53 protein-coding genes and 2 tRNA genes (1 of these 55 only partly in view) are annotated in these 55,464 nt (G+C 61.7%); 37 read left to right on the top strand and 18 right to left on the bottom strand.

Features of this window, described 5'->3' with window-relative positions; genetic code table 11:
• Window positions 1-1,924: the 3' portion of an acetate--CoA ligase gene (gene acs / locus ABNU55_RS13090; protein WP_290751873.1), read on the top strand. Its footprint begins 26 nt before the window's first position; the window shows 1,924 of its 1,950 coding nt (coding positions 27-1,950); its start codon lies beyond the left edge, outside the window; it ends in the stop codon at window positions 1,922-1,924.
• Window positions 1,925-2,063: 139 nt separating this feature from the next.
• Here acs and ABNU55_RS13085 read toward each other — a convergent pair whose 3' ends face one another.
• Window positions 2,064-2,207, bottom strand: coding sequence for a hypothetical protein (locus tag ABNU55_RS13085; protein WP_290751875.1), 144 nt, complete (start codon window positions 2,205-2,207; stop codon window positions 2,064-2,066).
• Window positions 2,208-2,367: 160 nt separating this feature from the next.
• Here ABNU55_RS13085 and ABNU55_RS13080 point away from each other — a divergent pair, with 160 nt between their 5' ends.
• Window positions 2,368-2,751: an Hpt domain-containing protein gene (locus tag ABNU55_RS13080; RefSeq protein WP_290751879.1), complete on the top strand. Its 384-nt coding sequence runs from the start codon at window positions 2,368-2,370 to the stop codon at window positions 2,749-2,751.
• On the opposite strand, the gene ABNU55_RS13075 is transcribed toward ABNU55_RS13080, so the two are convergent.
• The 3 genes from ABNU55_RS13075 to ABNU55_RS13065 form a co-directional block, all read right to left on the bottom strand.
• A complete protein-coding gene (locus ABNU55_RS13075; RefSeq protein ID WP_290751881.1) occupies window positions 2,700-3,044 on the bottom strand; it encodes a chorismate mutase in 345 nt (114 codons plus the stop codon). The two genes, ABNU55_RS13080 and ABNU55_RS13075, sit on opposite strands and share 52 nt — an antisense overlap.
• Before the next feature lie 108 nt (window positions 3,045-3,152).
• On the bottom strand, window positions 3,153-4,937 hold the full coding sequence (gene sppA / locus ABNU55_RS13070; RefSeq protein WP_290751883.1) for a signal peptide peptidase SppA: 1,785 nt from the start codon (window positions 4,935-4,937) through the stop codon (window positions 3,153-3,155).
• A gap of 120 nt (window positions 4,938-5,057) precedes the next feature.
• Window positions 5,058-5,134, bottom strand: a tRNA-Pro gene (locus tag ABNU55_RS13065).
• A 147-nt stretch (window positions 5,135-5,281) separates the two neighbouring features.
• Here ABNU55_RS13065 and ABNU55_RS13060 point away from each other — a divergent pair.
• The 9 genes from ABNU55_RS13060 (at window position 5,282) to ABNU55_RS13020 (ending at window position 13,275) form a co-directional block, all read left to right on the top strand.
• Window positions 5,282-5,356 (top strand) — tRNA-Gln (locus ABNU55_RS13060).
• Between the two features lie 476 nt (window positions 5,357-5,832).
• The gene (locus tag ABNU55_RS13055) at window positions 5,833-6,612 is read left to right on the top strand and encodes a DUF3450 domain-containing protein (protein ID WP_290751886.1); all 780 of its coding nucleotides are present in this window, start codon (window positions 5,833-5,835) and stop codon (window positions 6,610-6,612) included.
• A gap of 26 nt (window positions 6,613-6,638) precedes the next feature.
• The gene (locus tag ABNU55_RS13050) at window positions 6,639-8,039 is read left to right on the top strand and encodes a MotA/TolQ/ExbB proton channel family protein (protein ID WP_290751888.1); all 1,401 of its coding nucleotides are present in this window, start codon (window positions 6,639-6,641) and stop codon (window positions 8,037-8,039) included.
• Window positions 8,040-8,070: 31 nt separating this feature from the next.
• Window positions 8,071-8,586 (top strand): MotA/TolQ/ExbB proton channel family protein, encoded by a 516-nt coding sequence (locus ABNU55_RS13045; protein ID WP_290751890.1) that lies wholly within the window; start codon window positions 8,071-8,073, stop codon window positions 8,584-8,586.
• Window positions 8,586-8,996 carry a biopolymer transporter ExbD gene (locus ABNU55_RS13040; RefSeq protein WP_290751892.1) on the top strand — a complete coding sequence of 137 codons (411 nt, stop codon included), beginning with the start codon at window positions 8,586-8,588 and terminating at the stop codon, window positions 8,994-8,996. The genes ABNU55_RS13045 and ABNU55_RS13040 overlap by 1 nt, the downstream gene beginning before the upstream one ends.
• Window positions 8,997-9,007: 11 nt before the next feature.
• Complete coding sequence (locus tag ABNU55_RS13035; protein WP_290751894.1) at window positions 9,008-9,424, top strand: biopolymer transporter ExbD; 417 nt, start codon at window positions 9,008-9,010, stop codon at window positions 9,422-9,424.
• A gap of 10 nt (window positions 9,425-9,434) precedes the next feature.
• The gene (locus tag ABNU55_RS13030) at window positions 9,435-10,061 is read left to right on the top strand and encodes an energy transducer TonB (RefSeq protein WP_290751896.1); all 627 of its coding nucleotides are present in this window, start codon (window positions 9,435-9,437) and stop codon (window positions 10,059-10,061) included.
• A gap of 388 nt (window positions 10,062-10,449) precedes the next feature.
• Window positions 10,450-11,841 (top strand): hypothetical protein, encoded by a 1,392-nt coding sequence (locus ABNU55_RS13025; protein ID WP_290751898.1) that lies wholly within the window; start codon window positions 10,450-10,452, stop codon window positions 11,839-11,841.
• A 144-nt stretch (window positions 11,842-11,985) separates the two neighbouring features.
• Window positions 11,986-13,275 carry a cystathionine gamma-synthase family protein gene (locus ABNU55_RS13020; protein WP_290751900.1) on the top strand — a complete coding sequence of 430 codons (1,290 nt, stop codon included), beginning with the start codon at window positions 11,986-11,988 and terminating at the stop codon, window positions 13,273-13,275.
• Between the two features lie 10 nt (window positions 13,276-13,285).
• On the opposite strand, the gene ABNU55_RS13015 is transcribed toward ABNU55_RS13020, so the two are convergent.
• Entirely contained in the window at window positions 13,286-14,035 is a 750-nt protein-coding gene (locus tag ABNU55_RS13015; protein WP_290751903.1) for a DUF481 domain-containing protein, read from the bottom strand.
• Window positions 14,036-14,190: 155 nt separating this feature from the next.
• Here ABNU55_RS13015 and ABNU55_RS13010 point away from each other — a divergent pair, with 155 nt between their 5' ends.
• From ABNU55_RS13010 to astD, 3 genes are read left to right on the top strand one after another with little or no spacing between them, the layout of a single operon-like run.
• Window positions 14,191-15,447 (top strand): hydrolase, encoded by a 1,257-nt coding sequence (locus ABNU55_RS13010; protein WP_290751906.1) that lies wholly within the window; start codon window positions 14,191-14,193, stop codon window positions 15,445-15,447.
• Window positions 15,444-16,466 carry an arginine N-succinyltransferase gene (locus ABNU55_RS13005; protein ID WP_348764400.1) on the top strand — a complete coding sequence of 341 codons (1,023 nt, stop codon included), beginning with the start codon at window positions 15,444-15,446 and terminating at the stop codon, window positions 16,464-16,466. The genes ABNU55_RS13010 and ABNU55_RS13005 overlap by 4 nt, the downstream gene beginning before the upstream one ends.
• 8 nt (window positions 16,467-16,474) lie before the next feature.
• Complete coding sequence (astD, locus tag ABNU55_RS13000) at window positions 16,475-17,929, top strand: succinylglutamate-semialdehyde dehydrogenase (RefSeq protein WP_290751912.1); 1,455 nt, start codon at window positions 16,475-16,477, stop codon at window positions 17,927-17,929.
• Window positions 17,930-17,945: 16 nt separating this feature from the next.
• On the opposite strand, the gene ABNU55_RS12995 is transcribed toward astD, so the two are convergent.
• On the bottom strand, window positions 17,946-18,479 hold the full coding sequence (locus ABNU55_RS12995; RefSeq protein WP_290751914.1) for a DsrE family protein: 534 nt from the start codon (window positions 18,477-18,479) through the stop codon (window positions 17,946-17,948).
• Window positions 18,480-18,582: 103 nt separating this feature from the next.
• Between ABNU55_RS12995 and ABNU55_RS12990 the strand changes: the two genes are divergently transcribed.
• Window positions 18,583-19,905 (top strand): N-succinylarginine dihydrolase, encoded by a 1,323-nt coding sequence (locus ABNU55_RS12990; protein ID WP_290751917.1) that lies wholly within the window; start codon window positions 18,583-18,585, stop codon window positions 19,903-19,905.
• A 12-nt stretch (window positions 19,906-19,917) separates the two neighbouring features.
• Here ABNU55_RS12990 and phhA read toward each other — a convergent pair whose 3' ends face one another.
• Window positions 19,918-20,799 carry a phenylalanine 4-monooxygenase gene (gene phhA / locus ABNU55_RS12985; RefSeq protein WP_290751919.1) on the bottom strand — a complete coding sequence of 294 codons (882 nt, stop codon included), beginning with the start codon at window positions 20,797-20,799 and terminating at the stop codon, window positions 19,918-19,920.
• 88 nt (window positions 20,800-20,887) lie between these two features.
• On the opposite strand from phhA, the gene ABNU55_RS12980 reads away from it, so the two are divergent.
• Both ABNU55_RS12980 and maiA read left to right on the top strand, forming a co-directional pair.
• Window positions 20,888-21,895 carry a fumarylacetoacetate hydrolase family protein gene (locus ABNU55_RS12980; RefSeq protein WP_290751921.1) on the top strand — a complete coding sequence of 336 codons (1,008 nt, stop codon included), beginning with the start codon at window positions 20,888-20,890 and terminating at the stop codon, window positions 21,893-21,895.
• Window positions 21,892-22,539: a maleylacetoacetate isomerase gene (gene maiA / locus ABNU55_RS12975; protein WP_290751924.1), complete on the top strand. Its 648-nt coding sequence runs from the start codon at window positions 21,892-21,894 to the stop codon at window positions 22,537-22,539. Before ABNU55_RS12980 ends, maiA begins: the two co-directional genes overlap by 4 nt.
• A 2-nt stretch (window positions 22,540-22,541) precedes the next feature.
• Here maiA and hspQ read toward each other — a convergent pair whose 3' ends face one another.
• The gene (gene hspQ, locus ABNU55_RS12970) at window positions 22,542-22,868 is read right to left on the bottom strand and encodes a heat shock protein HspQ (protein ID WP_348764402.1); all 327 of its coding nucleotides are present in this window, start codon (window positions 22,866-22,868) and stop codon (window positions 22,542-22,544) included.
• 204 nt (window positions 22,869-23,072) lie between these two features.
• Here hspQ and ABNU55_RS12965 point away from each other — a divergent pair, with 204 nt between their 5' ends.
• The 7 genes from ABNU55_RS12965 (at window position 23,073) to ABNU55_RS12935 (ending at window position 30,065) form a co-directional block, all read left to right on the top strand.
• Window positions 23,073-24,191, top strand: coding sequence for a Ppx/GppA phosphatase family protein (locus ABNU55_RS12965; protein WP_290751931.1), 1,119 nt, complete (start codon window positions 23,073-23,075; stop codon window positions 24,189-24,191).
• Window positions 24,188-24,901, top strand: coding sequence for an RlmE family RNA methyltransferase (locus ABNU55_RS12960; RefSeq protein WP_290751934.1), 714 nt, complete (start codon window positions 24,188-24,190; stop codon window positions 24,899-24,901). Before ABNU55_RS12965 ends, ABNU55_RS12960 begins: the two co-directional genes overlap by 4 nt.
• Complete coding sequence (locus tag ABNU55_RS12955) at window positions 24,898-25,953, top strand: ribonuclease E/G (RefSeq protein WP_290751935.1); 1,056 nt, start codon at window positions 24,898-24,900, stop codon at window positions 25,951-25,953. The genes ABNU55_RS12960 and ABNU55_RS12955 overlap by 4 nt, the downstream gene beginning before the upstream one ends.
• Window positions 25,950-26,135 (top strand): DNA gyrase inhibitor YacG, encoded by a 186-nt coding sequence (gene yacG, locus ABNU55_RS12950; RefSeq protein WP_290751937.1) that lies wholly within the window; start codon window positions 25,950-25,952, stop codon window positions 26,133-26,135. Before ABNU55_RS12955 ends, yacG begins: the two co-directional genes overlap by 4 nt.
• Window positions 26,136-26,197: 62 nt before the next feature.
• Window positions 26,198-26,587: a hypothetical protein gene (locus ABNU55_RS12945; protein ID WP_290751940.1), complete on the top strand. Its 390-nt coding sequence runs from the start codon at window positions 26,198-26,200 to the stop codon at window positions 26,585-26,587.
• A gap of 155 nt (window positions 26,588-26,742) precedes the next feature.
• Window positions 26,743-28,911, top strand: a complete 2,169-nt coding sequence (locus ABNU55_RS12940; RefSeq protein WP_290751942.1) for a TonB-dependent receptor — start codon at window positions 26,743-26,745, stop codon at window positions 28,909-28,911.
• A gap of 17 nt (window positions 28,912-28,928) precedes the next feature.
• Window positions 28,929-30,065 carry a PepSY domain-containing protein gene (locus ABNU55_RS12935; protein ID WP_290751944.1) on the top strand — a complete coding sequence of 379 codons (1,137 nt, stop codon included), beginning with the start codon at window positions 28,929-28,931 and terminating at the stop codon, window positions 30,063-30,065.
• Between the two features lie 220 nt (window positions 30,066-30,285).
• On the opposite strand, the gene ABNU55_RS12930 is transcribed toward ABNU55_RS12935, so the two are convergent.
• Window positions 30,286-32,160: a bifunctional diguanylate cyclase/phosphodiesterase gene (locus ABNU55_RS12930; RefSeq protein WP_290751946.1), complete on the bottom strand. Its 1,875-nt coding sequence runs from the start codon at window positions 32,158-32,160 to the stop codon at window positions 30,286-30,288.
• Between the two features lie 175 nt (window positions 32,161-32,335).
• Window positions 32,336-33,043 carry a hypothetical protein gene (locus tag ABNU55_RS12925; protein WP_290759678.1) on the bottom strand — a complete coding sequence of 236 codons (708 nt, stop codon included), beginning with the start codon at window positions 33,041-33,043 and terminating at the stop codon, window positions 32,336-32,338.
• A gap of 72 nt (window positions 33,044-33,115) precedes the next feature.
• Between ABNU55_RS12925 and ABNU55_RS12920 the strand changes: the two genes are divergently transcribed.
• The 3 genes from ABNU55_RS12920 (at window position 33,116) to ABNU55_RS12910 (ending at window position 36,833) form a co-directional block, all read left to right on the top strand.
• On the top strand, window positions 33,116-33,415 hold the full coding sequence (locus ABNU55_RS12920) for a CRISPR-associated endonuclease Cas1 (RefSeq protein ID WP_348764401.1): 300 nt from the start codon (window positions 33,116-33,118) through the stop codon (window positions 33,413-33,415).
• 62 nt (window positions 33,416-33,477) lie between these two features.
• Window positions 33,478-35,124, top strand: a complete 1,647-nt coding sequence (locus tag ABNU55_RS12915; RefSeq protein WP_290759680.1) for a hypothetical protein — start codon at window positions 33,478-33,480, stop codon at window positions 35,122-35,124.
• Entirely contained in the window at window positions 35,121-36,833 is a 1,713-nt protein-coding gene (locus tag ABNU55_RS12910) for a hypothetical protein (protein ID WP_348764399.1), read from the top strand. Before ABNU55_RS12915 ends, ABNU55_RS12910 begins: the two co-directional genes overlap by 4 nt.
• 158 nt (window positions 36,834-36,991) lie before the next feature.
• Here the strand turns inward: ABNU55_RS12910 and ABNU55_RS12905 are convergent, their stop codons facing one another.
• The 3 genes from ABNU55_RS12905 to ABNU55_RS12895 form a co-directional block, all read right to left on the bottom strand.
• Complete coding sequence (locus ABNU55_RS12905) at window positions 36,992-37,825, bottom strand: TonB family protein (protein WP_348764398.1); 834 nt, start codon at window positions 37,823-37,825, stop codon at window positions 36,992-36,994.
• Window positions 37,826-37,856: 31 nt separating this feature from the next.
• Window positions 37,857-40,013 carry a TonB-dependent receptor gene (locus ABNU55_RS12900; RefSeq protein WP_348764397.1) on the bottom strand — a complete coding sequence of 719 codons (2,157 nt, stop codon included), beginning with the start codon at window positions 40,011-40,013 and terminating at the stop codon, window positions 37,857-37,859.
• A gap of 90 nt (window positions 40,014-40,103) precedes the next feature.
• Window positions 40,104-40,529 carry a DUF2946 family protein gene (locus ABNU55_RS12895; RefSeq protein ID WP_348764396.1) on the bottom strand — a complete coding sequence of 142 codons (426 nt, stop codon included), beginning with the start codon at window positions 40,527-40,529 and terminating at the stop codon, window positions 40,104-40,106.
• Between the two features lie 217 nt (window positions 40,530-40,746).
• Here ABNU55_RS12895 and ABNU55_RS12890 point away from each other — a divergent pair, with 217 nt between their 5' ends.
• The 5 genes from ABNU55_RS12890 to ABNU55_RS12870 are packed head-to-tail and all read left to right on the top strand — an operon-like array spanning window position 40,747 to window position 44,546.
• Window positions 40,747-41,250, top strand: coding sequence for a DUF892 family protein (locus tag ABNU55_RS12890; protein ID WP_290759688.1), 504 nt, complete (start codon window positions 40,747-40,749; stop codon window positions 41,248-41,250).
• Window positions 41,247-42,281, top strand: a complete 1,035-nt coding sequence (locus ABNU55_RS12885; RefSeq protein ID WP_348764395.1) for a glycosyltransferase — start codon at window positions 41,247-41,249, stop codon at window positions 42,279-42,281. The genes ABNU55_RS12890 and ABNU55_RS12885 overlap by 4 nt, the downstream gene beginning before the upstream one ends.
• Window positions 42,278-43,303, top strand: a complete 1,026-nt coding sequence (locus ABNU55_RS12880; protein ID WP_290759692.1) for an acyl-CoA dehydrogenase — start codon at window positions 42,278-42,280, stop codon at window positions 43,301-43,303. The genes ABNU55_RS12885 and ABNU55_RS12880 overlap by 4 nt, the downstream gene beginning before the upstream one ends.
• A complete protein-coding gene (locus ABNU55_RS12875) occupies window positions 43,300-43,950 on the top strand; it encodes a PIG-L deacetylase family protein (protein WP_348764394.1) in 651 nt (216 codons plus the stop codon). The genes ABNU55_RS12880 and ABNU55_RS12875 overlap by 4 nt, the downstream gene beginning before the upstream one ends.
• The gene (locus ABNU55_RS12870) at window positions 43,947-44,546 is read left to right on the top strand and encodes a class I SAM-dependent methyltransferase (protein WP_290754564.1); all 600 of its coding nucleotides are present in this window, start codon (window positions 43,947-43,949) and stop codon (window positions 44,544-44,546) included. The genes ABNU55_RS12875 and ABNU55_RS12870 overlap by 4 nt, the downstream gene beginning before the upstream one ends.
• A 75-nt stretch (window positions 44,547-44,621) precedes the next feature.
• Here the strand turns inward: ABNU55_RS12870 and ABNU55_RS12865 are convergent, their stop codons facing one another.
• Window positions 44,622-46,316 (bottom strand): M20/M25/M40 family metallo-hydrolase, encoded by a 1,695-nt coding sequence (locus ABNU55_RS12865; protein ID WP_290754565.1) that lies wholly within the window; start codon window positions 46,314-46,316, stop codon window positions 44,622-44,624.
• 203 nt (window positions 46,317-46,519) lie between these two features.
• On the opposite strand from ABNU55_RS12865, the gene guaB reads away from it, so the two are divergent.
• A complete protein-coding gene (gene guaB / locus ABNU55_RS12860; protein WP_290754566.1) occupies window positions 46,520-47,974 on the top strand; it encodes an IMP dehydrogenase in 1,455 nt (484 codons plus the stop codon).
• On the opposite strand, the gene ABNU55_RS12855 is transcribed toward guaB, so the two are convergent.
• The gene (locus ABNU55_RS12855) at window positions 47,956-48,579 is read right to left on the bottom strand and encodes a hypothetical protein (protein ID WP_290754567.1); all 624 of its coding nucleotides are present in this window, start codon (window positions 48,577-48,579) and stop codon (window positions 47,956-47,958) included. The genes guaB and ABNU55_RS12855 overlap by 19 nt on opposite strands.
• Complete coding sequence (locus ABNU55_RS12850; RefSeq protein WP_290754568.1) at window positions 48,576-49,184, bottom strand: GNAT family N-acetyltransferase; 609 nt, start codon at window positions 49,182-49,184, stop codon at window positions 48,576-48,578. Before ABNU55_RS12850 ends, ABNU55_RS12855 begins: the two co-directional genes overlap by 4 nt.
• 75 nt (window positions 49,185-49,259) lie before the next feature.
• Between ABNU55_RS12850 and ABNU55_RS12845 the strand changes: the two genes are divergently transcribed.
• From ABNU55_RS12845 to ABNU55_RS12835, 3 genes are read left to right on the top strand one after another with little or no spacing between them, the layout of a single operon-like run.
• On the top strand, window positions 49,260-50,564 hold the full coding sequence (locus tag ABNU55_RS12845; RefSeq protein WP_290754569.1) for an RsmB/NOP family class I SAM-dependent RNA methyltransferase: 1,305 nt from the start codon (window positions 49,260-49,262) through the stop codon (window positions 50,562-50,564).
• 51 nt (window positions 50,565-50,615) lie between these two features.
• Window positions 50,616-51,125: a hypothetical protein gene (locus tag ABNU55_RS12840; RefSeq protein WP_290754570.1), complete on the top strand. Its 510-nt coding sequence runs from the start codon at window positions 50,616-50,618 to the stop codon at window positions 51,123-51,125.
• Window positions 51,125-51,556, top strand: a complete 432-nt coding sequence (locus tag ABNU55_RS12835) for a hypothetical protein (RefSeq protein WP_290754571.1) — start codon at window positions 51,125-51,127, stop codon at window positions 51,554-51,556. Before ABNU55_RS12840 ends, ABNU55_RS12835 begins: the two co-directional genes overlap by 1 nt.
• Here ABNU55_RS12835 and ABNU55_RS12830 read toward each other — a convergent pair.
• Together ABNU55_RS12830 and ABNU55_RS12825 are read right to left on the bottom strand one after the other, a co-directional pair.
• On the bottom strand, window positions 51,553-52,545 hold the full coding sequence (locus ABNU55_RS12830; RefSeq protein WP_290754572.1) for a hypothetical protein: 993 nt from the start codon (window positions 52,543-52,545) through the stop codon (window positions 51,553-51,555). The two genes, ABNU55_RS12835 and ABNU55_RS12830, sit on opposite strands and share 4 nt — an antisense overlap.
• 61 nt (window positions 52,546-52,606) lie before the next feature.
• A complete protein-coding gene (locus tag ABNU55_RS12825; protein ID WP_290754573.1) occupies window positions 52,607-53,815 on the bottom strand; it encodes an aspartyl/asparaginyl beta-hydroxylase domain-containing protein in 1,209 nt (402 codons plus the stop codon).
• Between the two features lie 66 nt (window positions 53,816-53,881).
• On the opposite strand from ABNU55_RS12825, the gene guaA reads away from it, so the two are divergent.
• Window positions 53,882-55,464 (top strand): glutamine-hydrolyzing GMP synthase (gene guaA / locus ABNU55_RS12820; RefSeq protein WP_290754574.1); only part of this gene is annotated, 1,583 nt, incomplete at its 3' end.

Here is a 55,464-nt window from a genome sequence, read left to right as displayed (position 1 = left end):
CGTGCCAGAGGCCTTTGCCAAACAGGCCAATCTGACGCCCGAGAAATATGCCGAGATGTACAAGTCCTCCATCGAGGACCCTGAAGCGTTCTGGGCCGAGCATGGCAAGCGTATCGAATGGATGAAGCCGTTCACGCAGGTCAAAGACGTTTCCTGGGACCCGCATGACCTTCATGTGCGCTGGTTTGCCGACGGCACGCTGAACGTCACCGAAAGCTGTCTCGACCGTCAGCTGGAGACCCGCGGCGACAAACCGGCGATCATCTGGGAAGGCGATGAGCCCGATGACAGCCACACGCTGACCTATCGCCAGCTTTATCATGCCGTCTGCCGGTTCGCGAATGTGCTCAAGGAAATGGGCGTCAAGAAGGGCGACCGGGTTACGCTCTATATGCCGATGATCCCCGAAGCGGCGATGGCGATGCTGGCCTGCGCCCGTATTGGCGCAGTCCATTCGGTTGTCTTCGGCGGGTTCTCACCGGAGGCGCTGGCGGGCCGGATTGTCGATTGCGAATCGAAATTCGTGGTCACGGCCGACGAGGGCGTCCGGGGCGGGCGCAAGGTGCCCCTGAAGGAGAACGCCGACAAGGCGTGCGATCTGGCCAAAGGCATGGTCGAAAAGGTGCTGGTGGTCGAGCGTACTGGCGGCGACGTCTCGATGAAGGACGGCCGCGATGTGTGGCTGCATGAGATTGGCGCAGAAGTTGCCGACACCTGTGAGCCGGAACCGATGAATGCGGAAGATCCGCTTTTCATTCTTTATACGTCAGGCTCCACCGGTAAGCCGAAAGGCGTTCTGCATACCTGTGGCGGCTATCTGGTCTGGGCGTCGATGACGCATGAATATGTCTTCGACCTCAAGGAAAATGACGTGTTCTGGTGTTCGGCCGATGTCGGCTGGGTGACCGGGCACACCTATATCGTTTACGGCCCGCTCGCGAATGGCGCGACGTCTGTCATGTTTGAAGGCGTGCCGACCTATCCCTCGCCTTCGCGCTTCTGGGAGGTGTGCGACAAGCATGGCGTGACCATCTTCTATACGGCGCCGACCGCGATTCGCGCTCTGATGCGCGAAGGCGACGGCCCGGTGAAGGCGACAGACCGCTCTTCGCTTCGCCTGCTGGGCACTGTGGGCGAGCCGATCAATCCGGAAGCCTGGGAATGGTATTTTGAATCGGTCGGCGACAGCCGCTGCCCCATCGTCGATACATGGTGGCAGACCGAAACCGGCGGCACGATGATCGTCCCGCTGCCCGGCACCACAGACATGAAGCCGGGCGCCGGCTCGCATCCCTTCTTTGGCGTCGTGCCCAAGCTGGTGGATGCGGAAGGCAAGGTGCTGGAGGGCGAGACGCAGGGCAATCTCATCATCACCGATAGCTGGCCCGGCCAGATGCGCACCGTTTATGGTGACCATCAGCGCTTTGTGGACACGTATTTCTCTGCCTATCCCGGCAATTATTTTACCGGCGATGGCTGCCGGCGCGATGCGGATGGCTTCTACTGGATCACGGGCCGCGTCGACGATGTGATCAATGTCTCCGGCCACCGTATGGGGACCGCCGAAGTCGAAAGTGCTCTCGTCGCCCATGACGCGGTCGCCGAAGCGGCGGTCGTCGGGTATCCGCACGATATCAAGGGGCAGGGCATCTATGCCTATGTGACGACGGTTCAGGGCGTCGAGGGCGATGAAGCGCTCAAGAAGGAGCTCATCAAACATGTCCGTAACGAGATCGGACCGATTGCGAGCCCGGACCTGATCCAGTTCTCGCCGGGCCTGCCCAAGACCCGGTCCGGCAAGATCATGCGGCGTATCCTGCGCAAGATCGCCGAGGACGATTTCAGCAATCTGGGTGACACTTCCACGCTGGCAGAGCCTGAAGTGGTCGATCAGTTGATCGATGGGCGCCAGAACAAGGCCTAGGCTTCAAGTCACAGGCCCCGAATCAGAAGAGGCGCGGGACTTCGATCCCGCGCCTCTTTATTTTTTTGAGTTTCAATTTTGTCCGAATTCTCAGGTCAGCTCAGTTGCAGGAAGTCTCAGAGCTGAGCTTTCGAACGTCCTAGCGAAACACCGTCAGGGTCGCTGTGGGGGCCGGTGCCACCTCTTTTTGGGACTGCTGGTCAGCAGGTTCGGCCACAAGGCCCAGCCAGCCCAGGAGGACGGCAACGAAAAAGTCGCGAACGGCGATCAGGAGCGCAATCATGATATTCCCCTACCACTTTAAGCATCCAGAATAGTGATTTTCGGCTGGATTTGCAATCTTAACCGTGCTCTCCGCCTGCCACAAACGCGTTTAACCGGCGGATAAGGTGTCCTGTGCCACCCTCGCGGCCCGGAGAACGCAGTGGACGGGACATGACGGCATGAGCCAAACGCCTATCGATATCGATCACCTCCTGTCCATGACGGGCGGTGACGCTGATCTCGCCGATGAAGTTCTCGGTATTTTTCAGGAACAGGCGCGCATCTGGTCCCGCATGCTGGACCCGCGCGCGGAGGCGTCCCATTGGGCAGATGCCGCGCACACACTGAAAGGCGCCGCGCTAAGCGTCGGGGCGCATGATCTCGCCGAAAGCTGTCAGCGGGCCGAGCGGGCAGGGCGTGAAAATCCGCCGACCCCGGCTGGCGCCGCGCTGCTTCTCAATGAGGTGAAGGATGAGCTGTCGCGTGCCCTTGAGGCGTGCAGCCGTGTCTCTCACGCCTTGTCGCGGCCGGGCCTGCGGGCATCGAAAGCCTCGAACTCATAGGCAATGCACCGGTCGATCAGTGTGCGCCAGACAGGTTCCGCGATGGCGCGTGAAAGACCCTGACGGTCGGCCTCGGCCAGCACTTTCGTAACGACGTCCTCGATTCGCGCCCGGTCATGCACCACCGCGCGTGACCCCTTGATTCGCGCCGCCGCGTCCATGAAGGACTGGCGTTCCTGCAGCAGGCCGACAAGAATCCGGTCCAGCCGGTCAATCTCATGGCGCACATCGGCCATGGTTTCCGCCGTTTCAGCCGTATGCCGGCGCTCTTGGCTGGGAGAGGTCTCAGTCATGCTCGCGATCTGTCCAGTTGGCCTGAAGGCGGGTTAGACGCCGCCTGAAAAAGGATCAAGCAGGCCGATGCAGGCAGATTTTCGCCCGCTGCACCGGCTGCTTGTTGCCTAGTGTTCGATCATCATCGGGCTGCGGGCCTGCACCGGACCCTGCTTCATCATCGCGCCCTGTTCGATAAGGGCCTGCACCCGCTCGTCCGACAGCACTTCTGAAAGCCGGGCGAGCGTCTGAAGATCGCCTGCAGAGGCTTCGCTCATGGGGGTGAGGCCGGGAATACCGCCCTGCGGGACCGGGTAGAACTTGATCCGCGTGGCAGTGTCATCTTCAACGCCGGCGAGTTCGCGCGCTTTTGCAACGGCATCGATCAGGCCGCCGATCTCATCGACCAGGCCAATTCGCAATGCATCCTCCCCGGACCAGACACGCCCGCGCGCGATATCATCGACCTCACTGACGCTCATGCCGCGGCCGTCTGCGACGAGGCTGATGAAACGGTCGTAACCGCGCTCAAGCCAGGCGTGCAGCATCTCGCGCTGCTCGTCAGTAAAGCCCGAGAGCGTGCTGAGGGCGCCGGCAAACGGGCCGCCGACCCCTACAGTTTCGGCATTCACGCCGATCTCGCGCAGACCATCTGCGACGGCGAGCTTGCCGCCGAAAATACCGATGGAGCCTGTGATGGTGGAGCGGCTGGCCATGATCCAGTCAGCGCCGGTGGAGACATAGTATCCGCCTGAAGCCGCCACTGAGCCCATCGATACGATGACTGGCTTTTCGGTCTCGCGCTGGACGGTCTCAATGGCGTTCCAGATCTGGTCGGAAGCCGTCGGTGAGCCACCGGGGCTGTCGACGCGGAAGACGATGGCTGCCACGTCCTCATCGTGACCGGCCTCCAGAATGGCATTGGCGACCATGTCCGAAGCAAAAGCGGGCCCCGCATTGATAAGGTCGCCTTCCGATCCGCCCGTTACGATCGGGCCTTCACCGCCGACGACGGCAATCATCTTGGCATCGAGCGGCGCGCCGTCCGGCGTGTAATTCAGGATGTCCATGATTTCGGCGTCATCGCCGGCGCGCTGGCGTGCAGCGGCCATGGCGTCCTCCGGCCAGCCCAGCTTGTCGGCGAGACCAAGCTCGATCATGCGGTCCGGGCTAAGGGGGCCGGAGCTGAGCGCGTCCCGGACTGTCGCGACATCGAGGCCCCGGTCCGCCGCGATATCCTCCAGCGATGTTGTCCAGACCGATTCGGCCAGGGCGGTCATCGCTTCGCGATGCGGCTCTGTGTAGCCGGTCTCCTTGTAGACATTCGGCGCGTTCTTGTACTCATAGAACTGTTCGATCTCGGCGGAGACATTGAGCCGGTCGAGCAGGCCCTTGAAGAAAAGCGTCTCGAAAACAATGCCGCCCGGCAGATAGTCGCCGCCGGGCTGGACCCAGATTTCATCGGCCGCCGCGATGGAGCGCAGGGCGGACGGGCCGCCCGAATAGGTCCCCTGGGAGGAAACAATCACAAACTTGCCTGCATCCTTGAGGCGCTGGATCGCTTCACGCACTTCTTCTGCGCGCGAGGAACCGACCGAATATTCGCTCGCGCGGATGAGGACGCCCTTGATGTCGTCATCGGTGCGCGCGGCGTCGAGCCGGGTGAGAACATTCACGAAGCCCTTCTGGCCGAAGATGGCCGGCAGGCCTGTCGTGGCGGGCTGATCGCTGATTTCCTGGCGCAGGTCGAGCGAAAGCACGACATTGCCAGAAGCCTTGCCCTGATCCTGAAAGGCAGACAGTTTGGAATTCACGAAACCGCCGATGACAGCGGATGCGATCAGGAAAAGAAGGATCGCGCCAAGGACGGTCCCCACGATGGCGCCGCCGAAGGCTGTCAGAAAAGTCTTCACGATGCAGTATCTCCATACCGGAATTTATCGGATAACGATATGAAGCTTAAAAGGCGAAAGTAAAGGGCGGATGTGTGTGTCCGCGTGTTTTCGCTTTATTGGTCGCTTTGAAGGGGAAAATGGTCGGAATAGGAGGATTCGAACCTCCGACCCCCGCCTCCCGAAGACGGTGCTCTACCAGGCTGAGCTATATTCCGAGCCAGAGCGCGCCCCTATATATCAGGCTTCGGGCACTGACAAGCATGCGCGCTGGCAAGGGCTGCAATCGGTCTTACTGTCATTGCCTGAAGAGGGGAGTTGCAAGGCCGGATCGTATTGAGTATGTCCCTGCCTTCGCCAGCAGTTGGGGTATCGCCAAGTGGTAAGGCATCGGTTTTTGGTATCGACATTCCCAGGTTCGAATCCTGGTACCCCAGCCACTCTTTCCTGCTGAGTTTACTGCACAATCCAACCGATGCCCGTCTCATCTCATTAGAGACGGCTGGATGTGCACGCCTGCGCAATTTTGCACCTGATACGGGCATATGGTCCTTCCGGTGACTGCGATACGGGATTGTGCTTGCGATTTGCGCCGCTTAGCGTTTTAACACCCGAGAAGACCCATTGATCCGCGCCGAACCTGTTGCTAGCGTCCGGCGCAATGGCAGCTTATTCTGTGCCTGTGGCACATGCTGGATCATGTGGATAAAAAACAGAGAGTGCATTCATAAGCACTCCAAATATTGGGGAGGTGCCGGTCGTCTTCAGACTTCCGCCTCCAAACTTCGGGCTTCGTGTGTGTGTCCGGTCCGAGTACTAGAGTTGCGGCCCACCAGTTCAGGGGGTGTCGGCCGTATAAAAGTTTCACCGTGCAGTCTTCTCTGCACGACCATTCGGAGAGTGAGAGGCAAACCTCATGAAAGAAGTACTGACACCGGCGCGGGGTGCTATCGCGGCGGCTCTTATTGCCGGTCTGGCAATGCCAGCTGTGGCGCAAAGCCAGTTGCGCCAGGCGCTCGAAACCGGCGAGCAGGCCACCCGTAGAGCCGAGCAGGTTCAAGAACAGATCAACCAGCTCGATGACCAGCGGTCCGACCTGGTTGGCGAGTTCCGTACGCTTCTCCAGCGTACCCAGGCTGCGCAGCTTTATGCCCGCCAGCAGGAAAAGGTGGTGGAAAGCCAGCGCCGCGAACTTGAATCGCTTCAGGAGCAGCTTGGCCGCGTCGATGAGATCACCGCGCAGACCACGCCGATGCTTCTCGACATGATTTCCGACCTCGAAGCTTTCGTTCAGGCCGACCTGCCGTTCCGCACCGAGGATCGCATGGAGCGGATCGCGAACCTTCGCGCTGCGATGGAAAACGCACAGGTCCCGATCGTCGAGCAGTACCGCCTGATCATCGAAGCCTATAAGGCCGAGATGGAATATGGCCGCACTGTCGACACCTGGCCGCAGGAAATCGACATCGATGGCAGCCCCGTGATGGTCGACATGTTCCTCTATGGGCGCGTTGCGCTCGTCTACATGTCGCCGGACCGCCGCTATGCCGCCCGCTGGGATCGCAATGAGCAGCAGTGGGTTCCGGTCGAGAGCCGCTTCAAGGAAGACATCGCAACCGCCATCAAGGTTGCGAAGGGCACCACGACGCCGAGCGTTCTGTACGCACCGGCTTCCAAGCTCGACGTCGAAATTTAAGCGCCAAAGATCCAGAGGAATTTGAGATGAAAAACTTCACTAAGTCTCTGCAGACCCTTGGCGCGGCAGCGCTGGTTGCGGGTTCTGCACTTACTTTCGCCGCGCCGGCCGTTGCGCAGGATGTGTCGCTCAGCGACATCCTGCGCCGCGTCCAGCAGGACTCCGAACAGATGTCGGCTGAAGACCAGCGCCGTCTGCAGGAGTTCCGTCAGGAAACCGCCGAGCAGGAATCACGCATGTCCGAGGCCCGCTCGCAGCTGCAGGCTGCAGAGGCCCGCGGTCAGGCGCTTTCGGCGGAATTCGACGAGAATGAGCGTCAGCTTTCGGAACTTTCCGCAGAGCTGGAAACCCAGGCCGGCGACTTCGGCGAACTGCTTGGCCAGTTCCGCACCGCTGCCGGTGAGACGATGCCGATCATTCGCGAGTCGCTCTCCAATTATGAGTATGGCGGCCGTGCCGAAAAACTGGCCGAGGTCTCCGAAGCCCGTTCGCTTCCGACCCGTCAGGACCTGGACGCCCTGCCGAAGGCAATGCTTCAGGAAATGATCGCCCAGTCCGAGGTCAAGACCTTCACCGCGTCTGTCGCGGGTGCTGGCCCGGAAGGCGAAGTTGCTGATGTCGAGCTGATGCGTGTCGGTATCTTCACCGCCGCAACCGTCGACGGCACCAATTTCGTCGAGGTTATCACCGAAGACACGGATGAGCCTTATCTGCGCGTTCTCAAGGCACAGCCGAGCGGCAGCTTCGCGTCCGCGATGCGCAAGCTCATCAATTCCGAGCCGGGTGAAACCGTCATCACGCCGATTGACCCGTCCAAGGGCGACCTCTTCGCCGTTGCCGGTGAAATGCCGACCCTCACCCAGCGTATCCAGCAGGGTGGCCCGGTTGGTGCCGTGATCCTCGTCCTGCTCGCCATCGGTGCAGCGTTCGCCATCTTCAAGATCGTGACCCTGTTCCTCATGGGTTCGGCCATGCGCCGCACGGCCAAGACCCGCAAGGCAGGGACCGGCAACCCGCTGGCCCGCGTCTTCGAGGCCTATGAGCAGAACAAGCATCAGGACCTTGAATCGCTCGAGCTCAAACTCGACGAGCAGATCCTGCGCGAGTCGCCGAAGATCGAACGCTTCAACGACGTTGTTAAAGTGCTTGCCGCCGTTGCGCCGCTGCTGGGTCTTCTCGGTACGGTTATCGGTATGATCATCACCTTCACCGCCATCACCAATTTCGGTGCAGGCGATCCGAAGCTGATGGCTGGCGGTATTTCGGTCGCGCTCATGACCACGGTTCTTGGTCTCGTCGCAGCTATTCCGCTGCTTCTGCTCCACGCCATTGCGTCCTCCATGGCGCGCGGCAACCAGCAGATCCTCGACGAGCAAGCAGCCGGCCTGGTGGCTGAGCGTGCAGAGTCCAACACGGTGACGGCTTAACAGCCGTCACCTCCTTCGGGAGGTGCCCCTTATGGGACTAGGACTTAACGAGCTTGAAGACTTCCTGGCACGTGGCGGGCCCGTCCTGCTGGTGATTATGGTGGCCACATTCATCATGTGGGCCCTGATCCTGGAACGGCTCTTCTATTTCCGCTTTGCTCACAAGGATGTGGCACGCGAAGCGATCGAGGAATGGAATGCGCGTTCCGACCGCAAGTCGGTTCTCGCCCACTGGGTGCGTGACAAGCTGATTTCGGAAGTCCGGATGAAAGCCGAAGCCAATGTCCAGATGACCAAGGCGATGGTGGCCCTCGCGCCGCTGCTTGGTCTTCTCGGTACGGTGACCGGCATGGTTGCAGTGTTCGATGTGATGGCGATTACCGATGGTGCCGATGCCCGGTCCATGTCGGGGGGTGTGTCTCAGGCCACGATCCCGACAATGGCAGGCATGGTGGCGTCGATTTCCGGCATCCTCTTCACCTCCGGCATGGACCGCAAGGTCAACCGGCTGGTGCAGGGCGTCGAAGATGAATTGGAGATTGTCTAATGCGTGGCAGACAGGCGAAACAGCCCGATGAGGCGAGTGTCGATCTGACGCCGATGCTGGATGTGGTCTTCATCCTCCTCATCTTCTTCATCGTGACATCGACCTTCATCCAGGAAGAGGCGCTCGGCCTTGAGCCGCCGCCACCACCGTCGAACACCCAGAGCGATCCGGAAAATTCGGCCATCCTCATTTTCGTCGATCAGGACAATCTGATCACGGTGAATGGCCGTCTGACCGACATCACGGGTGTCCGCGCCAATATGGAGCGTCTCCGGGCTGAAAATCCCGAAAGCGCGCTCATCATCCAGGCGCATCCGCAGGCGCGCACAGGCACGATCGTCAAGATCCGTGACGAAGCGTATAATGCGCAGATGAACCGGGTGAACATCGTCCAGAGCGAAGGTGATTAGGAGACAAGAATATGGCACGTAGAAAACGCATATTGGCGTCCGACTCCACCGGCGATGACGATGTCAACCTTACCCCGATGCTTGATGTTGTCTTCATCCTGCTTATCTTCTTCATTGTGACGGCCCAGTTCATCAAGGAACCGGGTGTCGAGATCAACCGGACCGAGGTAGACAATACCGAACGGCAAAACCCGCTTGGTATCCTCATCGCCATCAATGACGAGAGCGAGATCTACATCGACAAGGAAGAAGTGTCGCTTCAGGAAGTCGGTTTCCGCATCCGGGAGCTTCGCGAAGACAATCCGAAAGGCCGGCTGGTTGTCCAGGCGGATGAGGATTCAGATGCCGGTGTGCTGATCTCCCTCATGGAGATCATCAACAATGAAGATGGCCTGACGGCTGTTCCGGTATCGGTCGAGCAGGAATAGGAGAAACGCAATGTTTTCAAATCCCATCCTTCGCCTGGTGATCGGTATCCCTCTCGCGGCCATCGTCGTGTTTGCGCTCTTCACCTTCATGTACAAGATGATCAATCAGGAATACGAACAGCCTGAAAATGTGGAGCAGCGGACTCTCGAGCGGATCACACCCGCAGATGAGAGCCAGGAAGTGCGGACCCGTCAGCGCAACAAGCCACAACGGCTTGATTCGGCTGACAAGCCGCCGCCACCCCCGAAAATGTCGGCAACGCGGTCGGACATCGACCTTCCCACGCCGAGCATTCAGGGGTCGGCCCCGACCGAGGTGAACGTTGATCGCCTCGATTCGCTGGCCATCGATCCTGTGGCGATCTCGGACCGGGACGCACAGCCGGTGCGTCCGCCGGTACCGACCTATCCGCAGCGCGCAGCCGAGCGCGGCATTGAAGGCTCCTGCGACGTCCGCTTCGACGTGGACACACGCGGCCGGCCCTATAATGTCGAGGCAAGCTGCACCGACAGCGTCTTCAAACGTGAAGCCGAGCGTGCGGTCAGCCGCGTGGAGTTTGCGCCAAAGATCGTTCGCGGTCAGCCGGCCGAACGCCGCAACGTGGTCTATCCGCTGGAATTCCAGCTCGACGGCTAGGTTTCAAACGCGACCTTTATTTTCGAAAAGCCCGGTCCATGTGACCGGGCTTTTTGTTTGCCGCCGGCAAAATGCTCTCGAATCCGGGTCCTGAAGCTCTTGGGCCTGACCGGTCCCGGTGCAACAGGGGGCCTCTTATGCCAATTGCGCGAAGTTTGCGCGCCAGACTGGTCAAATTTGAGAATGAAGCCCATTCCCTGCGCTTGTGGACGCCAGAAGCGTTGACGTGGCGCGCCGGACCGAGCATATCTTAACACAGCAAAAGCGACGTAGACGCCGATAGAAATAGATTAAGTCGCCGGCGGATCGATTTCAGCCAAATGCACGTTGCATCGTGCGATGCGTGACAAGGATTTCCGCCGGGTCCGGCGAAAAGGAGTGAGACACCATGGGATTCAAGACATTTCTTAGAAGTGCGGTTGTCGTCGGCGCCGTATCTGTAATGGGCGCAGGCGCTGCCATGGCGCAGGGCGCCAATTGCGAGGCGACGGAATTCAGCTCCAAGACCGGTGAGATTTACCTCAAGGCCGAGACCGAACTTCTGCAGAATGAGAATCCGCAGGCCGCTCTCAACGCGCTCAACCAGCTGCGCAATTCGGACCTGAACTGCTATGAGCAGGGCGCTGTCCTGAAACTTGGCGCGGCGATCAAGATCGAAGCCGGCGACTATAACGGCGCTGTCCGCGACCTCGAATCAGCCATCAATCAGGGCTACATTCCGGCCAGCGAGCGCAAGAACACCTATTACAACATCTTCCAGATCTATCTCAGCCAGAACAATCTCGAGAAGGCACTGGAATACTCGCAAAAATGGGTTCAGGCTGGTGGCGAGCCGGACCGCGATGGCAAGTGGCAGCTCGCCGTGGTCAACCAGAAGCTTGGCAACAATCAGGAAGCCCTGCGTTGGGCCGAGCAGGTTTTCCGTGAAGACGGGGCAGGCGCCGACCGCCAGGTCTATGACTTCCTGATCTATCTTTATGACGAGACGGGCCAGCGCGCCAAGAAAGCCGAACTTCTCGAGACGCTTCTTGCGCGCAACCCGAATGAGCGCCGGCTCTGGGACGCCATCGCTGGCGACTATTTTGCCGGTGAGCAGGAGCGCAAGGCCTTCGAAGTGCAGAAAGCCATGTATCTCGGTGGGATCCTGCAAAAAGAAGATGAGATCATGCGGATCGTCAACTTCTACAACCGCTTCAACGTCCCGTACCGCGCCGCTCAGATTCTTGAGAAAGAGATGAATTCCGGTCGCGTCTCGAAGACCTATGAGCGTATGGAGCTGCTGGCGAACCTCTACCAGGTGGCCCGCGAATTCGACAAGGCGATCCCCGTCATCGAGGAAGCGGCCCGTATGAACAATAGCGGCGCCATGTATGAGCGTCTCGGCCGCTCGCATGCCGAGCTGCAGAACTGGGCCAAGGCCGAAGAAGCCTTGACCCGCGCGCTAAATGCCGGTGGTGTTGAGGATCGTGGTCTGGCCTGGGTCCTGATCGGTCAGTCCCGCTATGAGCGCGATGATCGTGCCGGCGCCCGTGAAGCCTTCAGCAATGCGAACAACCGCGCCGGCCGCGGCTGGCTCGACTTCATGCGCTCTGAAGAGCAGACCGAAGTTGCGCTGGTCCGCTTCGAGGCGCAGAGCCTTGTGCAGGATCTGGAGAACGAGAAGCGCCGCTGCGACCAGCTTGAAGTGCTTGGTGAAGAGAATGCACCGGAGGCTTGCGGGACGGTGGATGAGCGCCTTTCCGAGGCCCGCGAGGAATTTCAGGCGCTTACAAACAGCTAGAACCTGAATCTTCGCTGAAAAATTAAATTGAAGCCCCGGCTCGCTATCGAGCCGGGGCTTTTTACATTCAGGGGGACAGGACGCGGCTTGAACCAACCCGTTAAATGGTTTCAGCTGAAACTAATCAATGGAAGGACACGAGACATGAGCAAGCCGGACAAACCATACCGCAAGCGCCAGATCGGGGATCACAAGTTGAGGCCGGAATCCCTTGTCATGGGCTATGGCTTCGATCCGGCCATGTCGGAAAACTCGATCAAGCCGCCAATCTTCATGACGTCCACATTCGCCTTCAAATCGGCGCGCGATGGCGAAATGCTGTTCCGTCAGCTTGCGGGCAAGCGCGAGGATGGCGACCCGGAAGAAGCCGATCTCATCTATACGCGCTTCAATAACCCGAACATGGAAGTGCTCGAAGACCGCCTGACACTATATGATGCTGGAGAGATGGCGCTGGTCTTTTCCTCCGGCATGGGCGCGATCACGACGGCGCTTCTGGCCTGCGCAGGGGCGGGGACGACCATCCTTCACTCCAGCCCTCTCTATGGCGGCACGGAAGTCTTCATGCGTACCTTCATGCCCGACTTCGGTGTGACGCCGTTCGAAATGGATGCCTGGGCCAGCGAGGAAAAAATCCTGGAACGCGCGCGCGAAGCGGCCAAGACGGGCCCGCTCAGCGTCATTTTCACCGAATCGCCGGCTAACCCGACCAATGCCCTTGTTGATATCAAGGCGTGCAAACGCGTCGCCGATACGATCGAGAAGGAAACCGGCCACCGTCCGATCATCATGTGCGACAATACGATGATGGGCCCGATCGGTCATCTCCCGATCAAGCATGGCGCAGACCTCGCGCTCTACTCTCTGACCAAGTATATCGGCGGCCATTCCGACCTTGTCGGCGGTGCCGCGATTGGCAGCGAAGAGACCATTTCCAAGATCCGCCGTGTGCGCAACTATCTCGGCACCACGCTCGACGCCCACACCTGCTGGCTGATCACACGCTCGCTCGAGACGGTCCGCATGCGGATGGAAAAGGCGTTCGAGAATGCGCGCATTTGCGCTGAATTCCTGCGCGACCATCCAAAGATCGGCAAGGTCATGTATCCGGCTTTTCTGGAAGAGGGCGATCCCCAGCGCAAGGTCTTTGACGAACAGTGCGAGGCAGCCGGGTCAACCTTCTCCTTCGACGTGAAGGGCGGCAAGGAGGCGGCTTTCCGCCTCCTCGACAACCTTCAGCTCGTCAAACTCGCCGTCAGCCTCGGCGGCACGGAAAGCCTGATGTGCCATCCCGGCTCCACGACCCATTCGGGCGTCGATGAGGAAATTCGCAAGCGGATCGGTTTTACCGACGGCCTCGTCCGCTTCTCGGTTGGCGTCGAAGCCGCCGAGGACCTTGTCGTCGATCTCAAACAGGCTCTGGAAAAGGTCTAGTCCGGCAGGCTCACTGCCCGAAGGAATAGACAATCGATGCCCGCGTCACCGTATCCGTCGCCTCGAAACCGGGCGGCGGGTTGGTGTCGTGGCGCACATCGAAGGAAAAGCGGGCCGAAAACGTGTCGGTCAGCGCGGCCGTCAGGGCGATGATATTCCCGATCTGCGTTGATTCGCTCGCATAGATGATGTCGGTATTGTTCGAGAGGGAGACCGCATCATTGAAGTCATGCGTGAACTCCGACCGGCCGACGACCGAAACCGACTGTTCGGTGGATCCGGGCGTCGTCACAGGAACGCCATTGCGGATGACGGTCGTCTCCTGGACTTCATCGATCTTGATACCTGGGCCGCCCTGGACAGACCATTTGGTCGTCTCGCTATCGAAAACGTCATAGCCGAGACCGCCGCCGACGAAGACGCGCGAATCGAAACCGGAAAACTCATCCTTTTCATAGGAAGTGCGGACGAAGCCAAAAAGTCGGTCGCCAAGCTGGCGATCGACCTCACCGGCAAGGAAAAGACGGTTGCGCGTCTCGACCGAGTCCGTCTCGCCATAGTCGGCAGCGGCGTCGAAGCTGTAGGTCCACAGGCCGGCTTCACGGTTGAGTTTCAGGCCGAGGCCGAGGTCCGTCGTCTCTGTATTGCCTGTGGTATAGCCTGCGCTGAATGAGCCTTCGCCCGTCCAGCCATCTTCGGCAAGGGCGGCAGGCATCAGGCAAAGCCCTGCAAAACCGGCAAACAGATAACGAAGCGTCATGGCGAAAATCTCCTCGAATCACAATTTCGCCTCTCCTCGCAGATGGTCACCAACAAGTTGTTAACCATGCCGGCCCGGGCCGTGAGCCGGGTGCGCGGCGCAAAAGCTCACCCCTGCGGGCTTGCGATTATTCGTTTCCCATGAAACCAAGAGGCATGACTGATTTGGGCAAGAAAACCGACGAAGACGAAGCCGTATGCGAGCGGATCGCGGCGGCTGAAGAGAAGATGCAGTCGCGCATGCTGGACTGGGCGGCGATGAATACGGGCAGCTGGAATGCCGACGGGCTGAAAGCCCTGGCACCCAAGCTTGCCGATGCCTTTTCCGCCCTGGATGCAGATGTGCAACTGGACCAGTCCCAACCTTTTGAGAAGGTCGATGAGAAGGGTCAGACGGTCGATTTCGAGACCGGTCCGATCCTTCGCGTGAAAGCCAGACCGCAGGCGCCCGTCCAGGTCGTGATGAGCGGCCATTATGACACCGTTTTTCCGCCGGGCACCTTTACCGAGATCAAGGACCTTGGCGACGGCCGCAGGAACGGCCCCGGCCTTGCCGACATGAAGGGCGGGCTATCGGTCATGCTCGGTGCGCTGGAAGCCTTTGAAGCAGGTCCGCTGAAGGACAAGCTCGGCTATCAGATCGTGATTTCCCCAGATGAGGAAATCGGCAATTTCGCCAGCGCCGGCGCGCTAAAGGAAGCTGCCTCTTCGGGGGCGCTTGTGGGCATGACCTATGAGCCCTGTATGGAGACAGGTGCCATGTCTGGCGGGCGCAAGGGGTCGGCCGTCTTCGATATCGTCCTGCATGGCCGCTCAGCGCATGCTGGCCGGTCCAAGGAAGATGGCCGCAGCGCACTTGAGGCGGCTGCGCATGCCGTCGTGGATATCGAAGCGCTCAATGGCCGCCGCGAGGGCGTCTCCTTCAACGTCGGCGCGATCGATGGCGGCGGGGCGGTGAACATCGTGCCGGACCTTGCCATTGTCCGTTTCGGCGCGCGCGCCCCAGACCCTGACGCAGCGCAATGGGCGACCTGGGAGGTGGAGCGTATCTTCCGCGAGGCCACGGCGCGCGACGGCATTACCGGCCATCTGCATGGTGGGTTCTACCGCCCGCCAAAGCCGCGCAATGAGGCCCAGCAGACCCTGTTCGATGCGGTCGCGCAGACCGGCTCGGCGCTTGGTCTGGAGCTGACCTTCGAGGACACTGGCGGTGTTTGTGAGGGCAATAATATCTTCGCGGCGGGCGTCCCAAATGTCGACACGCTGGGCGTCATGGGCGGGCGCATCCATTCCAGTGAGGAATATGTCGTCATGTCGAGTCTTGTCGAGCGTGCGCAGCTGTCTGCGCTTCTGCTCAACCGATTTGCGGACGGGCGTATCGATGCGGCAAAAATCAAGGCTTTGATGGAATGACAATTCCCTATGTCATGCGGCCGGCGCGGCTGGATGATTTTGAGTCGCTGATGATCCTGGCTGAAGAGTCGGGGCCAGGCTTTACCAGTCTTCCTGTGCATGAGCGCATCCTGCGCGAGCGGCTTGAGAAGTCGGAAAAGTCCTTCGCTGGCGACCTCGATCAGCCGCAATATGGCAAATACCTCATGATGATGGTCAATGATGAGACCGGCGAGGTGGGCGGCTGCAGTGCGGTAAAGGCGGGCGTCGGCATCGACCAGCCCTTCTTCAACTATCGTGTGATCACGCTTGCCCAGGCCAGTCAGGCTGCCAACCGGCGCCATGACATGGATGCGCTGGTCCTGACCAATGAGTTTGTTGGCTATACCGAGGTCGGCACGCTCTTCCTGCGACAGGCCCATCGCGGCGGCGGGGCAGGGCGTCTGGCCGCCCAGTCGCGCTATCTCTTCATGGCGTCCAATCCTGACCGGTTCGGCGACATGGTTCTGGCTGAGCTTCGCGGCGTCGTCGACGCACAGGGCGGCACCCCGTTCTGGGAAGCAATCGGCCGGCATTTCTTCCAGATGGAGTTTACCGAAGCCGACATCCTGTCTGCGACGACCGACAACCAGTTCATTCTGGATCTGATGCCGAAATATCCGATCTATGTGGACCTTCTGCCGCCGGAGGCGCGTGAGGTGATCGGGCGCTGCCATGCCGATGGCGTTGGGGCGCTGAAACTTCTGGAATGGGAAGGCTTCCGGTTCGAACGCACGGTGGACATTTTCGACGGCGGTCCGCTGGTCGCCGCTCCGCGCAAACTTATCCGCACGATCCGCGAGAGCCGGGTCGTGACATTGCGCGAAGGTGAGGCGAGCGGTGAGACCGGCCTTGTATCCAATGATCACTTTAACGATATCCGCATCAGCCTGATTGAAGGCGAGAGCCGCGGCGAGAACGAATTCGTCACATCAGGCGCGGTTCTGGACCGCCTCCGGCTGAAACCGGGTGACACGGCAAGACTTTGGCTAAGGAGCTAGAAGGCGATATGGCGAAAGGCACATATATCAGCGGCAAATGGCATTCGGGCGACGGCGACTGGTTCGAGAAGACCTCGCCCGCCACGGGCAAGACAAGCTGGGAAGGCCAGGCCTCCAGCGCCGCCCAGGTGAACGAAGCCGTGGAGGCCGCACAGGATGCAGGCCGCGACTGGCGCCATGTCCCGCAATCCAGGCGCACCCAGATCCTCGAAGCCTATGCCGGCGAGGTCGAGAAGCGCGCTGAGGATATTTCCGAAGCCATCAGTAATGACATGGGCAAGGCGCGCTGGGAATCGCTGGCCGAAGCCGGTGCGATGAAGGGCAAGATCGCTGTGTCCATCGACGCGCAGGTTGAGCGCGCGGGCGGCCGCAGCCAGGAGACGGCTTTTGGCGGCGCGCATCTGACCCACCGGCCACATGGCGTGATGGCGGTCTTCGGGCCGTTCAACTTTCCGGGCCACCTGCCGAACGGGCATATCGTGCCAGCGCTTCTGGCGGGCAATACATGTGTCTTCAAGCCATCAGAGCTTGCACCGTCCGTGGCGAAGATCATGGTCGAGTGTTTTGAGGTGGCCGGCCTCCCGGACGGCGTGCTCAATGTCGTCCATGGCGGGCGGGAGACGGGCGCGGCCCTGCTCGATGCCGATATCAACGGCCTGCTTTTTACCGGCTCTGCCAAGACAGGCACCGCCTTTCACCGTCATTTCGCCGGACGCCCGGACATCATCCTCGCGCTCGAAATGGGCGGTAATAATCCGCTTATCGTCTGGGACCCGGCAGACCCGGAAGCGGCGGGCGACATCGCGGCTCAGTCTGCCTTCCTGACCACCGGCCAGCGCTGCACCTGTGCGCGCCGTGTCTATGTACCCGACAATGCCTTTGGCCAGTCTGTCATCGAGGCGATTGTCGAGCGCGCGCGGGGGCTCAAGATCGGTGCCTGGGATGAAGAGGATGTCTTCATGGGGCCGCTGGTCTCAGTACATGCCGCACAGGCGGCTGTCGACTTCCAGACCATGCTGTCAAAGGCAGGCGGCAAGCCGCTGCGCCGCCTGAAAAAGATGGATCGCGGCGGCGGCTTTGTTACCGCCGGCGTGATCGATGTCACCGATGCCAGCAATGTGCCTGATGAAGAATTGTTCGGGCCGCTCATTCAGGTCCACCGCGTCAAGGATTTCGACGCCGCCATCGCACATGCCAATGATACGCGCTTCGGCCTGTCTGGTGGGCTTGTCAGTGATGACGAAGCGCTCTGGCTGCGTGCCCATAATGAGATGCGCGCAGGTATCCTGAACTGGAACCGGCCGACGGCGGGCGCATCCGGCAATATGCCGTTTGGCGGTCCCGGCCTTTCGGGCAATTTCCGCCCCGGCGCCTATTACGCGTCCGACTATTGCGCCTGGCCGCAGGCGAGCCAGACCGCTGGCAAGGCAAACCGGCTCAAGGCGCAGGGCTTTCCGCAATAGGGCAGGTGCCGCCGGCTCAGAACGGGTTGAGCGAATAGCCGTCCCGGGAAAGCTGCGCATGCGCGGTCATGGCTGAAAGCGACATCTGGACGCCCGGCAGCAGGTCATCGGCGCTAATGCCGTGTGAGGCGGCGCTCTGCCCGCAGAGATAGATCGGCACGCCTTCCTCGATCAGCGCCATGACAAGCCGGGTAGTCTGGCTGGCGTCTTCGGCAGGCACTGGCTGGAGCAGGTAGTCCGCTGCCCCGCCATGTACCACGATAGCTGGCTGGATATTCTCGCGCGCGACCCCGGCGCGGGCGTGCATGTTCATGAAACGCGCGACTGTCTCGAACTGACGGTTCACGCCGCCGCGTTCTTCGGTCCCTGAAATGTCGAAAGCGACCTTCAGCTCCATGTCCGCAGGCAGCGGCGTTGCCGTCTCAACGGGGGCGGAGGGGCCGAACTCCTCAAACACAGGGCCATAGGTGAAGGCGTCTGGCAGAGTCTGGGCACTCGCACCGGCACCAGACATGAGAGAGAGGCAAAGCAGGGCCGCACGCAGTTTCATCGGATCGTCCTTTCATCGGCTGAAACCGGAATATTGCCGTCAGTATGCCGCTCGTGTCCATCCGCGGCTTTTCTCCACACCAAGGGCAGTGTATCGCCACCTCATGAGCATTGCGCATGAAGTCAATTTCGATGGGCTGATCGGCCCAAGCCATAATTATGGGGGGATGTCGGAAGGCAACCTCGCCAGCGCCCGCAATTCCGGGGATGTCTCCAATCCCCGCGAGGCGGCCCTGCAGGGGCTGGAAAAGATGCGGCTGCTTGTGCGCGCCGGTCTGAAACAGGGCGTTCTGCCGCCCCTGCCGCGCCCGAATATGGATTTGCTGGTGTCAGCCGGGTTCGGCGGCAGCGATGCAGACATTATTGAGGCGACCGCCAGGTCTGCGCCGCGGCTTCTGAAGGCGGCCTATAGCGCGTCGTCCATGTGGTCCGCGAATGCGGCGACCGTCTCGCCGTCGGCCGATGCCAGTGACGGGCGCCTGCACCTGACGACGGCGAACCTCTCGACCATGCTGCACCGCTCCACAGAGCATCCGGACACGACCGCCAATCTTCTCTCGATCTTTGGCGACACGGAGCGGTTTGGTATCCATGCCGCGCTGCCGGCCCATGCCGATTTCGCCGATGAGGGCGCCGCCAACCATATCCGGCTCTGCGCCGATCATGGCGCCGAAGGCGTTGAGGTTTTCGTCTATGGCCGCGAGGCGGGCGAGAGCACAGTGGGTTTTCCGGCGCGCCAGACCCGTCTTGCCGCTGAGAGTATTGCCCGCTCTCACACGCTTGCGCCGGGCCGAACGGTCTTTGCCCGCCAGGCGCGCGCCGCCATCGATGCCGGCGCGTTTCACAATGATGTCGTCTGCGTCGGCTCGCTCGACACGCTTTTCTATCATGAACTGGCCTTCGAGGAGACCGATGGCACGCTGGAGGCCATCCGCAAGGCGGGCGAGGGCCTGTTTGAGCTGAAGACAGTCATGGTGCCGGAGGCCGAGGTGCCGATTGGGGATGCCATCACCTCTTACCTGTTCAACTCGCAGCTTCTGAAATGGCCAGGCGAGGACCGTCTTGTCCTGCTGGCCCCGCTTGAGACGCAGGAAACAGAAAGCACGCGGGCCTTCTGTGAGCAGATGGTCGCGGGCAACGGCCCAATCGGGCGGGTGCAATATGTCGATGTGCGCCAGTCCATGCGAAATGGTGGCGGCCCGGCCTGCCTGCGCCTGCGCGTTGTCATGACCGATGAGGAACTGGCTGCCTGCCATCAGGGGGTTCTGATGGATGAGGAAAAGATCGACCAGCTGCAGGAGGTCGTCCGCAAGACCTATCGCGACCGCCTGTCGGCTGCCGATCTCGCCGACCCCGTCTTTGCCGATGAATGCCGCACCGCGCGCGAAGCGCTTCTGGATGCGCTGGGGCTGTCAGACCTGGTCTGAGGCCGGCGCTGTCTAGCTCCCGTCACTGGCATGGGCCATGCGCCCGCCAGCTTTCGCATAGGCCTGGCTGCCGCGTGTAAGCACCCGGTCGCCCGTTTCGATATCGTCCGGCTTGAGAGCGAACTTGCCCTGCATCCGGTCATAGATCGGCGCGAAGTCGGTCTTCACCGTTGCATCGAAGAGCTGTTCATAGCTGTCGATCACGAAATAGGTCTGCTGGAAATCATCAATCCGGTAATCGGTCTTCATCAGGCGTTCGAGCTCAAAGCCGATCCGGTTCGGGGAAGGGTCTTCCAGCGCAAAGATGCTTTCGGTCTTGGAGGAGACGATGCCCGCGCCATAGATGCGCAGCCCTTCATCTGTCTGGATCAGGCCAAATTCCACCGTGTACCAGTAGAGGGCGGCGAGGTTCTTCAGCGCCGCAAAGTTGAGGCTGCGCAACCCGCCCTTGCCATAGGCTTCCATATAATCGGCAAAGACCGGATTGGTCAGCATCGGCACATGGCCGAAGACATCGTGAAAGACGTCTGGCTCCTGCAGATAGTCCAGCTCATCGCGCTTGCGGATAAACTGGCCGGCGGGAAACCGGCGGTTGGCGAGATGTTCGAAGAAGACCTCATCCGGCACAAGGCCCGGAACAGCGACGACGCGCCAGCCGGTCAGGGCTTCAAGTTCGTCTGACATCGCCTCGAATTCTGGAATGCCGCCCTTGCCGAGGTCCAGTGCCTTCAGTCCTTCAAGGAATTCAGGGGCAGCCCGGCCCGGCAGGACATCCATCTGCCGTTTGTAGAGAAGGTCCCAGACCGCGTGCTCATCTGCAGTATAGTCAGACCAGCCCTGATCGATGGTCCAGTCTTCGCGGGCATGTGCGGGCTTTTCGAAATGGTTGCTCATGCAACTATTATAGCGCACTAAACGCTGAAAGAAATGGAAAGCCGGTCTTCGCACTGGCACAACGACTTCAAGAGGAAAGGAACGCGCCATGAAACTCGCCAGCCTCAACAAGGGACGTGACGGCCAGCTCGTCGTGGTCTCGAAGGACCTCACCAAATATGCAGATGCCAGCCATATCGCACCGACCATGCAGGCCGCGCTGGATGAGTGGGACCTGAAGGCACCCAAGCTGGCCGCCCTCGCAAATGATGTGGAAGTCGGCTCCGTGCCCACGGAGCGCTTTCACGAGCATGACTGCGCCTCGCCGCTGCCGCGCGCCTATCAGTGGGCCGACGGCTCGGCCTATATCAATCACGTTGAACTGGTGCGCAAAGCCCGCGGCGCTGAAGTGCCCGAGAGCTTCTATTCCGATCCGCTCATGTATCAGGGCGGCTCGGACAGTTTCCTCGGGCCGCGTGAGTCGATTCCCCTGGGGGATAAGGCATGGGGCCTCGATTTCGAGGCGGAAGTCTGTGTCGTCACCGGCGATGTGCCCATGGGCATCGATGCGAAAGCCGCGCTCGATCAGGTCAAGCTCATCATGATCTGCAATGATGTCAGCCTGCGCGGGCTTATCCCGAATGAGCTCGCCAAGGGCTTTGGCTTCTTCCAGTCCAAGCCGTCGAGCGCCTTTTCGCCGGTTGCCGTGACGCCCGATGAGCTGGGCGAGACATGGAAGGAGGGCAAGCTGCACCTGCCCATGCTGTCGACCTATAATGACAAACCCTTCGGCAAGCCGGAATGCGATGTCGACATGACCTTCGATTTCGGCACGCTGGTCGCCCATGCAGCAAAGACCCGCCCGCTCGGTGCGGGTACGATTATCGGGTCTGGCACGATTTCCAATCGCGACCCTGATGGCGGGGCCGGCAAGCCCGTGGCTGACGGCGGGCTTGGCTATTCCTGCATCGCCGAGATCCGCATGATCGAGACGATTCGTGACGGTGAGCCGGTCACGGGCTTCATGGATGTTGGCGACACGATCCGCATCGAAGTGAAGGACAAGGCAGGCCACACCGTGTTCGGCGCCATCGAGCAGGATGTGGTGAAGGCATGAGCGAGATCAAACTCCATGACTTCTGGCGCTCCTCCGCAGCTTACAGGCTGCGGATTGCGCTGAACCTCAAGGGGCTCGACTATAGCTCCACCCCGGTAAATATCGCGCCGGGCGCAGATGAGCAGTTTCGTGACGGCTACCGCGCGCTGAACCCGCAGATGCGGGTCCCGACGCTCGAAGTGGATGGCAGGCGTTCAGGCCAGTCCATGGCCATCCTGGAATGGCTGGATGAGACATATCCGGAGCCGCCGCTTCTGCCCTCAGGCCCGTGGGCCCGGCTCGAGGTGCGTGCCTTTGCAGACATTATCGCCTGTGACATCCACCCGCTGAACAATCTGTCTGTACTGAAGACGCTGCGCGAAGACCTCAAGGCCGACGCCGACGCCGTCAATGACTGGTACCGCGACTGGATCATCCGCGGCTTTACCGCGCTGGAGAAGATGGCGCAGGCGCATAAGGACGCCGCTTTCCTCTTCGGAGATGCGCCGGGCCTCGCCGATGTGTGCCTAGTCCCGCAGGTCTATAATGCGCGCCGCTATGAAACCGATCTCAGCCAGTTTCCAAGGCTGGTGGAGGTGGATGCTGCCTGCCAGAAGATCGACGCTTTCGCGCGCGCCGCGCCAGAGGCGGTCAAACCCCGCTGAGCCTAATTGGCCTGTTCGCGCTTCAGCGCATAGCCGTCGGCCGTGCGCTCCAGAACGAAGGGAATGTCCGGGTGGCTGACAGGGGTGTCGCTGTCGTCGATGAGAAGGTTTCCCTCCGAGACATAGGCCACGTAATGCGTTTTCTCGTTCTCGGCGAAGAGGTGGTAATAGGGCTGGTCCTTGGACGGGCGCAGATGTTCCGGGATGGCTTCGTACCATTCCTCGGAATTGGCAAAGACCGGGTCGACATCGAAGATCACCCCGCGAAAGCTGAACATGCGGTGTTTGACGACCTGGCCGATCTGGAACTTCGCCATGCGCCGGTCGATGGCATAGGGAGGGTAACCGTCTTCGCCATATGCGGTGTCTTCTTCCATCTGCGTCTCCGTCTCCTGTTCGGGTGTTTCTGGTCTGGCCTCAACGGGTTGCGGACGGGAGAAGAGTGCGGCAAGGCGCGAGAGTATGCGGGGTCGATGGCTCATTGAACTTCAATGTGATATTGCCTTTCTCAACCGACAAGATTTGGGCCTCACATGGCTGAAAAAAAATCGCGTGGCGGGCAGGGGCGAAACCGCCGGCCGCCGCGCAATGACAGGAAGCCACCGCTCTATGCTGCGGTGGACCTTGGCACGAACAATTGCAGGCTTCTCGTGGCTGCGCCGACGCGCAATGGCTTCAACGTGGTTGATTCCCATTCGCAGATCGCGCGGCTGGGCGAGGGACTGGAGCATTCCGGACGCCTGTCCGAGGCGGCAATGGACCGCGCGTTCAATGCGCTTGAGGCCATTGCGAAAAAGCTCAAGGCAAAACGTGTGGGGCATGTGCGCTGCATCGCGACCGAGGCGTGCCGCAAGGCTGAGAATGGCGCGGAATTCATTGAGCAGATCCGCGAGCGCACCGGCCTGACCTTCAAGATCATCGGCGCGCAGGAAGAGGCGCGCCTTGCCCTCATCGGCTGCCACAACCTTATCGATGACGATGCACGAAGCGTCCTCGTCCTCGACATTGGCGGCGGCTCAACGGAGCTGTCACTGGTGGACGCGGAAAAAGCGCGGGGCGATGGCCTCGACGGCATGCTGAAACGCGCCCCCATCAAGGCATGGACCAGCATTCCGCTGGGTGTGGTGACCCTTACCGAAGCCTTCAGCCACCTGAATGAGGAAGAGGCCTATCCCGCCATGCTGGAGCGCGCGCGGTCCTATGTCGACGCCTGGGCCGGCAAGCACGATATTCGCGCGCTGCTGGCCGACAAGACCTCGCATATCATCGGAACCTCGGGCACGGTCACCTGCGTCGCCGGGGTCCATTTCGGACTGGAGCGCTATCGCCGCGACCTCGTCGACGGTCAGTGGATGGACCATGATGGCTGTTACGCCACAATGGATGCGCTGATCGAGGCCGGCCCCGAGGGCCGCGCGGAATATCCCACGATTGGCGAGGACAGGGCCGGTCTCATGCTGGCGGGCTGCGCCCTGATGGATGCGGTCTGGTCGATCGCGCCGCATGCGCGTATGCGGGTCGCAGACCGGGGCCTGCGTGAAGGGCTGCTCCTCTCCATGATGAAGGGGCCAAAACGCAAGCGTTCGCGCGGCGGACGCAAGCGCAGGCCAAGACAGAAGAATGGCGGAAACGCCGCGGAGGCTAAATCATGAGCGATGACGGAAAACGCCGCTGGAAAGGCCCGCCGAAAGAAAAGCAGCAAGGCTCTGGCCGGCGCATGAGCGAGCGCAAGATTATTGCGTATAACGCTAAGGATGAGAGCTCAAAGCGCTGGATCGAGCGCCAGCTCACCGATCCTTACGTCCAGCGCGCCAAGAAAGACAATTACCGGGCCCGCGCCGCTTACAAGCTGCTCGAGGTCGATGAGAAGACCGGCCTTCTGAAGGGGGCAAAGCGGGTGGTCGATCTTGGCTGCGCGCCGGGTGGCTGGATCCAGGTCTGCCAGCGCCGCGGCGTCAGCGAAATCGTCGGCATCGACCTGCTGGCCGTCGACCCCATACCGGAAGCGCACATTGTGCAGGGCGATATCAATGAGGCCGAGGATGTGGCGAAGATGATGGAGGGCCTCTCGGGGCCGCCTGATCTCATCCTGTCCGACATGGCCGCCAATACGACGGGCCACAAGCAGACCGACAGCCTTCGCACAGCAGCCCTTGCCGAAACCGCGCTCTGGTTCGCGAGCGAACACCTCGTCCAGGGCGGCAATTTCTGCAGCAAGGTGTTTCAGGGCGGCGCGACGCCGGAACTGCTGGGCGACCTCAAGCGCATGTTCAAGACGGTCAAACACGTCAAACCCCCGGCCAGCCGGGCTGGCTCACCAGAGCTGTTTGTCGTCGCGCTCGGCTTTCGCGGGCGGTCATGACCGGCCCGGTCCGCATCCTCGTGCACCGCACGCCGGGGGAAGTGCGGGCCGCGGCATTTAACGCGTCCGGCAGGCCGTTTCGCCTCTTCATAGAGCGCTGGGACGGGGAGAACGCCAATCTGCGCCTTTCAGAACGCGTCGAGGCGCGCCTGCGCCGCCGCGCGCCGGAGCAGGGTGGGGGCTTCTTTGAGGCAAAGTCGGGCGAGGAAGTCTTCGTGCGCACCGCCGACCTGGGCAAACTCACCGAAGGCGCCGCGGCAACGCTCGAAATCGTCGCCGAAGCCAGAAAGGACAAGCTCGCGCGCGGCAAGGTCCGCAAGGGCCCGCCCGGCGACGCGGTTCCTGCCTTTGAGCGCTGGTGCCGGTCCATTGATCCGGATTCGCAGCTGGAGACCGCAAGCACGCCTGCCGAATTCGATGAGGTTGAGGACGCGTTCGAGGAAGCGCTGGCAAAATGGTGCCCGCTTCCGGGCGGCGGCAATCTCGGCTTTGAGCGCACGCGCGCCCTGACGGCGGTGGATATCGATATGGGTGGGCGCCAGACCAAGGGCAGCGCCGGCGCGCGCGCCTTCAGCGTCAACCGGGAGGCCGTACATGAAACCGTGCGCCAGCTGTCGCTCAGAAACCTCGGCGGTCTGGTCGTCATGGACTGTGTGGCGCCTGTGACGCCGTCTTCGGCGGAAAAGCTGCGGGGCACCCTCATTGAGACCTTCCAGGCCTATTCCACGCGCCGCATCGATGCGCTGAAGCCGTCTGCCTTCGGTCTGTTGCAGGTCCAGCTGGAATGGGCCGAGGCGCCGGTGGAGGACTGGCTTCTGAGCGCCGACGGCCTGCCGACACCCGAGACCGAGCTTCTCGCGCTATTCCGCGCGGCGGCGCGCGAAACAACGGCCAATCGCACCGGCTTCTACAGACTCACCCTGTCGGCAAACGCGCTTCGCGCCTATATCGCGCGGCGAAAGCAATGTGATGCCATGCTGCAGGAGGCCTTTTCAGGCCGGGTCAAGATTGCCAGCGGCAAGGGCGAGAAATCGGTGGTGAGAAAAGAATGAGCAAGGCGAAGTGCCCGATCTGTGAAACGAACCCGGTCAAGCCGGAATTCAGGCCCTTCTGTTCCAAACGCTGCGCGGATGTGGATCTCTCGCGCTGGCTGAAGGGGGGCTATGCCATACCCGGCCGTCCCGCAGATCAGGCCGATGAGACACCGAGCTTCAAGGAAGAGCGCGACGAGTAGCGCGCCGGCTGTATTGGTGTCAGAGTGGGTCTTCGTCCACCTCCTTTGAAAGCCCGGATCCCATGCGCGTCTACCTGTCCTTCGCCAGCCTTCTTGTTCTGTCTGCCTGCGCGGCGTCGCCTGTGCAGGAAACGCCGCCCACGGACGATTATCAGCCGATCAGTTTTGAAGGCGAGGCCGCGACGCCGCAGGAACGCGCCCGCTGTGAAGCAGCAGGCGGCGAGGTCCAGCGCGCAGGCAGGCTTGGATGGGAAGCCTGTATCCAGACCTTTGCAGATGCGGGGGACACCTGCTCGGATAGCTCAGACTGTCTGGGGGAATGCCGCAATACGAATGAATTTGTGGCGGATGGGGCGCCAGCGACCGGCCAGTGCGCGGTCAATGATAGTCCCTTCGGTTGCCATCAGACGATCGAAAACGGCGTCGCTCACCCGGCGCTCTGCGTGGATTAGGCCGGACACGGCGGCCATTCTAGTTGCTTGAGGCGAACGTCTGAGCGATGCGTGGGTCGCGTCCGCTGCACTTGAGAACTGTTGTCAGGTCTTGAGCTGCGAATGAATTGCATTTACGAGGCGTGCCTGTTTGTTTCAGAAGGGGCTCGCTTGTCATGGCGAATGGTTTGAGGGTGGCACTGGCCGCCAGCGCATCGGTATTTGTTCTGGCGCCCACAGCGCTCGCGCAGCAGGCTGAGGAAGAGGCACGCCTTGATACTGTCATCGTGACCGGAGAGGCGTCGCAGGTCGAACTTCTCGAGGAATTCACCGGGGGACAGGTCGCGCGCGGCGGACGGGCTGGCCTGCTCGGCAATCTCGACTTCCTCGATGCGCCTTTCTCCGGCACCGCCTATACGTCCGACCTCGTCACCGCGCAGCAGTCCGACAGCGTTGGCGATGTGCTGCAGAATGACCCCGTCGTCCGCGTGGCAAAGGGCTTCGGCAACTTCCAGGAAGTCTATGTGATCCGTGGCTTCCCGGTCTATTCCGATGACGTCACCCTCAACGGCGTCTATGGCATCCTGCCGCGCCAGTTCGTGGCTGCAGAGCTGCTGGAACGGGTCGAAGTGTTTCGCGGCGCCAATGCCTTCATCAATGGCGCAGCGCCGGGCGGCAGCGGTGTTGGCGGCACGATCAATCTCGTGCCCAAGCGGGCCCCGGAAGATGGCATCCGCCGCGTGACCATTGGCTATGAGAATGAAGGCCAGCTCTATGGCGCTGTCGATCTCGGCACGCGCTTCGGCCCGGCGGGTGAATGGGGCGTGCGCGTCAATGGCGTGGTCCGTGACGGCGAAACCTCCATCGACGGTCAGGACCGCTCACTCGGCGTTGCATCGATCGGCACCGATTATGATGGCGAGCGTTTCCGCTTCTCCGCCGATCTTGGCTATCAGGACAACCGCATCGATGATCCGCGCCCGCAGGTCACACCACTGGGCGATGTCCCGGCTGAACCTGATGCGGATACAAATTTCGCCCAGCCGTGGACGTATACGGATGAAGAACAGCTCTTCGGCGTCATTCGCGGCGAATATGACGTCACCGACAATGTGACGCTCTGGCTCGGCGGCGGCGCGCGCAATGGCGAAGAGGCCAATGTGCTGGCGAACCCGAACGCGGCCGCTGACGGCTCGCTGACGGCCTACCGTTTCGACAACACACGTGAGGATGATGTGGTCTCGGCCGATGCGGGCCTGCGTGCTGAATTCCACACCGGCGCCATCGGACACCGGCTCGTTGTGTCGGCGTCGAGCATCTCGTCGGAGTCGAAAAATGCCTATGCGTTTTCCGACTTTTCAGGCTTTGCGAGCGACCTCTACAATCCCGTCGAGGTCGCTCCGCCCGTGCCCGATTTCTTCATTGGCGGCGAGCTCGATGACCCGCTTGTGACCGAAGAGGTCGACAATTCCTCCTTCGCCATTGCCGACACGCTGTCGCTTTTCGATGACCGGCTACTCGCAACGATTGGTCTTCGTCAGCAGAAGATTGAAACCGCGACATTCGACTACAATACCGGGGCGCGCCTTTCCGGCTATGACGATGAGAAGGTCACACCGGCCTTTGGTCTGGTCTGGAAAGCCAGCCCCAATCTCTCGATCTATGGCAACTATGCCGAAAGCCTCCAGCCCGGGCAGGTCGCACCCGCGACCAGCGGCGGTACGCCCATCGTGAATGCGGGCGATGTGCTGGAACCCTTTACCGGCGAACAGGTCGAGGTCGGCGCCAAATATGATGCTGGCAGCTATGGCGCGACCGTGTCTCTGTTCCAGCTGTCGCGTCCCAATGCCATCGTTGCAAACCAGCGCTTTACCGCCTCTGGTGAACAGGAAAATCAGGGCGTTGAGATCAGCGTCTTCGGGGAGCCTGTAGACGGCTTCCGCCTTATCGGCGGGGCGACATTCCTCGATGCGGAACTCTCGCGCACCGAAGGCGGAGTCGATGAAGGCAACGCCCCCATTGGCGTTCCGGAAATTCAGGCCAATCTCAATGCTGAATGGGATGTATCCGCCATTCCAGGGCTGACCCTTGATGGCCGTCTCATCCATACCGGCGAGCAATATGTGAACAGCGCGAACACGGTCGAGCTCGACAGCTGGACACGGCTTGATCTGGGCGTCCGTTATACGCTTGATGCTGGCGAACGGCCCGTGACCCTGCGGGCGCGGATCGAGAATGTGACCGATGAAGCCTACTGGGCCTCGACGGGTGGTTTTCCGGGAGCGAACTATCTCATCCTCGGCAATCCGCGCACGGTTATGGTCTCGGCATCGGTGGACTTCTAGGAGGGCAGGCAAGGCCAATGCGCACGGGCACGATCAGGGCATGGGGCTGGATCCACAAATGGACCAGCCTTGTGTGTACCCTGTTCCTCCTGATGCTCTGTCTGACCGGCCTGCCGCTCATCTTCCATGATGAGATCGATGGCGCTCTGAACCCGGCTAGCTGGCAGCCAGCCAATCCGGGTGCGGAGCATCTGACACTGGACGAGATACTCGATACCGCGCTGGATAACCGGCCGGGCGAAACCCCGATCTTCATGAGTTTCGACATCGACCGTCCAGTCGTGAATGTGACGAGCGGACCCAGCGCCGACGCGCCGGGCAGTGCAATGCACTTTGCCTCCTATGATCTGACCAGCGGGGATCTCGTGCCGCCTGCCGATGCGGGGGAAAGTGTCATGGAGTTCCTGCTGCAGCTTCACACTGACATGTTTCTGGGCCTGCCGGGCATGCTGTTTCTGGGGGCGATGGGGTTTCTCTTCGTTCTTTCGGTCGTCTCCGGTGTCGTTCTCTACGCCCCCTTCATGCGCAAGCTCGACTTCGGCACGATCCGAACAAACCAGTCCACTCGTTTGAAATGGCTGGACTATCATAATTTTCTGGGCATCGTCGCGGTCGCCTGGCTTCTGGTCGTCGGGCTCACCGGCGTGATCAACACGCTTGAAGAGCCCATTATCGATACATGGAAGGCTCAAGAGCTTGCCGACCTCGTGGCGCAGAATGAAGGTGGCGAAACGATTGTTCCGCGTGCCTCACTGGACGCGGCTGTCGATGAGGCCATTCGCGCCGCACCGGGCATGGAGCTTCAGTTCGTCGCCTTCCCGGGAAGCGATTTTTCCACGAGTTCGCATTATGCCGTCTTCCTGCATGGACGCTCGCCGGTCACAGAACATGTGATCGCGCCGGTCCTCATACACGCTGCCACGGGGGAAGTGGCCGGGCTCAGGGAAATGCCCTGGTATGCCAAGGCGCTCTCCCTCTCGCGCCCGCTCCATTTCGGCGACTATGGCGGGCTTCTTCTGAAGCTTGTCTGGGCTGTGCTCGATATTCTCACCATCTTCCTTCTGGTGAGCGGGGTCTATCTGTGGCTGGCGCGCGGCAAGCGCCGCATGCGCGTCGAACGTCAGCCCCTCGCCGTGGAAAGCGGGCCGGCATGAGGCAGGCGCGCTCCGGAGGCCGGGCCCGAAGGCGTGTGGGGGCAATCTTCGCGATTCCGCTGGTGCTGTTTCTCCTCGGCCTGACGGGGCTGGTGGGTGCCTTGCTCGTCGATGGCCCTGCAGATGTCGCCTTCTCGCTGGCGGCGGCTTGCGGACTGGTGACGTTCGCTGTGGTCCGCCGACCCGGCAGGAGATGAGAGCTTCAAGCGATGGAGTGTGGTCAGCAGGCGAGCCTTGCCGGTTTTTCGTCCGGCGACTCGACCAGTCGAGGCTGCCCGATCCAGTAGCCCTGCATCTGATCCGCCCCCAGCTTGCGCATCTTTTCCGCGAGGGTCTCTGAACTGATGCCTTCCACGCAGGTCACAAGGCCAAGATCACGCGCCAGTCTCAGCGCGCCCCTCAGCAAGGCGTTTTCCGGCGCGTCCTCTGCCGTGGCGGCGGCCAGGGTAAGGCTGCGGTCGATCTTCAGCTTGTCCAAGGGCAAGCGGGTCAGCATCGAGAGCGAGGAATAGCCGGTGCCAAAATCATCCAGCGCAATCGAAAGCCCTGCCTTGCGCGCCCGCTGGAGCATGCCGACATTTGCCTCCAGATTGCGCAGGGCGACCCGTTCGGTGATTTCGAGTGTTACCCCGTTTGCGGGAAAGCGGTGCTTGTCCAGCACCCGCCGCAGTGTGGGGATGAAGTCGGTCGTCTGCAGCTGGCCGGGGGAAATATTGACCGAAAGCGCCTTCGGCTCGCTCTTCCAGTTCGAGAGGGTCGTATCCAGTGTGGTCCAGAGCAGCTCATTGAGAAGGCCAAGTTTTTCGGCGACGGGAATGAACTCCTCCGGGCCCGGCTGGCGCGAGTTGATGTCCGCCTGCGCCAGACCGGTCCAGCGGGCGAGAAGTTCATGACCGACAATCTCCATTGTACCGGCATCGGCTATCGGCTGCAGCGCCGGGCGGATGAGACCGGAGGCAAGGGCGCGCGGGAAGGTGACCTGCATCAGTTCTGTCTCGATCGCCTCGCCATCGACCTCCGGCGCGAAGCGGGCATAGCCGCCGCCGGCCGCCTTGACCCGGCGCATGGCCGTGTCGGCCTCGCTGAGGCAGGCGGTGAGGCTTTTATCGTCCCGGCCCTTATGGGCATAGCCCATGGAGGCGCCGACATGGATGAGGCGGCCATTCCAGGCAACATCGCAAACAAGCTCTGCATAGAGGCCGGCGAGGGCAGCATCCATTTCAGCGGCGTTTCGGCAAGGCGCGGCGATGGCGGCGAACTCGTCCCCGCCTGGGCGCGCGGCAACGGCAATGGCGTCGCTGCGTTCAAGCCGGGCAGCGATCGCGCGCAGGACCGCGTCGCCGGCGGCGTGGCCGTACTGGTCGTTCAGGGGCTTGAAATTATTAAGATCGATGAAGACCGCCGTCACTTCCCCGGTCTCGTCCGCCGCAGTTTTCAGCGCCGCGAGAAAGGCGCGGCGGTTGAGAAGCCCGGTCAGCGGGTCGGTGGTGGCGAGATGTTCCTTTTCGGTGATGACCTGAACCAGGCGCTGGTCGGTTCTCTGGCGCGAGATCTGGACCATGGCGAGCAGCACGAGGAGAATCGCCGAAAACGCCGCGAGCGACCCGGCCAGCATCCGCTCATCGGAAAGGCCCGGGCCGCCGAGGGGATAGGCCTCTGTGAATGCGACGGTGCAGAACCAGATGAAGACGGCCTGGAGCGGGGCGAGGGCGAGCTGGAGCCGGTAATCGAGACCAATCGCAATAAAAACAGGGATGAAGAGCGGATAGATCAGCGTGGTGACATTGATGTCGCCGCTCTGGACCTCAACGAAGACATGCGCCCAGTAACAGAGAAACAACGCCGCCAGCCCGCCATTCATCACGCTGCGGATATGGAAATCGCGCCGCGCCGCAAGCGCCAGGCCTGCGAGGATGAGGGCGTAATTGCCCGCCTCGACATAGGAGTTGAAGCTGATCCGGCCGAACAGACCCGTCAGGCCAAGGGCGAGGCCGACAAGGACGAGACCGGCAAGCCCGATCCGCTGGGCGATACGGCGATACCGGTCATGCAGCTGCTGCAGAGCCGGCGAATAATCTGAAGGACCCTCGAACATGCCCCAACATGGCACGAAACCGATAAATGATGGGTAATGCGATATAAAATTTTGCAGAAGCGGCGGTGAGGTTCCGTTAAATCTTCCGCCCGCAAACCAGCGCCAGCGCCCGCCGGGCACGGCCTGCGGCGCCCGGCGGCAAAATCATTTTCCCCCAAAAAAAGAAGAGCGCCCGCTAGCCGGTATCGTACCAGGCCGAAAGCGCCTTCGCGATGGCGCCGGGCAGGCTGATGGCGAGAAGGCCAAGCTCTGCCGGGAGGCGCCGCGCCGGCACCTCCACGAGACAGAGCGGGCGCGGCGCGCCGTCTGCCCGCAGGCGCGCGAGCAGCCGGGCCATGCGGCGCACGGCGGCCTCAGGGTGCTCCAGCAGGTCACAGAGGGTGCGCCAGCGGTGCACGAGCGGTGCGATGGCAAGCGGCCGGCGCGCGCGCCCCGCACGCTCGCCCCCATCCGGGGCAAAGACACTGGGGTCCAGGGGGCGGAAGGCCCCCATGGAGGGCATGAGGGCAAAGCCGCGCGCGCCGGAGCGGGGGTGAGCCGCACCGGCCGGATCAGGCGCGGTCCCGGATAGCGGCTGCGCCCCTTCCGGGATGACGGGCATTCTGGTGTGTTTCGGAAGGCCCGCGGCAGCCGCCATCAGGACGAGGAGCCGGCGCGCCAGCGTCTCAACCCATTTCAGCCGCGCGCGGACATGGGTATAGAGCCGCCGGCTGAGCTTCACCTCCTTGCGCGACAGCCCGGCCCGGAAGTCGAGATCTGCCATCTCGTCCCTCAAAGCCCTGAAGCCCGCCGTCACAAAGCTGGATGTGTCCTGCATGGCCGGAAGGATAGGGGCGGGCGGCGTCAGGTGGGAAAGTTTGACCGGGGTAGGAGATAGCCTCATGCGTTTTGTGTTTGCGCAAAGGCTGCTCAGTTGCCTCGTCACGGCCCGTTAATCAGGCGAGCACATTTCTAGATAACACCGCTTACACAAACAAAGACCAAGGCAATCGCGGACGGCTATGATCCAATGATTGGCGTGATGCATGACCAACGCGAAAAGCACAAAGACAACACTCCGTCATTCGCTCTGGATTTGGTGGAGCCGATGCGGCCCGTGGTTGATCGTTTGATCTTGAAGCTGATCGCTGAAGAGACGTTTTCGGGGGCGGATTTTGATTTGCAGAGTGATGAAGTCGTGCGAATCAATCCAGAGTTTTGTCGATTGCTTTTGAGCGTTTTGGCAACGATTACACAATTCGATCGGAGACCCTAATCACTACTAGCATTTCTGACCAAATCTACGAAGCGGTCCAGTCCGGAAACTTCCAGTCCCTTGTGACCAGTTCAGATCAGGCGGATTTAACGCTGCTTGGTGAGGCCTTAGCTGACCTACACACTTCCGGTTCGATTGAACTCTTTGAGTTTTTGCGCCGCATCGATTGGGTGGCGCTAGAGGCGAAATATAAAACTCGGTGGAACGTGGCAATCGAGGTAGCAGTAGGCCAAGTACGCTCTGATCCCAAAACTACAATTTGTTGGTTCCACGATATTCTGGACGGCGCACGTCAGGCTGACGTCCATCTGTTGTTCAAGAGCTTTGAAAAATGGACAGAAACTAACGCGGATTGCCTCGCTGAGGTTCGCGATGTCATTGCCGCATGCGAAAGAGATAGTGAACTAGTGCATGCGTTTCTGGCCAATTGGGCTAAGCACAATGCCGCCGCCGCATTAGAAACGGCGCTTGACTGGTCGCAGTCCGCTGAAACTCAGACTCGTCATCAAGCAATAATTTCTCTGTCGGCGATTGTTCGGGCTGGGGGAGATGCGGACGCGATCTATCGAACGCTTATCAACTTGATGGAAAAGGGGAGTGAAGTTGATCAGGTGTCAGCAGTCACCGCCGCCAATCGGATACTGGGTAACAGCAGTGAACCATTGCAGCCTCTTGTTGGCGCGCTGGAATTGCTTGCGCAGAACCCCTCACAATCAGTACGCCATCAGCTCATCGATGGTTTGGCACGAAGCGGCGGATACCCTCAGTCCTTAAAGGAAAAGGTGTATGGGCTATTTCCGGCGTCGAACGAAGCACCTAACACCTTGGGTCTTATTGATTTGGCGCTTTCAGAGCTGGATTTGAACAGCGATTTCCAACTTGTGTGCGAATTGACTACCAGCCTCCTGCTTCAAGATGGCGAAGACCCAACCAAATTGGAAGACCTTGATATTTTTGTGGGCAAGTTGCAGTCAGCTCCCGCAGCAGTTGTTTGCAGATATTTAGTTCACTGGCTGCTCGCTGGAGACCAGGTAATCTGCTCGCAGTTAAATGATATTTTTCCGCCTATCGACAAATCCGTATACGCATTTGACTTGCCCAGTTCAGAGTTATCAGTCGCGGATGTATTCTACTTAACTCGCAAAATTTATGCGTATCTCTTCTTCTGCCACGGTCCCGCAGTTTCGCTGCTCACTACATGTCTGATGGCCTTACCCTTGGAAGATCGTAAGCGCTTAGAAATCGATATAGCTTCGTTTTGGCTGCGCAATTTCCCAGGCGATCTTGAGCTGTTCGAGCAGTATGCAAAGATCCATCCCACACGTGGATTGAAAGCATCGATCGAGCGTATGAGCAACGCGGTGGACGCTTACCGAGAGCCGCTACAGCAACTCAAATTAAACAAAGCCTTCCACCCGTCGCCTTTGGAGCGGCGAGTTCAAGCGGAAGTCAGGCGTGAGCAAGATGCGGAGGCAAGCAAGATGATGAAGGAAAAGTCGGTCTTTATGTCAATCTTTCCGACCAGCACGCTGCTTTACGGTCGAGCTGCCATCAGTCGAATTGTTGATAGCGGCGGAAGCAGCTCTCGGCAGGTCATTTCGATGAAATCCTTTGAGACATCCACAGCCTTGCCTCGCATGGACGTCTTATATCCAGCTCGTTTGAGTTACCTCATGTTCCGTTTTCGAAACGAGAAGAGACCCAATTGAAGTTACTATTGAAGCAATACCTCGCGTCGCTTCGTGAACGCGACGAGCTAGACATCGTACTTCCCGACATTCTCAGTGAGTTGGGCTTCACAATCATATCTCGCCCAATGCGGGGCACCGCTCAATACGGCGTTGATATAGCGGCTCTTGGACCCCACCCCGATACAGGCGTTCCCGCGATTTATCTTCTGTCTGTGAAGTCTGGAGACTTGGGCAGAGATGATTGGGATACGGGTAAGCAATCATTGCGTCCCTCACTTGTCGATATCCTAGACGTCTATATCCCGAAGCAATTGCCTCGAAGATATCGCAAAATGCCAAAGGTAGTTGCGTTGTGCTTTGGTGGGGACATCCAGGAGGATGTTAGGCCGCGCGTTGGTGCGTTCATCGACAAGTATGCTGAAGCGGGAGAAATCGACTTTGTTGAATGGAATGGCGATTACATTGCAGGCCTCATAGGCACTGGTCTCTTGCGGGAACACATCTTCCCAAAATCTTTCGAGGTTAACTTCAGAAAGGCTGTCGCGTTGGTGGATGAGCCAGATGTTTGTGAAGCTCATTTTCGTTCTTTAATCGATCAAATCGTTACGCCCGAAATCAAGAATTTTAGTGACCGCATAAGAAGGGCACGGCAAATCCTTGTGGCCGCTTGGACGATTTTTGCGTGGTGTCGAGATGCTGGTAACCTCGAGGCTAGCTACAGGTGTACATCTCTCTCTTTGCTCGCAATATGGCACTTAAGCCATCAGCACATTGTAGGTAAATCGAAGTACCACCGAGCGCTATCCGATGTAGTTGATAAAGCCATCTCTCTTATGCTCACAAACTCCGGTGCATACCTGGATGAGCATGTTTTGCCCTACTGCGAGATAGAGGATGGTTTAGCAGCATCCGTTCCCAGCCATTCTAGTGCTGATATCAATTTAAAATTATTCGAAGCATTGGGCCGCTTAGCGCTTCATGGTCACTGGCTTGTCTTTCAGAAAAGCCTGCGGCCTAGCGAAGGAGAGTCGGATCAGGAGCCCATCGCCGAGCAATTGAACCTATGTTCCGATAGGCTGATAAAACTGATTAAGAACAATCCTGTCTTTTATACGCCGTTAAGAGACGATCACGCCATTGAAGTTAATCTTGCTGCGCTCCTGTTGCTACACCAAGGGGAGACAGGTTTCGCTCATGATTGGATTGAGCAGATGACTCTTTCTTCGATTTTTAGCCATCGAAGCCATGGCTATTTCCCCTGTGCCTTCAGAGAGTACTCCGACTTAGTTGAACATCCAAAAAGTCGAGAAAACTACAGGGAGGATGCCACGTTGGGTAGTATTCTCTATCCGACACTAGGAGTTTGGCTAAGCATATTTGACGACCAATCAGCATTTTCTGCCCTAGAGGATTTTTATCGAAATTTTATGCCTCATAGTACTTGGCAGTTGTGGTTTCCGGATGAGGCCACGGACGAACATCTCTTCCTAAACACCGACATTCATGGGGCGGCGCTACCTGGGCTGACGTTGTCAGATGGAACAGCCGGTCTCCTAAAAACTCTTGAGGAAGAAATTTCCGCCAGCAACGACTTCGCAAACCTGTCGGCAGTCCGGATCGGCATTTGGCCCCTCGTGCTGCTAGCATGTCAGCGTCATCGCATCCCATTGCCGCCGCAATTCTGGGTGATGAATTGGTCACCGAGCGCTTCTGAAGTGAAGAGCTAAGACGCCTCCTATCGCAACTATTTTTCTTCGGACATCGCTATACCCCCTCCCAAGGGAGAGGGGAGATGTGGCTTCGCTCCGTCCCTCGACTTCGCTCGGGATGTCGCTTGGGGGTGATTTCGGCGCTTCGAGGCCGCTGACCTCTCGCCCGGGGCACCCTAGCCGGGCTGGCGGATTTCTATGGCGAAGGTGCGGTCCGGGTCTGCGGTGCCCTCTGGGGCGGCGGGGTAGGGGGCGGCCTGGCGGATGGCTCTGAGGCAGCGGCGGTCGAAGCGGGGGCTGGTGCTGCTGGTGAGGAGGGCGGCGGACAAGACCTCTCCGTCTGCCGAAAGCTGGAAGGCGACTTCGCAGTTTCTTGCCCCGGCGACACCTCTGGGCGCGTGGCGCATCAGCTGTTGCCGGACGCGCATCTGCCAGGCGGTGAGGGCGTCCCGGCCTTTGCCGGATGTCCCGGCTTTCACGCGCTGAGCCGGGCGAGCGGCTTCGTCCCTGTTTGTCTCTTGGCCTGTCTCCTGGCCTGCCTCCCCGCCTGCCTCTTGCGGGGCGGAGGGGGACATGTCCGGCCTTTCGGGGGCGGCGAGGTGTGCGCCGGTGTCTTCGCTCTCTTCGCTCTCTTCGCTTTCTTCGCTGTCTGGCCGGGGCGTTGAGGGGGCTTCGCCGCCTGTGGGCCCGGGGGCTGTGGCTGGCTGGACGGGCGCGGCTTCGGCTGGCTGGGGTGCAGGCGCAGAGGGGGTGGCGGGCTCTGCTGGCGGCGCGGGTGGAGGTTCTGGTTTGGGCTCTGGCGTGGGTTCTGGCGCGGGCTCTGGCGTCTCTTCAGGCGCGGCTTGTGGGGCTGGAGCTGGCGGGGGCGGTTCGGGTGTCTCCGGTGCGGCGACCAGCTCCACCTCCATGATCGTCATGCCGCTGCCTCCGCCGGAGGCCGGGCCGGACAGGGAGAGGAGGGCAGCGGCCGCGCCGAGGTGGAAGAGCCCTGCGAGGACAAGGCTCTTCACGGAGACCGACGATGGCCGCTGCCCGCTCATCCTAGAAGGCGACCGAGAGGCCGAGATTGACCGAGCGGCCGGGACCTCTCACCTGCTGCAGCGGGCCGGTGCGCCCGGCATATATGTAGTCGCCAAAGGCGAGGCCGCCGAGCGGGAGGTCATGGGTCTGGTCGAACAGGTTCTCTATGGCGCCGGTGAGGGTGATCCGGCCGAGCTCTGCGCTGAGGCGGGCGTGGACGAGGGCGTAGGCGCCGGTCTCACGCTCCTGGCGCAGGGCGTTCACCGTGTCCTTCCGGTCGACCAGTTCGACTTCGAGCGCGTGGGTCCAGACGCCCTTTGTGGTCTCGAGCGCGAGGAGGCCCTTGAGGGGGGCGATGTTGTAGAGATTGTCGCCCGTGTCCTCATTTGTGCCCTTCGACCAGCTGACACTGCCGGTGAGGCGGGTGTCGCCAAGGCCCGAGCTTGCAAGCGGCGCGGAGCCGGACGCTTCGAGGCCGTAGAGCTCTGCCTCGGCATTGGCGAACTGGAGAAGGGGGAGGCCGTCAGAGAGGGCGCCGATACGGACCGCGTCGATATAGTCCTCCACCTGCGAAGCCCAGGCGGAGAGGCGCAGCTGCGGGCCGTCCTCGCGCGGGCCCGTCCAGTCGAGCGTGGCGGCGAGGCTGCGGGCGACCTCCGGTTCGAGATCGATATCGCCGACATAGCCCGCCCCGTCGCCGGTGAGGTTCGTCATCGAGGCAGCCATGGAGCCCCGGCCCCAGGCATAGCGCTCATAGAGGTTGGGCGAGCGGGTCTTCTGGGCGGCGCCGAATTCGAGGGCGATCTGGTCTGTGGGGCGCCAGACGGCCTTGGCGGTGAGGTCGAGATTGTCGTCCTCACGGGCGCGGTCCCTGGCGTTGGAGGCGGCGGCGGCCATGGCATCGGCCATGTTCATCATGCCGGTCCAGGCATAGGGCTGGACCTCGCCGGCATCCATCTCCACACGCTCATAGCGAAGGCCGAACAGGGTGGACCATGCCTCGGCGGGGGCGGCCTCCCACTCAGCCCAGACGCCGGTGCGATTGCGCTCGCCGTCATTGATATTGATGTAGGTGTTGGGCGACATCATCATGCTGCCGGGGACGGCGGGCCAGTAATCGTCGAGCGAGGCCTGGAAGATTTCGGCGCCGAGGCGGATGTCGCCCGCGCCCTGGACGGGCAGTTCGTATTTCAGCCTTGCGGAGAGATCCTCGCCTTCGCTGATCATCGGCATACCGCCGGTGGCCGCGCCGCCCTTGTCGGAGAGGAAGTTCATCTCATGGTCGACATCGCGCCAGGCAGCGTCGGCGGTCAGGCGGCCGGGGCCGGCGGGGCCTTCGCCGTGGAGCTGGACGCTGGTGCTGGTATTGTCGACAAGGTCCATGCGCTGGTTGGCAAAGCCCTCATAGGGCACGCCCTGCCGCCCGATACGGACCCAGAAGAGGACATCCTCTGCCGGGGCGGCGGCGAGCAGGAGGGACTGGTCGGAGTTCTCATGGAGAGTGGAGCGGACCTCGCGCCCGTCGCCGGCTTCGTAATTATCGGCCTTGTTATAGCTCGCCTCGTAACGGCCGCTCAGCTTCTCGCCGGCGATATTGGCTTCGAGGGAGGCGCCGCGGCCATTGGCGACGCTGCGATAGCGCGCGCCGGCTTCGCCGAAGACCTCGACCCCGCCAGCGGAAAACTCCGGCGCGCGGGTCTCGATGGAGATGATGCCGGCGATATTGTCACCGCCCGCGCTGACGGGCGAGAGGGTCGGGGTCACGGTGATCTGCTCGACCCGCGAGGCGTCGATATAGGAGGTCACCGGGTTCATGTGGTTCGGGCAGTAATTGGTCGCCGCCTGCCCATCGATGAGCACGCCGACCCGGTCATCTGAGAGCCCGCGCAGGACGGGAAGCGAGGCAATGGCGCCATTCGACTGAACCGCCACGCCCGGGTCGCGGGACATGAGCGCGAGCGGGTCGGGTGAGGAGAGGCGGCGGCGTTCGATTTCGGGCTTTGTGAGAGGGCGGCTGCCTGGGGCGGTGGGGCTGGTGGTTGCCGCCTCGGCCGGCGCGTCGTCAGGCTGGGCGTCGATGGGCGGAAGCTGCGTCGGGGTCTGGGCGGCAGCCGGCGCGAGCGCGGTGCCCGCAAGGGCGAGAAGTGCAGCGAGGCTGCAGGAAGAGGGATGTTTCATGATGTGTCTCAGCAATGATCAGGGCCCGCCGCCGCTGGTGGAGGCAGACCGGGCATGAGCGCGCCGCATGAGCGGGCGCTACGGAACGGATCAGGCTGAGACGGGCGGGGCGCGCGAGGGCGGTGGCGGGGCGGCGAGGCCGCGGCCGGGAATACCCGCGCTGGCGGCGGTCTGGTAGTAGAAGGCGTACTGGACCGGCTGGCTCGCCTGCGCGTCTTGGGCGGGGATCGCGAAATGGGCGCTCAGCGCGAATGGGCAGGCCTGGCCGTCGCTCTCTTCCGGCGTGTCTGAGAGGTCGTCCGGGTCGACGAGATCGCCGGTGCGTGGATCGAGGAGGAGGGTACCTGTCTCCCCGCTGCCGCCATGACAGATTTCGATGCTGATGAGGCCGTCCGTCTGGCCGGGGGCGGCGATCATGTAGCCCGCCGGGATGAGGCCGCGCATGATGATCGCCACCAGCGCGATTGCGCCGAAAACAGATGTCAGCCGGGAGGGCAGGGGCAGGCGGGGTCTCATCTTGGGCGGAGCTAGGCCATGGGGCTCGCGGCTTTGCAACTGTGGCACCGCGCCACAGCTTCACAGAAGGCGATCCAGCCCGCGCCCTTTTTACGGATCTTAACCCAAGCTAACCATCGGTCGGTTTGTCCGATCTGGAGCCCTTTGGGCGGGAACGAAGCATACGCGCCTTGGTTGATGGCCCGGTGGTCCAGTCAACCCATAGAGGTATTCCAGAATGTCTACCCCGCAGAATCTCAAAGACCTTTATCTTGAAGAACTCCAGGACCTCTGGTCGGCCAATGACCAGATGGCCAAGGTGGTGCGCGACATGGCCGGCGCGGTCGGCGACGACAAGCTGAAGTCGAAATTCGAAACCTCGATCAAGGGGATCGAGAGACATACCAGCCTCCTGAAAGAGCTGATCGAGGATGCTGGCGGTGAGCTGAAGAAAGAGCACTGCAAAGGCATGGAAGGTCTTGTGAAAGAGGCGCGCAAACATGCGGTCGAGGCCGATGGGCCGGGCGACGTCATCGATGTTGCGGCCATCGCGCAATTCCAGCGCATGAGCCATTACGGGATTGCCGGCTTCGGCACGGCGGCCGCGTTTGCCGATGCGCTTGGCCTTGATGACGCGGTCAGCAAGCTCAAAGAGGCGACCGGCGATATCTATGAGAGCGACGACTATATGTCTGAACTCGCTGAACGGTCTGAAAACCTCGAGGCGAAGGCCGGGTCATGAGGTGGGTCCCTCCAGGGCCTGTCGCGGTCGGTATCCCCGTCCGCGATGAGGCCGACCGTCTGCCGCGCCTGCTGGATGCGCTGGCCGGGCAGAGCGTTGGGGCGAACACTTTCAGCGTCTGCTTCCTGCTCGACGGATGCAGCGATGACAGTGAGGCGCTGCTGCGCGCAGCCCTGCCGACATGCGGCTTTGACTATCGCCTGGCGACAAGTCCGCTGGCCGAGCCGAATGCGGGGCGCGCACGAAGGCAGGCAATGAAGATGTGCCTGCCGCTCTGCGAAGGACCGGGCAGCATCTTGCTGACGACCGATGCCGACTCAGTGCCGGAGCCGGACTGGATCGAGATGGCCTGCCGCGCGCTTGAGAGCGTGGACGTGGTCGCCGGACGGATCGAACGGACCATCCGCTTGATGGGCTGCTGGCGAACGCGGCTTGAGGATTATCTCGACGCGCTGCACACGCAGCGCCGCAATGTCGACCCGATTGCCTATGACGCCGTGCCGGCCCATCCCTCGCTGGGCGGGGCAAATCTGGGGTTCCGGGCCGATGTTTACAGAGCGCTGGGCGGCTTCCCGGCCTTTGTGCGCGGCGAAGACCGGGCCCTTGTGGCCAAGGCGCGGCGCGAAGGTTTCCGTGTGCGCCACGATCCCGTTGTGCTGGTCTATACGTCCAACCGCGTGGCCGGGCGTGCGCCGGGCGGGCTGGCCGATGAGCTGCGCGACCAGCTCTATAGTGAGCTGCCGGCACTGGTCGCCGATCCGGGTGTCTGCCTTCGCCATTACCGGCTGCAAGCGGCGCTGCGGGCGGCCTTCGAGGCGGGGCCGCTGGCGATCGCGGCAGCGGCCCGGCGCTATGGTTATTGCGAGATACATCTTGGAGAGGTCGCGCGTGAGGCCCGCACCGCTGATGCCTTTGTCGAAATCGTTGCGCCGGAAGACTGCCTGCCGCAGGCCAATGTCCTGCCACTGCCGGCTGCGGAGGCAGCGCTGGCGGCGCTGACGGATGCAGACAAGGTGGAGGTCGCGGCATGAGTCCGACTGCCTCTGAAATGGAAACGGCACCAAGCGAGGATGCACTGGCACTATCGCGCCGGGTGCATGAGGCAAGCGAAGGTCTTATCCTGCCAGCCTGGCAGAGCGAGGCCAACATGCTGGCCCTGCTGCGATGCCTCTACGAGGCGGGCCGCGAGGATCTTGCCTTTGCACGTGTGCTGGAAGGTCATATCGATGCGGTGCAGATCGTGCTGACACGCGGCGATGCAGTTCAGGCGGGCGCCTTGAACAAGGCACTTAGCCAGGGCGCGGTGCTGGGTGTCTGGAATGCAGACCTCAAGGATGCGCCTCTGCGTGTGCAGAACGGGCAGCTGATGGGCGGCAAGGCGTTTGCCAGCGGGGCGGGACTTCTCTCGCATGCGCTGGTGACCCTGAATGGGGGCGACCGCGCCAATGTGCAGCTTCTCCTGCTCGACCTTACGGCCACGCCGCCGGCCATCGACCGGTCCTGGTGGGATGTGGCGGGCATGCAGGAAAGCGAGACGCATCTGGTGCGCTGGTCCGGCGTGCCTTTCGATGAGGCCTGGAAAATTGGCGCGCCAGGAGATTATGAGCGCGAACCCTGTTTCAGTGGCGGCGCGCTTCGCTTTGTGGCGGCCCATGCAGGCGGCATTGCGGGCCTGTTCGACAGGGTGCGCGATCATCTGCTGCGCACCGGACGGACCGAAAGCGTGCAGCAGACCGAGCGGCTGGCCCGGCTCTATCGCTGCGCGGATCTGTCGGCCACCACGGTGCGCGCCGTCCAATCGCGCTGGTTCCAGCAATCGACGGAAGAGAAGCTGGCCTCTGTTGCCCATGCCCGGATGAGTGTGGCTGATCTTGCGCAAGAGGCCATATTGCTGGCCCAGCAGAGTGTCGGGGCCGCGAGCTTTTTCCGCTCAGGTCCACTTTGCAAGCAGATGATGGATCTGTCCGTCTATCTGCGTCAGCCGGTCCCGGACGCGAAGGTGCAGGAGGTCGGCAAGGCCGCCGCAAATGGATTGCTGGTGCCCGGCCTATGAGGCCATTGCCTTCCTTCAGGGGCAAATCCGTTCTGGTTGTCTCTCCTCACCCGGATGATGAGGCGATTGCCGCTTTCGGTGTGATCCACCGCGCCGCGCGCGAGGCAATGCGGGTCGGCGTTGTTGTCGTGACCGATGGTGCCGCCTCTCATGACAGCCGCAAATGGCCGCAGCGGCGTCTTGCCCGCCAGCGTGCGCGCGAAACGCAGGCCGCAATGGCACGGGCCGGTCTGAGTCGGGGCCAGGTGAGCTTTCTCGGCCTGCCAGATAGCGGGCTTGAGAGGTTGAGCGAAGAGGAGTTCGCCAGGCTGGTGCGCGCCCTTCGTGGGCAGGGGGCGCCGGATCTGGTCTTCCGTCCCTCGGTCAAGGATTATCACGGCGACCACAAGGTGGTTGCGCGGGCCTGCGAGGCAGCCTGGCCGGCGCGTGTGCGCCAGTTCAGCTATGTCGTCTGGCCAGAGGAGGCCAGCCGGTTCAAACCCAGATACAGGCTGCCCCTTGGTGCGGTCCGGCGCATGAAGCACGCGGCCATTCGCAGCTATAGAAGCCAGACCGGTCTTGTTGATGATGATCCCGCCGGGTTCACGATGAGCCGCGCCATGATTGCCGGGTTCTGTCCGCCAGCCGAGACTTTCGAGCCAGCATGAGGCGCGGCGCGATCTCCCTTGCCGGTTTTGCGGAAAAGTTCGACGCCGATGCGGACCCGTGGGACACTTGGTCTGCTCGCTATGAAGCGGTGAAGCGCGGCGCCCTTGCCAAGGCGATCGGCGCAGGGCGGTTCGGACGCGGGATCGAGCTTGCGGCAGGCAACGGGTCCAATACGCCCATGATTGCGCAGCATACGCGGCGCCTGATCGCGACCGAAGGCACGCGGTCCGGCACCGAGTTGGTTAGACAGGTCGCGGCGGACCTGCCACGCGTGCGCGTCATCCAGCACGATGTTGCCGCAAGACTGCCGGGACACGCGTTCGACCTGATCGTGATTGCCGAATTGCTGTATTATCTGGGGCCGCAGCCCTTTGCCATGCTGGCGGGGGAAGTCAGCCGGACGCTTGTGCCCGGCGGGCGGCTTGTCCTGTTGCACCACGCTGAGAATTTCCCGGACCGGGCCCGCAGCGCGGCGACGGTGCACCGCGATTTCATGGCACGTCTGGGGGGCGTGCCGATGGAAAAGCGGCACCGGGCGACGGCGCGGCGCTGGCGTGTGGAGGCCTGGGAGCGCGGCCTCGGCGCGCCTTCGTGACCGGGGCGGCGAATGGCAAAGAAAAAGCCCCGGCACTGGCTGCCGGGGCTTTCATTTTGGGAAGGGGTGGAAGCCCTAGTTGCGCGCAGCGGCGCTTTCTTCGCGGACATCCTTGAACTCTGACGTGTCCTTGAGCTGTGGCCATTCGGTGGAATTGGCGAGATCACGGGTGAGGTCGAGGATGAGAGAGACATCCTGCTTTGCGCCGCGAAGGTCCCAATCCGGGTCCCAGGCGTCGTTCTGGTTGTGATAGCGGTTTGCGATATAGCCAGCGACCCAGTCGATCCCGGCTTCGCGTCCGCCCTCAACGAGGTCGGCGCCGCCGGCGATCCCCATGATGAGGATGACCGGCACGCCGCGGCGGGCCAGCGAGAAATGGTCGGCGCGATAGAAGAGCCCGTTCTGCGGCAGGCCTTCGGGCGAGACGTAGCGCCCCTGACGTTCAGCCGCTTCGGCCATCATCTCTTCCAGCTCGCTCTGGCCTTCGCCGACCTGGATGACGTCGCGGGCAGGCCCGGCGGTCTGCAGGATGTCGAGCGTGAAATTGGCGACGGTCTTTTCAAGCGGGTAGATGGGGTCCTGGGCATAGGCCTCAGAGCCAAGCAGGCCGCTTTCCTCTGCCGTCCAGGCGGCGACCACGATGGAGCGTTCGGGCGCGGGGCCTTCATTGATGACGCGGGCGATTTCCATGATGCCGGCCATGCCAAGAGCATCATCATTCGCGCCGGGCATCACAGTGCGGCCCTGAGCGTCCGGGATACCGACACCATAGGCGTCCCAGTGGCCAGAGAGCATGACGACTTCGTCCGGGCGCTCCGTGCCCGTAATCTTGCCGAGGACGTTCTGGCTCTCAATGGTCTCCACATCCAGGCCGAGACCGGCATTGAAGGTCAGCTCCTCCAGGGTGAAGGCTTCGAAGTCGGGCAGGCGGGCGGAGGTGCGAAGCTCATCAAGGTCGTAGCCAGCAGCGCTCATCCACTGTTCGGCCATGCCTTCACTCAGCCAGCCCTGAAGGTCCACGGCCTGTTTGGCGGATTTGCCGCTGGCGACGGCATAGTTCTCACCGGGCGAGGAGGCGGCGACATTCCAGCCATAGCCGGCCGCTTCGGTTTCGTGGATGACGATGGCGGCGACCGCGCCGCGGCGGGCGGCTTCCTCGAACTTGTAGGCCCAGCGGCCATAATAGGTCATGCGCTTGCCGCCGAAGAGGCCGGCCGCCGGGTGGTCGTCCGGCACGCCGAAATCGGGATCGTTGACGAGGAAGAGAGCGACTTTTCCTTCGAGGTCCACATCGCCATAATCATCCCAGCCGCGTTCCGGCGCGCTTGCACCAAAGCCGACAAAGACGATGGGGGCGTCCTCGATTTCGATCACGGGGCGGGCATTGGCGGAGCTGATCACGATATCTCTGCCCTGCTGCATCTCCATGATGGTGCCGTCTGTGCCGGTGACGTTCAGCGTTTCCACATCGGTGATCTGCGAGCGGTTGAGGGTGACCGGGTCGGTCCAGCCGCCATTGCGGCCGCCGGGCTCAAGGCCGATGGCCTGGAACTGGTCGATGAGATAGGCGACGGTCCTTGTCTCGCCTTCGGTACCGGGGGCGCGGCCCTGAAACTCATCTGAGGCAAGGACCCGGACGATCTCGGACATGTTGGAGGTGCTGATTTCCGCCTCGGCAGTGTCCTGCGTGCCGTCGCCCTCCGGTGAGGTGGTGGCGCAGGCGGCCAGCAACAGACCGGCCCCCGCCCATGCAAATCCTGTCCTGATCATCTGCCCAATCCTCCTTCATCTGGCTGCGCGTCTATCTGGTGATGGAAGTAGACCGGTTCGGGCAGGAGCCCAAGCCTGCAAGCCTCCCCTGCGGCAAGAGGCCTGGGCCCAGGGCGGAAGAGCAGATTTGCAGAAACGTCATGCTGCCAAGTCTTCACAAGGCGGGAAGACTCAATTAAGGGGCCGAAAAGGGAGCTCCCCACATGAAAATCCGACAAGCAATCACTTTCGATGACGTGCTTCTGCAGCCCGGCCCCAGCGAAGTCATGCCGGCCAATGTGGACACGTCGACCTGGCTGACCAAGTCCATCCCGCTCAACATTCCCCTCCTGTCGTCCGCCATGGACACGGTGACGGAAGCGCGCCTCGCCATTGCCATGGCGCAGGCGGGCGGCATTGGCGTCATTCACCGCAACCTCACCGTGGAAGAGCAGGCCGGGCAGGTCACGCAGGTCAAGAAGTATGAGAGCGGCGTGGTGATGAACCCGATCACCATCGCGCCGACGGCCAGCCTGAAAGAGCTGAACGACATCAAGTCCCGCACCGGCTTTTCCGGCGTACCGGTGGTCGAGGCGGACGGGACCGTGGTGGGCATCATCACCAATCGCGACACGCGCTTTGTCGATGACATGAATGCCAAGGTCGCCGACCTGATGACGCGCAATGTCGTCTCGGTGACGATGGAAGAGTCGATTGAGGCAGCGCGCCAGCTTCTCCACAAGCACCGGATCGAGCGTCTGGTGATCACCGATGAGGCCGGCAAGTGCGTCGGCCTGCTGACGGTGAAGGATATGGAGAAGGCGCAGCTCAACCCGAATGCAGCCAAGGATGCGCAGGGGCGCCTGCGCGTGGCGGCGGCCTCCACGGTGGGCGATGCCGGGTTCGAGCGGAGCGAAGCGCTGATCGATGCAGGCGTAGACGCGGTCGTGATCGATACCGCGCATGGCCACAGCAAGTCCGTGCTGGATGCGGTGACCCGCGCGAAGAAGCTCTCCAATTCGGTGCAGATCATTGCGGGCAATGTGGCGACCGCTGCGGCGACCAAGGCGCTGATCGATGCGGGCGCCGATGCGATCAAGGTCGGTATCGGGCCGGGCTCGATCTGTACGACACGGGTCGTCGCCGGCGTAGGCGTGCCGCAGCTGACCGCCATTGAGGATTGCGCAGAGGCCGCGCAGGCCTCCGGGACGCCAATCATCGCCGATGGCGGGATCAAGTTCTCCGGGGACTTTGCCAAGGCCATGGCGGCCGGCGCCTCGACCGCGATGATGGGCTCTGCCTTTGCGGGCACTGAAGAGGCGCCCGGTGAGGTCTTCCTGTTCCAGGGGCGCAGCTACAAGGCCTATCGCGGCATGGGGTCGCTGGGCGCGATGTCACGCGGCTCGGCGGACCGGTATTTCCAGAAGGAAGTCTCCAGCGACAAGCTGGTGCCTGAAGGCATTGAAGGCCAGGTACCGTTCAAGGGCCCCATCGGCAATATCATCCACCAGATGGTCGGCGGCCTTCGCGCGGCGATGGGCTATGTGGGTGCAAAGACGATTGCTGAGCTTCACGAGAAGGCCGAGTTCGTCCAGATCACCGGCGCGGGGCTTTCAGAGAGCCATGTCCACGATGTGACGATGACGCGCGAAGCGCCGAACTATTCGATTGGGCGGTAGCGACCGGCCTGCGCGGCAGGGCTGACAACACCGCGCCGGATGAGGATCATCGCGACGAAGGCGAGGCAGGCCAGTCCCACGGCTGCCGGAAACAGTGCTGTCGTCCAGGAATAGTGCTCAAGCGCGAGAATGACGAAGCCGTTTCGGATGGCGCCGATTGTGAAGAAGAGGGCGTTCTCCTCATGCGGCAGGGCCCAGGCCTTGCGGATGGAGGGGCCGAAGCCGAGGAGGTCGACGCTGGTCAGGATGAGCACGGCGGCGAGCGGATCATTGGTCAGCCACCAGAGGGGCAGGGCGGTCGCGGCGAGGGTCAGGAACACCCAGTCCATGCGCGCGATGGAGGTGTCGGCCGATTTCGAGAGCGCGAGCAGGGCGACCCCGCCGGTGATCAGGCCGGAAAGGGCAATTGGCCAGGCGCCGACACCCGCGCCGCCCGCAAGCTGGGCTGTGGCGACGGTGAAGGTGACAGCGGCCCAGATGAACCATGAGAAGACATGCGGGCGGGTCGTCCCTTTGAGGATGGCGCGGATATAAGGGTAAAAAGCAAGGAAAGTCAGCGCGATGGCAATGGCGCTGAACGTCCTTTCGTCGATGATGAAGCTCATGACGGGGCTCTCGCCTCCCGCCACATCGGGGCCATGGGCGGCCCCTCCGGCCCGACGGGGAACTCTGTAATCTTTTCGAAGCCATGGGCGCTGTAGAAGCCGTGATTGGCCGGGTTGGAGTTTTCCAGATAGGCGGGCATGCCCGCGCGGTCGCAGGCCTCCAGCACGGGTTTTAGCAGCGCCTTGCCGACCCCCTTGCCGCGCGCGCTGGCTGTGGTGCCGATGGAGAAGAGGTACATATGGGGCGTATCCGGATGGTGTTTTTCCATCAGGCCGGCAGCGTGGAGCGCGCGCTTCATGGCCCCTTTCGAGCCATGGCGCAGCTGTCCCATGGCAAAGCCGAGCTGGGCCCAGAGGCCGAATTTCGGGGCAGCGCCTGGTGGCACCCACATGGTCGCGCCCTTGCCCTCGATCAGAAAGCTCTCACCCACGGGCACGTAGACATGCCGGGCGAGCGTCATCATGGCGGCGCGCACGCCCTCGGCCGTGCCGAAGAGGTAGCGGTTGACCGGATCGTCCCGGAAGGCCTCGGCAGTAATCTCACCGACCGCGCGCCAGTCGCGCCGTCTGGCGAGACGTATGTCTGGTGTCAGGTCGATCTTCATGTGGTGTTCCCCCCGGTTTCCTCTTGCCTAATTGGACGTTAGGACGGCCCCTTCGCAAGAGAGGCTTGGAAGATCATGCGCGACGGTGGACGGATAGCAGCAGCGATTGATGTGCTGGGCGATGTGCTGAACCGGCACCAGCCGGTCAAGTCGGCGGCACGCGACTGGGGCAAGCGGGCGCGCTATGCCGGGTCCAAGGACCGGGCATGGGTCTCCGGCCTGGTGTTGGATGCGCTGCGCAAGAAGAATTCCATCACGCATGCGATGGGCTCTGATGAACCGCGCGCACTGGTGCTCGGCGCGCTCAGCTTTGCCTGGGGCTGGGACATCATGAAGATCGACTCAGCCATGGATGAGCAGCACGCGCCAAGCAAACTGACGCTGGAGGAGCGCGAGCGGCTGGTCATGGCGCCGGATGTGACGGCGGAGCCGTGGGTGTCCGGCGATTATCCCGAATGGATGGAGCCGATGATGGACCGCGTTTTCGGTGAGGAGAAAGTCGTCGAGGCGCAGGCCATGGCGGTGCGCGCCGATGTCGATATCCGGGTGAATACGCTGAAAGTGGACGCTGAGAAGGCGGGCGGACCGATGCGTTCTGCGAACGCGGTAGCCTCGCCGCTGCTGAAGAATGCCTATCACATACCGGCGCGCGACCCGTCCGAGCGCGAAGCCTCGCTTGAGAGTATTCCGGCCTATTCAAAAGGCTGGGTCGAGGTGCAGGATGCCGGCTCCCAGATCGCGGCGGCGGCGGCGAATGCCCAGCCCGGCGATCAGGTACTGGACTATTGCGCGGGCGGCGGCGGCAAGACGCTGGCCATTGCGGCGATGATGGGCGGCAAGGGACAGGTCCATGCCTATGATATTGACGGGCGCAGGCTGTCTGCGCTGATCCCCCGCCTCAAACGCTCTGGCGCGCACAATGTGCAGCTGGTCCACCCGAAAGAGCCTGAGGCGCTGGAGGCGCTCAAGGGGCAGATGGATGTGGTCTTTGTCGATGCGCCCTGCACAGGCACCGGGACATGGCGCCGGCGGCCGGATGCGAAATGGCGGCTGAAAGACAAGCAGCTGGAAAAGCGGATCGAAGAGCAGACCGAAATCCTTGAGGCGGCGTCGGCTTTCGTGAAGCCGGGCGGCAAGCTCGTCTATGCGACGTGCTCCTTCCTGATCGAGGAAGATGAGGACCGGGTGGCAGATTTCCTGTCGCGCCATGACAGCTTTCAGCAGGTGAACGCGGCTGAGGAAGTCATTGCGTCGGATCTGCTGACGGAGGAAGGCGCGGCGACTGTGACGGCAGGCTGCAAGGGTGGGACGTCCGTCCGCCTGACACCGCGCAGCGCCGGAACGGACGGGTTCTTCTTTGCGGTGATGCGCAAGGCGTAAACCTGCCCTGCAGGATAGGCTTCAGGCCGGAATCGGTGCTTTTCTGTCGGTATGAAACGCGAGCTTCCCGACCATATCCATCTGCAGTCAACAAACCGTCAGTATCTGGTGCTGGCAGGGGCGAGCGCGCTGTTTGCCACCATGCTTACGGCCATGCGGTGGACCGGCAATGGACCAGCCGAAGAGATCAATGTCTGGCTGACGGTCTTTTTCTCCATGACCACGCTGATCGGTGCGTCGGCCGCGCTGTTCAAGCGGTCCTGGCTGTCGCTGGACGCGGAGGGGTTCGAATCAAGCGAGTTCAAATCGCTGGGCAAGATCGGCTGGTCCGAGGTCAGCGAATTCAGCCTTCACCATATGGGCGGGCGGGGGATGCCGGCCTCGCGGCAGGTGGCCTTCAAACTGAGTGACCAGAAACGCCGGGCACTGCCACGCATGGCCGGGCTTCTCATGTATGGGAAGGTGAGACTGACCGAACCCTACCGGATCAACGGGTCCAGGCTTGTCAGCCTGCTGAATGGGTTCCGCGAGCGCGCGCTTCAGGCGGGCAGCGCGGCCTGATGGCCTGGATCATCATCCTCGCCTTTCCCGTCTTCTTTGGCGCGTTATGGGTGGGGATCGTCGTCTTTCTCTCCTGGGCGAGTGGGTGGCGCACACTGGCCCGTGTGTACCAAAGCGAGGTGCCGGAAGGCTTTGATGGCAAGCGCCTGATGCTGGTCACTCTGGGCCGGGGCCGTTTCCCGCGCGTGCACTATCGCGGCATGCTGTGGGCCCAGTTCACGGACGATACGCTGTGGCTGAACCCGCATTTTCTGTTTCGCTGGGCGCATCCGCCGCTGGCGATTCCGCGAAGCGTTGTGACTGCGACAGAGGAAAAGGGCCTGCTGCGCCGTTTCATCCGCCTTGGGACGAAGGCCGACGGGAAGATCAGTTTTCACCTTCATCCACGGCAGTTTGGCTGGCCGGAGGATCTTGTTGGGCCTGACATTTAGGCGACGCTGATCTCTTCCCCGCATCGCTCGGCACTTCCTGCGATGCTTTCACCGGCGAGATATGAGATCTGCTCTGGCGTCATGGGAGAGAAAAGCCCCACACCGGCATGGACGCTGTTTGACCAGGCCACCTTGCCCTTGATCCAGCTCTCTTCCAGGTGCAGTGAAATGCGCCGCCGCCGGCCAATCCGTCCGTCATGCTTGAGACGCAGGCCGTCCGGTGTGTAGTCGATAATCGTCATCGTATAGGCCCTGCCGCCATAGCGGATGGGGACGTGGACATAACAGGTGCGCCGTTCATCGCGCAGGCGCCAGCGGCGTATCCGCGGATGGAGCCAGGTGCCGAAACATCCAAGAAGGATAAGGGTAGAAAGGGCCGGAAGCGCCCAGCTGTAAAGATGGCTGGCACGCTCGAACTCCACCTTCCGCGCCGCCGGATCGTAGGCGTTGTCCAGCTGCAGGGCCTGAAGACGCCGGGGACCGGAGGGCTGGTGTTGTGCGTCGAGCGATAGGGGCCCCAAAGGACGCGCTTCATACTGGGGCGGGGCGGCCTCTTTTGGAGGTGAGGTCTGGACCGGCGGCTCCTCCAGGCATCCGAGCTGTTGCTGGAGCCGGCTCAGCTCACGCCGGGCGCCGGGAGGGACGTCCTGCTTGAATATGACTTGTGCGCGAAGTTCCCGGGCTGGAACCTGCCGTCCGACCGCCTTGCGAAGGGCGTCCACATAGCGCGTCAGGGCCTCGCGCTCGCCTTCCGCCGAAGGGCCGTCGGTGTGGCTGTAGATGTCTGTCAGGGAGACTGCCGCGAGGCTGAATGCCAGATCGGTCAGCAGCTCCTCTTCCATCGTGCCCGGGCGATCGAGCCGGATTTCATGGACGGTATCGACGGTAGAGAGGAGCGGGTCGAGCGCGGAACATTCGTCTTGCGCGCTGGCCGCAGGAATGAGGGCGCCCAGCGTCGTCAGAAGGCATATCGAGCGGCCAGAAAACATATTTCATATTTGCCGTGCGAATATTTAAGGACTGCTTTCGCACAAAAAGGCAATTTTCACGTCAGCCCGTGCCAGCGACGCGGCTTTGCGCCAGTTTAAAGAAGTCGGTGAGGAGGCGGCGCTGGCGCTGCGAGAGGTCCGGGTGCCAGATTTCGAAGATCAGCACATAGCGTGGCTGGTCGCTATTGTTCCAGGCTTCATGCTCGACCGTGTCATCGAAGATGAAGACCTCCCCGTCTTTCCATTCACGCGTCTCGTTGCCGACACGCAAGCCGCAATCGCCCGGCAGGACGATGGGAAGATGGCAGATAAGGCGGGTATTGATCTGCCCATGATGGGGCGGGATCGCGGCGCCGGGTTGAAGCAGGGAGAAGAGGACAGAAGGGGCAGGGGCCGGGTTTGCCGCGTCGCCAATGGCCTCAATGGCGGCCCAGGTCTTCGGGCAGCGCCTGATATTCTCCTCAATGCGCTGGCCCTGTTTGATAAGATAGAAGGCACTCCAGTCGGGATTGTCGAGCAACGGGTGGGAGAGAGAGACACCTTCGCGTCCGGTCTTCTCGACATAGGGCGCAAAGCCGGCGTCGGCGGCGGCCTGTTTGCTGAGCAGGGCCTGAAGCTCTGCGCGAATATCCCCTGTCGCGGCGGCGAGGGGGCTGGCCCAGTCGAAGCGGCTTGTGGGGTAGAACTGGCGGCCAGGGAGGCCGGGATAGAAATAGCGTGTCGGCCTGGAGGGATAGTGCTGGGCGCGGCCGGAGAGCAGGTCGAGGCTCTGGCGGAAGAGATCGTCATCGGGGGCGCTGCCGATATCATGCTGCTCGATGAAGGCGTCGAAGGCCTCCTGCATCCCATCCGGTGCCTCTTCAGGCGGCTCGGGCGCGCCGTGTTCGGCAAGGTAGGCCTCTGCTGCATGGGTGAGCTGGTTAATCTCAGGATTGCGTTTCAGCTCTGGCGTGACCCCGGCGAGGCCCTGGCGGAATTCCGCTTCGGCTTCCTTGCCGCGCCCCGATCCGACAAGCGCCTGACCAAGATGGAGCCGGGCGCGCACGCTTGCCGGTTCGATCTCAAGCGCTTTTTCGATGGCGGAGATGCGGCCGGCCATGTCCCCTTGCAGGGACTTTGCGAAAGAGAGCGCCACCCAGATATCCGGGCCGGGCCAGTCAAGCGCGATTGCCTTGGTCAGAGCCGCTTCGGCGCCTTTTGCATCGCGGCGCTGCAGGGCCTGCATTCCCTCTGCGGCATAGCCGCGTGCCTCAGCCTGCTTGTCGGTCATGTTTTTCGCCCTCTTACTCTCACCCGCACCTCTTCCAGCCTTCAGGATTAGACGCTAGGAGGCAACATGGCCAGTTCACCCGATTCCGTTGCAGACAAGCACGAGCACGTCCTGATCGTCGATTTTGGCTCTCAGGTGACCCAGTTGATTGCACGACGCCTTCGCGAAAGCGGCGTTTATTGTGAGATCCATCCCTTCAACAAGGTAGATGCCGCGTTTCTGGACGCGTTTGATCCAAAGGCCATCATCCTGTCGGGCGGGCCGGCCAGCGTCACCTGGGAAGACAGCCCCCGCGCCGACCAGGCGGTGTTCGAGCGCGGCGTGCCGGTGCTGGGCATCTGCTACGGCCAGCAGGTCATGATGGAGCAGCTGGGCGGCAAGGTGGAAAGCGGTACCAGCCGCGAGTTCGGACGCGCCTTTATCGAGCAGGTGACGGAAAGCGAGCTGCTGGACGGCCTGTTCGGCGGTGAGGACGCCAAGGAAGAAGTCTGGATGAGCCATGGCGACCATGTCGCGGAGCTCGCCCCGGGCTTTGGCGTCATCGCGAAATCCCCGGGCGCGCCGCTCGCCATCATCGCAGACCTTGAGCGCCGCTTCTATGGCACGCAGTTTCACCCGGAAGTTGTGCATACGGTGCATGGCCGCGACATGCTGCGCAATTTCACGCACAGGATTGCAGGGCTGTCCGGCGACTGGACCATGGCAGCCTATCGTGAGGAAGCGATTGAGAAGATCCGCAAACAGGTCGTCGAGGGCCGGGTGATCTGTGGGCTTTCAGGGGGCGTGGACTCGTCTGTCGCCGCCGTGCTGATCCATGAGGCCATCGGTGACCAGCTGACCTGCGTCTATGTCGACCATGGGCTGATGCGCCTCAATGAGAGTGAGGAGGTCGTCGGGCTTTTCCGGGACCATTACAATATCCCGCTCGTCCATGTGGATGCGAGCGAGACGTTTCTTGGCGCGCTGGAAGGGATTTCGGACCCGGAGAAGAAGCGCAAGACGATTGGCGGCCTTTTCATCGATGTGTTCGAGGAAGAGGCGAAGAAGATTGGCGGCGCCGATTTCCTGGCGCAGGGCACACTCTACCCGGATGTGATCGAGAGCGTTTCGGCGATTGGCGGGCCGTCGGTGACCATCAAGTCCCACCACAATGTCGGCGGCCTTCCAGAGCGCATGAACATGAAGCTGGTCGAGCCGCTGCGGGAGCTCTTCAAGGATGAGGTGCGCGCGCTCGGCCGCGAGCTTGGCCTGCCGCAGAGCTTTATCGGACGCCACCCGTTTCCGGGGCCGGGCCTTGCGATCCGCATACCGGGCGAGATTACGCGCGAGAAGGCGGACACGCTGCGCAAGGCGGATGCGATCTATATCGAGGAGATCAAGGCGGCTGGGCTCTATGACGAGATCTGGCAGGCTTTCTCGGTGCTGCTGCCGGTCAACACGGTCGGCGTGATGGGCGACGAGCGCACCTATGAGGCCGTGCTGGCCCTGCGGGCGGTGACGTCCACCGACGGGATGACGGCGGACTATTACCCTTATGACCACGCCTTCCTTGGCCGCGTCGCGACCCGCATCATCAATGAGGTGAAGGGCGTGAACCGCGTGGTCTATGACGTGACCAGCAAGCCGCCCGGCACGATTGAGTGGGAATA

This window comes from uncultured Henriciella sp. (assembly GCF_964005855.1).
In the GTDB taxonomy this organism is placed as follows: Bacteria; Pseudomonadota; Alphaproteobacteria; order Caulobacterales; family Hyphomonadaceae; genus Henriciella.
The sequence above is the reverse complement of the archived record's forward strand: the minus strand, read 5'-3'. Positions and strand labels throughout refer to the sequence as shown.

Excerpts from the sequence above, each read along its gene's own strand:
- ABNU55_RS13085 (WP_290751875.1), bottom strand. The coding sequence starts at position 2,207 with ATGATTGCGCTCCTGATCGCCGTTCGCGACTTTTTCGTTGCCGTCCTC.
- ABNU55_RS13080 (WP_290751879.1), top strand. The coding sequence starts at position 2,368 with ATGAGCCAAACGCCTATCGATATCGATCACCTCCTGTCCATGACGGGC.
- ABNU55_RS13075 (WP_290751881.1), bottom strand. The coding sequence starts at position 3,044 with ATGACTGAGACCTCTCCCAGCCAAGAGCGCCGGCATACGGCTGAAACG.
- ABNU55_RS13055 (WP_290751886.1), top strand. The coding sequence starts at position 5,833 with ATGAAAGAAGTACTGACACCGGCGCGGGGTGCTATCGCGGCGGCTCTT.
- ABNU55_RS13050 (WP_290751888.1), top strand. The coding sequence starts at position 6,639 with ATGAAAAACTTCACTAAGTCTCTGCAGACCCTTGGCGCGGCAGCGCTG.
- ABNU55_RS13045 (WP_290751890.1), top strand. The coding sequence starts at position 8,071 with ATGGGACTAGGACTTAACGAGCTTGAAGACTTCCTGGCACGTGGCGGG.
- ABNU55_RS13040 (WP_290751892.1), top strand. The coding sequence starts at position 8,586 with ATGCGTGGCAGACAGGCGAAACAGCCCGATGAGGCGAGTGTCGATCTG.
- ABNU55_RS13035 (WP_290751894.1), top strand. The coding sequence starts at position 9,008 with ATGGCACGTAGAAAACGCATATTGGCGTCCGACTCCACCGGCGATGAC.
- ABNU55_RS13030 (WP_290751896.1), top strand. The coding sequence starts at position 9,435 with ATGTTTTCAAATCCCATCCTTCGCCTGGTGATCGGTATCCCTCTCGCG.
- ABNU55_RS13025 (WP_290751898.1), top strand. The coding sequence starts at position 10,450 with ATGGGATTCAAGACATTTCTTAGAAGTGCGGTTGTCGTCGGCGCCGTA.
- ABNU55_RS13020 (WP_290751900.1), top strand. The coding sequence starts at position 11,986 with ATGAGCAAGCCGGACAAACCATACCGCAAGCGCCAGATCGGGGATCAC.
- ABNU55_RS13015 (WP_290751903.1), bottom strand. The coding sequence starts at position 14,035 with ATGACGCTTCGTTATCTGTTTGCCGGTTTTGCAGGGCTTTGCCTGATG.
- ABNU55_RS13010 (WP_290751906.1), top strand. The coding sequence starts at position 14,191 with ATGACTGATTTGGGCAAGAAAACCGACGAAGACGAAGCCGTATGCGAG.
- ABNU55_RS13005 (WP_348764400.1), top strand. The coding sequence starts at position 15,444 with ATGACAATTCCCTATGTCATGCGGCCGGCGCGGCTGGATGATTTTGAG.
- astD (WP_290751912.1), top strand. The coding sequence starts at position 16,475 with ATGGCGAAAGGCACATATATCAGCGGCAAATGGCATTCGGGCGACGGC.
- ABNU55_RS12995 (WP_290751914.1), bottom strand. The coding sequence starts at position 18,479 with ATGAAACTGCGTGCGGCCCTGCTTTGCCTCTCTCTCATGTCTGGTGCC.
- ABNU55_RS12990 (WP_290751917.1), top strand. The coding sequence starts at position 18,583 with ATGAGCATTGCGCATGAAGTCAATTTCGATGGGCTGATCGGCCCAAGC.
- phhA (WP_290751919.1), bottom strand. The coding sequence starts at position 20,799 with ATGAGCAACCATTTCGAAAAGCCCGCACATGCCCGCGAAGACTGGACC.
- ABNU55_RS12980 (WP_290751921.1), top strand. The coding sequence starts at position 20,888 with ATGAAACTCGCCAGCCTCAACAAGGGACGTGACGGCCAGCTCGTCGTG.
- maiA (WP_290751924.1), top strand. The coding sequence starts at position 21,892 with ATGAGCGAGATCAAACTCCATGACTTCTGGCGCTCCTCCGCAGCTTAC.
- ABNU55_RS12965 (WP_290751931.1), top strand. The coding sequence starts at position 23,073 with ATGGCTGAAAAAAAATCGCGTGGCGGGCAGGGGCGAAACCGCCGGCCG.
- ABNU55_RS12960 (WP_290751934.1), top strand. The coding sequence starts at position 24,188 with ATGAGCGATGACGGAAAACGCCGCTGGAAAGGCCCGCCGAAAGAAAAG.
- ABNU55_RS12955 (WP_290751935.1), top strand. The coding sequence starts at position 24,898 with ATGACCGGCCCGGTCCGCATCCTCGTGCACCGCACGCCGGGGGAAGTG.
- yacG (WP_290751937.1), top strand. The coding sequence starts at position 25,950 with ATGAGCAAGGCGAAGTGCCCGATCTGTGAAACGAACCCGGTCAAGCCG.
- ABNU55_RS12945 (WP_290751940.1), top strand. The coding sequence starts at position 26,198 with ATGCGCGTCTACCTGTCCTTCGCCAGCCTTCTTGTTCTGTCTGCCTGC.
- ABNU55_RS12940 (WP_290751942.1), top strand. The coding sequence starts at position 26,743 with ATGGCGAATGGTTTGAGGGTGGCACTGGCCGCCAGCGCATCGGTATTT.
- ABNU55_RS12935 (WP_290751944.1), top strand. The coding sequence starts at position 28,929 with ATGCGCACGGGCACGATCAGGGCATGGGGCTGGATCCACAAATGGACC.
- ABNU55_RS12930 (WP_290751946.1), bottom strand. The coding sequence starts at position 32,160 with ATGTTCGAGGGTCCTTCAGATTATTCGCCGGCTCTGCAGCAGCTGCAT.
- ABNU55_RS12925 (WP_290759678.1), bottom strand. The coding sequence starts at position 33,043 with ATGAGGCTATCTCCTACCCCGGTCAAACTTTCCCACCTGACGCCGCCC.
- ABNU55_RS12900 (WP_348764397.1), bottom strand. The coding sequence starts at position 40,013 with ATGAAACATCCCTCTTCCTGCAGCCTCGCTGCACTTCTCGCCCTTGCG.
- ABNU55_RS12895 (WP_348764396.1), bottom strand. The coding sequence starts at position 40,529 with ATGAGACCCCGCCTGCCCCTGCCCTCCCGGCTGACATCTGTTTTCGGC.
- ABNU55_RS12890 (WP_290759688.1), top strand. The coding sequence starts at position 40,747 with ATGTCTACCCCGCAGAATCTCAAAGACCTTTATCTTGAAGAACTCCAG.
- ABNU55_RS12885 (WP_348764395.1), top strand. The coding sequence starts at position 41,247 with ATGAGGTGGGTCCCTCCAGGGCCTGTCGCGGTCGGTATCCCCGTCCGC.
- ABNU55_RS12880 (WP_290759692.1), top strand. The coding sequence starts at position 42,278 with ATGAGTCCGACTGCCTCTGAAATGGAAACGGCACCAAGCGAGGATGCA.
- ABNU55_RS12875 (WP_348764394.1), top strand. The coding sequence starts at position 43,300 with ATGAGGCCATTGCCTTCCTTCAGGGGCAAATCCGTTCTGGTTGTCTCT.
- ABNU55_RS12870 (WP_290754564.1), top strand. The coding sequence starts at position 43,947 with ATGAGGCGCGGCGCGATCTCCCTTGCCGGTTTTGCGGAAAAGTTCGAC.
- ABNU55_RS12865 (WP_290754565.1), bottom strand. The coding sequence starts at position 46,316 with ATGATCAGGACAGGATTTGCATGGGCGGGGGCCGGTCTGTTGCTGGCC.
- guaB (WP_290754566.1), top strand. The coding sequence starts at position 46,520 with ATGAAAATCCGACAAGCAATCACTTTCGATGACGTGCTTCTGCAGCCC.
- ABNU55_RS12855 (WP_290754567.1), bottom strand. The coding sequence starts at position 48,579 with ATGAGCTTCATCATCGACGAAAGGACGTTCAGCGCCATTGCCATCGCG.
- ABNU55_RS12850 (WP_290754568.1), bottom strand. The coding sequence starts at position 49,184 with ATGAAGATCGACCTGACACCAGACATACGTCTCGCCAGACGGCGCGAC.
- ABNU55_RS12845 (WP_290754569.1), top strand. The coding sequence starts at position 49,260 with ATGCGCGACGGTGGACGGATAGCAGCAGCGATTGATGTGCTGGGCGAT.
- ABNU55_RS12840 (WP_290754570.1), top strand. The coding sequence starts at position 50,616 with ATGAAACGCGAGCTTCCCGACCATATCCATCTGCAGTCAACAAACCGT.
- ABNU55_RS12835 (WP_290754571.1), top strand. The coding sequence starts at position 51,125 with ATGGCCTGGATCATCATCCTCGCCTTTCCCGTCTTCTTTGGCGCGTTA.
- ABNU55_RS12830 (WP_290754572.1), bottom strand. The coding sequence starts at position 52,545 with ATGTTTTCTGGCCGCTCGATATGCCTTCTGACGACGCTGGGCGCCCTC.
- ABNU55_RS12825 (WP_290754573.1), bottom strand. The coding sequence starts at position 53,815 with ATGACCGACAAGCAGGCTGAGGCACGCGGCTATGCCGCAGAGGGAATG.